56 protein-coding genes and 2 pseudogenes (1 of these 58 running past the window's edge) are annotated in these 55,589 nt (G+C 65.8%); 28 read left to right on the plus strand and 30 right to left on the minus strand.

Annotated elements, in window-relative coordinates:
• Positions 1 to 306: 306 nt before the first annotated feature.
• The 3 genes from B5X73_RS18890 to B5X73_RS18900 form a co-directional block, all read right to left on the minus strand.
• The gene (locus B5X73_RS18890; protein ID WP_343124646.1) at positions 307 to 834 is read right to left on the minus strand and encodes a C40 family peptidase; all 528 of its coding nucleotides are present in this window, start codon (positions 832 to 834) and stop codon (positions 307 to 309) included.
• A 456-nt stretch (positions 835 to 1,290) separates the two neighbouring features.
• Positions 1,291 to 2,013: a YggS family pyridoxal phosphate-dependent enzyme gene (locus B5X73_RS18895; RefSeq protein WP_079522890.1), complete on the minus strand. Its 723-nt coding sequence runs from the start codon at positions 2,011 to 2,013 to the stop codon at positions 1,291 to 1,293.
• Positions 2,010 to 3,452 carry a M20 family metallopeptidase gene (locus B5X73_RS18900; protein WP_036111867.1) on the minus strand — a complete coding sequence of 481 codons (1,443 nt, stop codon included), beginning with the start codon at positions 3,450 to 3,452 and terminating at the stop codon, positions 2,010 to 2,012. Before B5X73_RS18900 ends, B5X73_RS18895 begins: the two co-directional genes overlap by 4 nt.
• A gap of 196 nt (positions 3,453 to 3,648) precedes the next feature.
• Between B5X73_RS18900 and B5X73_RS18905 the strand changes: the two genes are divergently transcribed.
• The 3 genes from B5X73_RS18905 (at position 3,649) to B5X73_RS18915 (ending at position 5,109) form a co-directional block, all read left to right on the plus strand.
• On the plus strand, positions 3,649 to 3,990 hold the full coding sequence (locus tag B5X73_RS18905; RefSeq protein ID WP_139382844.1) for a ComEA family DNA-binding protein: 342 nt from the start codon (positions 3,649 to 3,651) through the stop codon (positions 3,988 to 3,990).
• Positions 3,991 to 4,088: 98 nt separating this feature from the next.
• Positions 4,089 to 4,550: an SET domain-containing protein-lysine N-methyltransferase gene (locus B5X73_RS18910; RefSeq protein ID WP_043694877.1), complete on the plus strand. Its 462-nt coding sequence runs from the start codon at positions 4,089 to 4,091 to the stop codon at positions 4,548 to 4,550.
• Between the two features lie 16 nt (positions 4,551 to 4,566).
• Positions 4,567 to 5,109, plus strand: a complete 543-nt coding sequence (locus B5X73_RS18915; RefSeq protein WP_036111861.1) for a GNAT family N-acetyltransferase — start codon at positions 4,567 to 4,569, stop codon at positions 5,107 to 5,109.
• Between the two features lie 10 nt (positions 5,110 to 5,119).
• On the opposite strand, the gene B5X73_RS18920 is transcribed toward B5X73_RS18915, so the two are convergent.
• The 3 genes from B5X73_RS18920 to B5X73_RS18930 all read right to left on the minus strand — a co-directional run bounded on the left by B5X73_RS18920 (position 5,120) and on the right by B5X73_RS18930 (position 9,197).
• Positions 5,120 to 6,028, minus strand: coding sequence for a hypothetical protein (locus B5X73_RS18920; protein WP_079522892.1), 909 nt, complete (start codon positions 6,026 to 6,028; stop codon positions 5,120 to 5,122).
• Positions 6,025 to 8,235, minus strand: coding sequence for a M1 family metallopeptidase (locus tag B5X73_RS18925; protein ID WP_079522893.1), 2,211 nt, complete (start codon positions 8,233 to 8,235; stop codon positions 6,025 to 6,027). Before B5X73_RS18925 ends, B5X73_RS18920 begins: the two co-directional genes overlap by 4 nt.
• A 110-nt stretch (positions 8,236 to 8,345) precedes the next feature.
• A complete protein-coding gene (locus tag B5X73_RS18930; protein WP_079522894.1) occupies positions 8,346 to 9,197 on the minus strand; it encodes a 2OG-Fe(II) oxygenase in 852 nt (283 codons plus the stop codon).
• Between the two features lie 89 nt (positions 9,198 to 9,286).
• On the opposite strand from B5X73_RS18930, the gene B5X73_RS18935 reads away from it, so the two are divergent.
• Positions 9,287 to 9,688, plus strand: a complete 402-nt coding sequence (locus B5X73_RS18935; protein WP_079522895.1) for a DUF3224 domain-containing protein — start codon at positions 9,287 to 9,289, stop codon at positions 9,686 to 9,688.
• Here the strand turns inward: B5X73_RS18935 and B5X73_RS18940 are convergent.
• Positions 9,685 to 9,927: a GIY-YIG nuclease family protein gene (locus tag B5X73_RS18940; RefSeq protein ID WP_036111852.1), complete on the minus strand. Its 243-nt coding sequence runs from the start codon at positions 9,925 to 9,927 to the stop codon at positions 9,685 to 9,687. The two genes, B5X73_RS18935 and B5X73_RS18940, sit on opposite strands and share 4 nt — an antisense overlap.
• A gap of 44 nt (positions 9,928 to 9,971) precedes the next feature.
• Entirely contained in the window at positions 9,972 to 10,763 is a 792-nt protein-coding gene (locus tag B5X73_RS18945; protein WP_254857339.1) for a tRNA threonylcarbamoyladenosine dehydratase, read from the minus strand.
• Between the two features lie 95 nt (positions 10,764 to 10,858).
• Here B5X73_RS18945 and B5X73_RS18950 point away from each other — a divergent pair, with 95 nt between their 5' ends.
• The 4 genes from B5X73_RS18950 to cqsA all read left to right on the plus strand — a co-directional run bounded on the left by B5X73_RS18950 (position 10,859) and on the right by cqsA (position 15,217).
• A complete protein-coding gene (locus B5X73_RS18950; protein ID WP_079522897.1) occupies positions 10,859 to 11,248 on the plus strand; it encodes a cytochrome c in 390 nt (129 codons plus the stop codon).
• Positions 11,249 to 11,251: 3 nt separating this feature from the next.
• Positions 11,252 to 12,649: a sensor histidine kinase gene (locus B5X73_RS18955; protein WP_051943433.1), complete on the plus strand. Its 1,398-nt coding sequence runs from the start codon at positions 11,252 to 11,254 to the stop codon at positions 12,647 to 12,649.
• Positions 12,646 to 13,686 carry a response regulator gene (locus B5X73_RS18960; RefSeq protein WP_051943431.1) on the plus strand — a complete coding sequence of 347 codons (1,041 nt, stop codon included), beginning with the start codon at positions 12,646 to 12,648 and terminating at the stop codon, positions 13,684 to 13,686. The genes B5X73_RS18955 and B5X73_RS18960 overlap by 4 nt, the downstream gene beginning before the upstream one ends.
• Positions 13,687 to 13,891: 205 nt before the next feature.
• On the plus strand, positions 13,892 to 15,217 hold the full coding sequence (gene cqsA / locus B5X73_RS18965; RefSeq protein ID WP_217699795.1) for an alpha-hydroxyketone-type quorum-sensing autoinducer synthase: 1,326 nt from the start codon (positions 13,892 to 13,894) through the stop codon (positions 15,215 to 15,217).
• A gap of 10 nt (positions 15,218 to 15,227) precedes the next feature.
• On the opposite strand, the gene B5X73_RS18970 is transcribed toward cqsA, so the two are convergent.
• The 4 genes from B5X73_RS18970 to B5X73_RS18985 form a co-directional block, all read right to left on the minus strand.
• Complete coding sequence (locus B5X73_RS18970; protein ID WP_079522898.1) at positions 15,228 to 16,097, minus strand: pirin family protein; 870 nt, start codon at positions 16,095 to 16,097, stop codon at positions 15,228 to 15,230.
• A gap of 10 nt (positions 16,098 to 16,107) precedes the next feature.
• Positions 16,108 to 16,971 (minus strand): alpha/beta hydrolase family protein, encoded by an 864-nt coding sequence (locus B5X73_RS18975; RefSeq protein WP_079522899.1) that lies wholly within the window; start codon positions 16,969 to 16,971, stop codon positions 16,108 to 16,110.
• Between the two features lie 97 nt (positions 16,972 to 17,068).
• Positions 17,069 to 17,272 carry a transcription antiterminator/RNA stability regulator CspE gene (locus B5X73_RS18980; RefSeq protein ID WP_036111837.1) on the minus strand — a complete coding sequence of 68 codons (204 nt, stop codon included), beginning with the start codon at positions 17,270 to 17,272 and terminating at the stop codon, positions 17,069 to 17,071.
• Positions 17,273 to 17,576: 304 nt separating this feature from the next.
• Positions 17,577 to 17,786: a cold-shock protein gene (locus tag B5X73_RS18985; RefSeq protein ID WP_036111834.1), complete on the minus strand. Its 210-nt coding sequence runs from the start codon at positions 17,784 to 17,786 to the stop codon at positions 17,577 to 17,579.
• Between the two features lie 329 nt (positions 17,787 to 18,115).
• Here B5X73_RS18985 and B5X73_RS18990 point away from each other — a divergent pair, with 329 nt between their 5' ends.
• Entirely contained in the window at positions 18,116 to 18,598 is a 483-nt protein-coding gene (locus B5X73_RS18990; RefSeq protein WP_079522900.1) for a hypothetical protein, read from the plus strand.
• On the opposite strand, the gene B5X73_RS18995 is transcribed toward B5X73_RS18990, so the two are convergent.
• Positions 18,599 to 19,825, minus strand: coding sequence for a winged helix-turn-helix domain-containing protein (locus B5X73_RS18995; RefSeq protein WP_079522901.1), 1,227 nt, complete (start codon positions 19,823 to 19,825; stop codon positions 18,599 to 18,601).
• Positions 19,826 to 19,981: 156 nt separating this feature from the next.
• Here B5X73_RS18995 and B5X73_RS21190 point away from each other — a divergent pair, with 156 nt between their 5' ends.
• Positions 19,982 to 20,482 (plus strand): EF-hand domain-containing protein, encoded by a 501-nt coding sequence (locus B5X73_RS21190; RefSeq protein ID WP_079522902.1) that lies wholly within the window; start codon positions 19,982 to 19,984, stop codon positions 20,480 to 20,482.
• A 220-nt stretch (positions 20,483 to 20,702) separates the two neighbouring features.
• Positions 20,703 to 21,770 (plus strand): phospholipase A, encoded by a 1,068-nt coding sequence (locus tag B5X73_RS19005; RefSeq protein WP_036111825.1) that lies wholly within the window; start codon positions 20,703 to 20,705, stop codon positions 21,768 to 21,770.
• A gap of 130 nt (positions 21,771 to 21,900) precedes the next feature.
• On the opposite strand, the gene B5X73_RS19010 is transcribed toward B5X73_RS19005, so the two are convergent.
• Positions 21,901 to 22,383, minus strand: a complete 483-nt coding sequence (locus tag B5X73_RS19010; protein ID WP_036111821.1) for an FKBP-type peptidyl-prolyl cis-trans isomerase — start codon at positions 22,381 to 22,383, stop codon at positions 21,901 to 21,903.
• A gap of 189 nt (positions 22,384 to 22,572) precedes the next feature.
• Between B5X73_RS19010 and B5X73_RS19015 the strand changes: the two genes are divergently transcribed.
• From B5X73_RS19015 to B5X73_RS19065, 12 genes and pseudogenes are all read left to right on the plus strand, one after another.
• Positions 22,573 to 24,567, plus strand: a complete 1,995-nt coding sequence (locus B5X73_RS19015; protein WP_079522903.1) for an acetyl/propionyl/methylcrotonyl-CoA carboxylase subunit alpha — start codon at positions 22,573 to 22,575, stop codon at positions 24,565 to 24,567.
• 11 nt (positions 24,568 to 24,578) lie between these two features.
• On the plus strand, positions 24,579 to 25,478 hold the full coding sequence (locus B5X73_RS19020; RefSeq protein ID WP_079522904.1) for a hydroxymethylglutaryl-CoA lyase: 900 nt from the start codon (positions 24,579 to 24,581) through the stop codon (positions 25,476 to 25,478).
• A gap of 79 nt (positions 25,479 to 25,557) precedes the next feature.
• A pseudogene (locus B5X73_RS21415) lies at positions 25,558 to 26,043 on the plus strand (GNAT family N-acetyltransferase); the annotation flags it as partial.
• A 150-nt stretch (positions 26,044 to 26,193) separates the two neighbouring features.
• Positions 26,194 to 26,529 (plus strand): GNAT family N-acetyltransferase, encoded by a 336-nt coding sequence (locus tag B5X73_RS21420; protein WP_303048776.1) that lies wholly within the window; start codon positions 26,194 to 26,196, stop codon positions 26,527 to 26,529.
• Positions 26,526 to 27,095 carry a GNAT family N-acetyltransferase gene (locus B5X73_RS19030; protein WP_043694910.1) on the plus strand — a complete coding sequence of 190 codons (570 nt, stop codon included), beginning with the start codon at positions 26,526 to 26,528 and terminating at the stop codon, positions 27,093 to 27,095. The genes B5X73_RS21420 and B5X73_RS19030 overlap by 4 nt, the downstream gene beginning before the upstream one ends.
• A gap of 96 nt (positions 27,096 to 27,191) precedes the next feature.
• Positions 27,192 to 27,959, plus strand: coding sequence for an SDR family oxidoreductase (locus tag B5X73_RS19035; RefSeq protein WP_036111813.1), 768 nt, complete (start codon positions 27,192 to 27,194; stop codon positions 27,957 to 27,959).
• A 23-nt stretch (positions 27,960 to 27,982) separates the two neighbouring features.
• Positions 27,983 to 28,546 carry an elongation factor P-like protein EfpL gene (yeiP, locus tag B5X73_RS19040; RefSeq protein WP_043694912.1) on the plus strand — a complete coding sequence of 188 codons (564 nt, stop codon included), beginning with the start codon at positions 27,983 to 27,985 and terminating at the stop codon, positions 28,544 to 28,546.
• 115 nt (positions 28,547 to 28,661) lie between these two features.
• Entirely contained in the window at positions 28,662 to 30,731 is a 2,070-nt protein-coding gene (locus B5X73_RS19045) for an FUSC family protein (protein WP_079522905.1), read from the plus strand.
• Positions 30,732 to 30,914: 183 nt separating this feature from the next.
• Positions 30,915 to 31,940 carry an amidohydrolase family protein gene (locus B5X73_RS19050; RefSeq protein ID WP_079522906.1) on the plus strand — a complete coding sequence of 342 codons (1,026 nt, stop codon included), beginning with the start codon at positions 30,915 to 30,917 and terminating at the stop codon, positions 31,938 to 31,940.
• 105 nt (positions 31,941 to 32,045) lie between these two features.
• Positions 32,046 to 32,543, plus strand: coding sequence for a hypothetical protein (locus tag B5X73_RS19055; RefSeq protein WP_139382846.1), 498 nt, complete (start codon positions 32,046 to 32,048; stop codon positions 32,541 to 32,543).
• A gap of 18 nt (positions 32,544 to 32,561) precedes the next feature.
• Positions 32,562 to 33,842 (plus strand): kynureninase, encoded by a 1,281-nt coding sequence (kynU, locus tag B5X73_RS19060; protein ID WP_079522907.1) that lies wholly within the window; start codon positions 32,562 to 32,564, stop codon positions 33,840 to 33,842.
• Positions 33,839 to 34,540 carry a hypothetical protein gene (locus tag B5X73_RS19065; protein ID WP_079522908.1) on the plus strand — a complete coding sequence of 234 codons (702 nt, stop codon included), beginning with the start codon at positions 33,839 to 33,841 and terminating at the stop codon, positions 34,538 to 34,540. The genes kynU and B5X73_RS19065 overlap by 4 nt, the downstream gene beginning before the upstream one ends.
• 150 nt (positions 34,541 to 34,690) lie before the next feature.
• Here B5X73_RS19065 and B5X73_RS19070 read toward each other — a convergent pair whose 3' ends face one another.
• The 11 genes from B5X73_RS19070 to B5X73_RS19125 all read right to left on the minus strand — a co-directional run bounded on the left by B5X73_RS19070 (position 34,691) and on the right by B5X73_RS19125 (position 46,653).
• Positions 34,691 to 35,029 carry a hypothetical protein gene (locus B5X73_RS19070; RefSeq protein WP_036111789.1) on the minus strand — a complete coding sequence of 113 codons (339 nt, stop codon included), beginning with the start codon at positions 35,027 to 35,029 and terminating at the stop codon, positions 34,691 to 34,693.
• Between the two features lie 73 nt (positions 35,030 to 35,102).
• Entirely contained in the window at positions 35,103 to 35,459 is a 357-nt protein-coding gene (locus B5X73_RS19075) for a hypothetical protein (RefSeq protein ID WP_036111787.1), read from the minus strand.
• 431 nt (positions 35,460 to 35,890) lie between these two features.
• Positions 35,891 to 37,156: a glutamate-5-semialdehyde dehydrogenase gene (locus B5X73_RS19085; RefSeq protein ID WP_079522910.1), complete on the minus strand. Its 1,266-nt coding sequence runs from the start codon at positions 37,154 to 37,156 to the stop codon at positions 35,891 to 35,893.
• Between the two features lie 11 nt (positions 37,157 to 37,167).
• A complete protein-coding gene (gene proB, locus B5X73_RS19090) occupies positions 37,168 to 38,283 on the minus strand; it encodes a glutamate 5-kinase (RefSeq protein ID WP_079522911.1) in 1,116 nt (371 codons plus the stop codon).
• A 113-nt stretch (positions 38,284 to 38,396) separates the two neighbouring features.
• Positions 38,397 to 39,689, minus strand: a complete 1,293-nt coding sequence (locus B5X73_RS19095; RefSeq protein WP_079522912.1) for an argininosuccinate lyase — start codon at positions 39,687 to 39,689, stop codon at positions 38,397 to 38,399.
• A 10-nt stretch (positions 39,690 to 39,699) separates the two neighbouring features.
• Complete coding sequence (argC, locus tag B5X73_RS19100; RefSeq protein WP_079522913.1) at positions 39,700 to 40,647, minus strand: N-acetyl-gamma-glutamyl-phosphate reductase; 948 nt, start codon at positions 40,645 to 40,647, stop codon at positions 39,700 to 39,702.
• Positions 40,648 to 40,653: 6 nt separating this feature from the next.
• Positions 40,654 to 41,970, minus strand: a complete 1,317-nt coding sequence (locus B5X73_RS19105; protein ID WP_079522914.1) for an acetylglutamate kinase — start codon at positions 41,968 to 41,970, stop codon at positions 40,654 to 40,656.
• Positions 41,960 to 43,057: an acetylornithine deacetylase gene (locus B5X73_RS19110; RefSeq protein WP_079522915.1), complete on the minus strand. Its 1,098-nt coding sequence runs from the start codon at positions 43,055 to 43,057 to the stop codon at positions 41,960 to 41,962. The genes B5X73_RS19105 and B5X73_RS19110 overlap by 11 nt, the downstream gene beginning before the upstream one ends.
• 9 nt (positions 43,058 to 43,066) lie before the next feature.
• The gene (locus tag B5X73_RS19115) at positions 43,067 to 44,272 is read right to left on the minus strand and encodes an argininosuccinate synthase (protein ID WP_036111768.1); all 1,206 of its coding nucleotides are present in this window, start codon (positions 44,270 to 44,272) and stop codon (positions 43,067 to 43,069) included.
• Between the two features lie 37 nt (positions 44,273 to 44,309).
• Entirely contained in the window at positions 44,310 to 45,344 is a 1,035-nt protein-coding gene (locus B5X73_RS19120; RefSeq protein WP_079522916.1) for an N-acetylornithine carbamoyltransferase, read from the minus strand.
• 748 nt (positions 45,345 to 46,092) lie between these two features.
• On the minus strand, positions 46,093 to 46,653 hold the full coding sequence (locus B5X73_RS19125; protein ID WP_036111763.1) for a glycine zipper 2TM domain-containing protein: 561 nt from the start codon (positions 46,651 to 46,653) through the stop codon (positions 46,093 to 46,095).
• A 204-nt stretch (positions 46,654 to 46,857) separates the two neighbouring features.
• Between B5X73_RS19125 and cysS the strand changes: the two genes are divergently transcribed.
• Both cysS and B5X73_RS19135 read left to right on the plus strand, forming a co-directional pair.
• Positions 46,858 to 48,237, plus strand: a complete 1,380-nt coding sequence (gene cysS, locus B5X73_RS19130; protein WP_079522917.1) for a cysteine--tRNA ligase — start codon at positions 46,858 to 46,860, stop codon at positions 48,235 to 48,237.
• Positions 48,234 to 48,665, plus strand: a complete 432-nt coding sequence (locus B5X73_RS19135) for a SufE family protein (RefSeq protein WP_036111755.1) — start codon at positions 48,234 to 48,236, stop codon at positions 48,663 to 48,665. Before cysS ends, B5X73_RS19135 begins: the two co-directional genes overlap by 4 nt.
• A gap of 184 nt (positions 48,666 to 48,849) precedes the next feature.
• Here B5X73_RS19135 and dksA read toward each other — a convergent pair whose 3' ends face one another.
• On the minus strand, positions 48,850 to 49,866 hold the full coding sequence (gene dksA, locus B5X73_RS21425; RefSeq protein WP_254857340.1) for an RNA polymerase-binding protein DksA: 1,017 nt from the start codon (positions 49,864 to 49,866) through the stop codon (positions 48,850 to 48,852).
• Positions 49,867 to 49,979: 113 nt separating this feature from the next.
• Between dksA and yidD the strand changes: the two genes are divergently transcribed.
• The 3 genes and pseudogenes from yidD to B5X73_RS19160 all read left to right on the plus strand — a co-directional run.
• Positions 49,980 to 50,243 (plus strand): membrane protein insertion efficiency factor YidD, encoded by a 264-nt coding sequence (gene yidD, locus B5X73_RS19150; RefSeq protein ID WP_239709171.1) that lies wholly within the window; start codon positions 49,980 to 49,982, stop codon positions 50,241 to 50,243.
• Positions 50,236 to 51,600, plus strand: coding sequence for a dihydroorotase (locus B5X73_RS19155; protein WP_079522920.1), 1,365 nt, complete (start codon positions 50,236 to 50,238; stop codon positions 51,598 to 51,600). Before yidD ends, B5X73_RS19155 begins: the two co-directional genes overlap by 8 nt.
• 38 nt (positions 51,601 to 51,638) lie before the next feature.
• A pseudogene (locus B5X73_RS19160) lies at positions 51,639 to 52,388 on the plus strand (M23 family metallopeptidase); the annotation flags it as partial.
• A 122-nt stretch (positions 52,389 to 52,510) separates the two neighbouring features.
• Here the strand turns inward: B5X73_RS19160 and folE2 are convergent.
• From folE2 to ubiG, 4 genes are all read right to left on the minus strand, one after another.
• Positions 52,511 to 53,434, minus strand: a complete 924-nt coding sequence (folE2, locus tag B5X73_RS19165; protein ID WP_079522921.1) for a GTP cyclohydrolase FolE2 — start codon at positions 53,432 to 53,434, stop codon at positions 52,511 to 52,513.
• A gap of 97 nt (positions 53,435 to 53,531) precedes the next feature.
• On the minus strand, positions 53,532 to 54,368 hold the full coding sequence (locus tag B5X73_RS19170; protein WP_079522922.1) for a squalene/phytoene synthase family protein: 837 nt from the start codon (positions 54,366 to 54,368) through the stop codon (positions 53,532 to 53,534).
• Positions 54,365 to 55,045 (minus strand): HAD family hydrolase, encoded by a 681-nt coding sequence (locus B5X73_RS19175; protein ID WP_079522923.1) that lies wholly within the window; start codon positions 55,043 to 55,045, stop codon positions 54,365 to 54,367. Before B5X73_RS19175 ends, B5X73_RS19170 begins: the two co-directional genes overlap by 4 nt.
• Positions 55,042 to 55,589, minus strand: partial view of a bifunctional 2-polyprenyl-6-hydroxyphenol methylase/3-demethylubiquinol 3-O-methyltransferase UbiG gene (gene ubiG / locus B5X73_RS19180; RefSeq protein WP_079522924.1) — the 3' portion only. The gene runs 166 nt beyond the window's last position; only the last 548 of its 714 coding nucleotides appear in the window; its start codon lies beyond the right edge, outside the window; the stop codon is at positions 55,042 to 55,044. Before ubiG ends, B5X73_RS19175 begins: the two co-directional genes overlap by 4 nt.

A 55,589-nucleotide genomic window follows, 5' to 3' on the forward strand; every position in this document is an offset into this window, starting at 1 on the left:
GCGGGGCCGGTCAGGGATGACCGGCCGTTTTCGGGGAGGCAGGGACAGCCGACTCGAAAACCCCCAGGCGAAGCCCGACCCCGCCCGTAGGGCAATAAGCATACGGCCGCGATAGCGGCCCTTCCTTGAGGGGTCGCCGCAGGCGTGGCCGCGAGGGTCACCCCCGCCGTCTCTCCAACACGACACAACACGCCGCGACAAAACCAAACGCGATGGCGCAGCCGAGCCCAACACCTCCCCAAAAAACGCAAAAAAAAACGGCATGCCGGAGCATGCCGTTTCGGAAAATACGTTGAAGGGTTCCCGTCAGATCTTCGCGATACCTTCGGGGCGCTTGGCGCCGGCGAAGTGCTTGGACCAGTAAGCCTCGTTGAGGTTATCCACGCGCACCGTCTTGCCTGCCGACGGAGAATGGATGAACTGGCCGTTGTCGATGTAGATGCCGACGTGCGAGATGGCCTTGCCGCGGGTGCGGAAGAAGACCAGGTCACCCGTCTTCATCTCGTTGCGCTTGACCTTCAGGCCGGCGAGGAACTGGCTGGCCGAGTTGGTCGGGAGGTCGAGGCCGATGCTGTGCGAGAAGACGTAGCGGACAAAACCGCTGCAGTCGAAGCCGGTGGACGGGGCGCGGCCACCGCGGTGGTAACGGATATCGCGGAGCTTCATGGCGAAGGCCAGGAGGGCCTCGCGGGCATGACCGTCGACGTGACCGGCCAGCTTGTCGGTGGCGGCGGCGACGAGGCTGTCGTCGTCATCGTCACCCAGTGTGTCGTCGTCGCTGGCGGCCGGAGCGGCAACCTTGGCGGCGGCAACCGGCGCCTTGGGGGCAACCAAGGAAGCGACGTCAGGGATGGCCGACTGGGCGAGGGCATTCGCCGGGGCGAACACAGGGAGATCAGTGAGAAGAAGCGTCGCGGACTGGTCAAGACCCTGTGGAGCGGTGACCGTGTCGGCGATAACGGGTGTGACAGCAGCGAAACAGCAGGAGGCTAACGCGAGAGCGGTCAGTCGCTTTAAATGCATGAGCGAGAAGGCCTATTCATCGTGAAGTTAAGCCGCCGTGAAGGTGAGACGACCGTGAACGAGTGGTGAAGTTACCAAACCCCCTCGCCCTAGTTGTTGGCATAAAGTTAAAAAACGCCTGTCCTAGGAAACATTCATACAAGTCGCAGGAAACCGCGGAAAACAGGCCGGAAACCTGAACCGATATAAGCACTTGGATTCACATATGTGATGGTCCGGACGGCCCGTCGCAGGCGGTCGGGAACCGAAAACGTGCATCCGGTCACGTCAGGCGTTGTACGCCCTGGCGCCAAACAAGGCGCTGCCTACCCTCACCTCGGTGCTGCCCTCGGCGATGGCCAGGGCGAAGTCACCGCTCATGCCCATCGACAGGCGATCGACCGTGTGACCGGCCTCGCGGGCGGTGTAACGACATTGATACAGGGTCCGGAAGCAGCCGCGGACGATGGCCTCGTCTTCGGATGCCTCAGCCAGCGTCATCAACCCACGCACCCGCAGCGACGAGAACGCACGGAGCTGATCGAGGAACGCGGGAAGCATGTCCGGGGCGAGCCCGAACTTGCTGTCCTCGCGGGAGGTCTTGACCTGGATGAGGACATCGATCGCCCTGCCTTCGGCCTGCAGCGCCTTGTCCAGCGCGACGGCCAGATCCAGCCGGTCCAGCGACTGGACCTCGGACGCGAGCCGGGCAACGGGCCTGGCCTTGTTCGTCTGCAGGTGCCCGATGACCACCCAGTCCAGCGCCTCGGCCGCCAGGTCGGCGGCCTTGGCCTGAATCTCCTGCACCTTGTTCTCGCCGAAACGCCGCAGGCCGAGGCCGACGGCCTCACGGACCACGTCACTGCCGAAGGTCTTGCTGACCGGTAACAACGTCACTTCGGAGGGATCGCGCCCCACGCTGACGCAGGCCGCGGCGATCCGGCCCCGCACGATCGCGAGGCGACCGGCGAGCGTATCGGCATCTGCGGTCGTACCGGCACCAGCGGTCATGCCTTCGACGCTTCCTGGAAGTGCCGGGCGACGACGTCGGCCACCACCATGCTTACGCGCTTGCCCGTCGGGATGTGCAGGAACTCGTTCGGGCCGTGCGCGTTGGAATGCGGCCCAAGCACGCCGGTGATGAGGAACTGGGCCTGCGGGAATTTCTCGCCCAGCATGCCCATGAAAGGAATGCTGCCGCCCTCACCCATGTAGGCGGCCGGAGCACCGAAGTAGTGCTCGGATGCCTTCGCGACGGCCTCTTCCAGCCACGGCGACAGCGCCGGCGCGTTCCAGCCGCTACCGTCCTTCTCGAGGGCGAAGCTGACTTTCGCGCCGTACGGGGGATCCTTCTCGAGCAGCTCCTTGAGGAACTTGCCAGCTTCGGCACCCGACAGTGTCGGCGGTACGCGCAGGCTGAGCTTGACCGCGGTCTTCGGGCGCAGCACGTTGCCGGCGCTGTCCAGCGGCGGCATGCCGCCCACACCGGTCACGGCCAGCTGCGGACGCCAGGTGCGGTTGAGCACGAGCTCGGTCAGATCGCTGGTGGTGGGCTTCATGCCTTCGACAAACGGGAACTTGTCGTAAATGTCCGTGCCCAGCACGTCGGCCGAGCGACGCGCCTGCTCGATACGCTGCGCGGGAATCTCGACGTACAGTTCCTTCGGCACGATCTCGCCGGTCTGCGGGTTCTCCAGACGGCTGAGGATGTCGCGCAAAATACGGAAGCTGGAAGGCACGACGCCCGACGCGTCGCCGGAATGCACACCCTCTTCGAGCACCTGCACGGTGAGGTTGCCGCCGGTCATGCCGCGCAGCGACGTGGTCAGCCAGAGCTGGTCGTAGTTGCCGCAGCCGGAGTCGAGGCAGACCACGAGGGCCGGGTTGCCGATGCGGTCGGCCAGGTGGTCCACGTAGTAAGGCAGATCGTAGCTGCCCGACTCTTCGCAGGCCTCGATCATGATTACGCAGCGCGCGTGCGGCACGCCCTGCTCGCGCAGCGCCAGCAGCGCCGCCAGCGAGCCGAAGATCGCGTAGCCATCATCCGCGCCGCCACGACCGTAAAGCTTGTCGCCCTTGATCACCGGCGTCCACGGACCGAGGTCCTCGGCCCAGCCCGTCATCTCCGGCTGCTTGTCGAGGTGGCCATAGAGCACGACGGTCTCGTCGGTGCCCTTGCCGGTCACGCCCTGCGCCGGCACGTCGATGTAGATCAGCGGCGTACGGCCCTCGAGGCGGACCACCTCGAGCGTGGCACCCTCGAACGCCGGCAGCTTGGAGCGCGCCCACGTTTCCATCAGCGTCACGGCCTGATCCATGTACCCGTGCTCGCGCCACTGCGCATCGAACATGGGCGACTTGTTCGGAATACGGATGTACTCGACCAGCTGCGGGACGATTTCCGCGTCCCAGAGGCCGCTGACGAAGGAAGAAATGCGCGAGGTATCCATGGCGGGCACGACTCTGTGGGGCAAAGGACGATTGTAACAGCGCCGACAGGGGTGACCTTCACACCGTGGTCCGGCTCCGTCGCGCCGTGATGCGCGCGACGCACGCTGACAACGCCGCCGCGCCGGTACGCGACGCCGTTTGCGCAGCGCAGAGTGCCCGGGCGTCATCCGACGCGCCTACCCAGGAGGTTTCACCGTGAACTACCGTCTGTTCGCCCTCGCCGGCCTTCTCACCTGTCTGCCCGCCTTCGCCTCCACCCCCGTCAACGTGAATACGGCCGACGCCCCTACGCTCGCGCAGTCACTCGATGGCGTCGGCCTCGCCAAGGCTCAGGCGATCGTGGCGTGGCGGGAAGCCAACGGCAGCTTCGAATCCGCCGACCAGCTCGTCGAGGTCAAGGGCATCGGCCAGTCCCTCGTCGACCGCAACCGGGACGCCATCCAGGTGGACGGGGGTGCCAAAACCGCAAAGAGCGCCAAGCCGCCCCGCGCCGCCAAAGCGAAGGCCAGGGCGAAGGCGGCCGACGCGGACGAGTGACCCCTACCCCTTTCGCCGCCGGCGGAACGCGCTACACTCGCGCCCCATGCCGGCGGCGCTTCTGCCCTGCCGACGTGACCAGGGGCCAGACGAAAGCAATGATCCTGCCGCGTTACCGCATCGCCGCCTCCGCCATCCCCGGCGCAGGCAAAGGTCTGTTCGTCGATGAATTCGTCGCCGCGGGCCGTATCGTCACCGCGCCCGACGCGATCGACCAGACGCACCGCTGGGACGACATCATGGCGTCCCCCGCCCTGTCCGCCGACCTTCACGCCGCCGCGCGCTGGTTCGAGGACCGCTACACGGTGTCGCCCGACTGGCCGGACGAGTGCTACGTGAATCACAGCTTCGAGCCCACCGGCCTCTGGCACCTGGGCTTCATCTTTGCGGCGAAGGATCTCGCGCAAGGCACTGAAATCACTGTCGATTACCGACACCTTCTCGCGCCGGGCCAGGAAGAGAGCTTTAATGACGCGGCAAGTGGTGAGAAAATAACCGGCTTGCCCTGGCAGGAAAGCCTCGCGCAGTCCACGCGCGCCCTGGCAGCTCTGCTCGGCTGAACCCTTGGTCACCTCGATGTCACTATCCGATATCCCCGTTCTGGAAACGCCGCGCCTGCGGCTCACCGCTCTTACCGAACATCACTTCGACGACTACGCGAGGATGCTCGCGGATGCGGAGAGCACGCGCTGGATCGGTGACGGCCAGCCGCTCGACCGCATGAATGCCTGGCGATCCATGGCCATGCTGCTCGGCCACTGGGCGTTACGTGGCTGCGGCATGTGGGCCATGGAACTGAAGGACACCGGTGAATTCATCGGCCGTGCCGGCCTCATGAAACCCGAAGGCTGGCCCGACCTCGAACTGGGCTGGATGCTGAAGCCCGAACACCGCCACCACGGTTATGCCACCGAAGCAGGTGAGGCCATCCTCGCCTTCGCCTGGAAAGAGATGCACGCGCAGCGTGTGATCAGCCTCGTGCGCATCGGCAACGAAGCCTCCGACCACGTCGCCGAGCGCCTGGGCGGCGAGCACATCGACAACATCGACTTCCTTGGCGGCGCGACGCATCTGTTCGCCTATTACCCGCCGCACCGCGAAGTCCGCCGGGCGGGCTGACTCACAGGGCTCACATCGCCGGCGCGAAATCCGAACGGCGCCGGCGCTGCTGTGTCGAGCTGGCGAGACCGGCGAGCGCCAGCAGCCGTGCGGTGCGCATCCATGCCACGACCGCCACGCCAAGCTGCACGATCAGAAACGCGGCGAACCATTCGCCGCCGACCGCGACCGAATGACCGCGCCAGGATGCGATCAACACGGTCAGACCCAGGCCGACCGCCGTAATGACGACATAGGCGAACAGGCTGGCGACGGGTCGACGCACCACCTGCACCACGCCGCGTCCGAACGCACGCCATGCCGAGCGCAAGGTGATGTCCGCGATGAACTGTGCACGCGCCGACTCCACGATCGCCTGGGCGACGACGAAGCACAGTGCGATCACCACGAGCGACCCATGCTGGTACATATCGGCGGTCGACGGCAGCAAGGCGGCGTCGACCTTATCGTCGACGAGGGACGAAACACCTTTCGCGGCAAGGACGACGAGGCCGTAGGGAATCAGCGAGAGCGGGAGCAGGCGCAGCATGCGTCCGTACTCGGTCGCACCGCCTTGCAACAGCCCGCCAAAACTCAGGGCGCGATTCGCCCGACCGCCGGCAACGGCCATGCCGGAAAGAAACGGCGAGATGGCAAGCGTCAGCACCGCCCCCGCGACGAACGCCGAACCGATCCACGGGCTGGCTTGCAACGCGGACGACACATCGCCCAGGAAAAGACCGTTGAAGTGACGCGCCCATTCCTCCGCGTGCACGGAGTGACCCAACAGGCCGTCGAGCACGCGCCAGAGCGGCAACGCCACGACGAGGGTCGGCAGTAACGTGATGAACACCCACAGCAGCATCAGCCGCCATTGCAGGCCTCCGACCATGCCGAGACCCAGAGCCGAAGCGGCCGAACGTTTGGTGCGCGCGTTCATAGCGTCCCCAGGAAAGCGTAGATACCCTGGATCAGCGCAGCGAAGTCGGCGCCCCAGCGGTTGGAAGCGGCGTGATTCGACTCGACGGTGCGACTGTCGTTGAGCTTGTTCGCATCGAGATAAATCTTCTGCGCCGGATCGAGCTCGGCGGAAACGCCCTTCGCGGGCTTCGTGAACGCGAAGCGCGCCCAGCGTCGCTGATCGTCCCAGTGCACGGTTTCCGTTGAGCCGTCGGCGAAGCTGACTTTGAGCGTCTGCGGCACATTCGCGCCGTCGCGCCAGACCGTCACAACGGTCTTCCAGGGGAACGGACCGGTGCCCTCTTTCGCATCCGGATGCGATTTTTTCCAGGCATCTCGTCGCCTGTCGATCACCGCCTCGTTCTCGTCGCTGCTCGTCTCGACCCGCCTGCCGTCCTTCATGACGGTGCCAGCCAGTGGGAGCACTTCGTTACTGGTTATGTCGCTGACACGGTCGTCGATACGATCGGTGCCGAAGACGTATTGGTTGAACACCTGCGCGACGACATCAGGCTTGCCGGACGATTCGGAAAGCGAGGCCTGAAGGTCGGCAATGGACGGATGACGGAAGTGCCACCGGGCGCAGTAGTCCTTGAAGGCCTTTTCCATCACCTCCTTGCCGAGACGCTCCTCCAGATCGTGCATCGCCGTCGCGGTACGCGTATAGACCGTCACGTAATCGCCGCTCGACAGGCGATCCCATGCGTTTTGTCCGAGCGGGTCGGATGGACGGGAAAGCGTGGCGAACATGCGCTCGAGCATGAAGACAGGCATCGCCGGCTGCACGCCGAAGAACTGCCAGACCGGCTGCGTGAGATACAACGGCTGGCCGCGCTCGCGCAGCATGCGTTCGTCCCAGTACTCGTTGAGGCCCTCGTCCAGCATGGGCTCTTCGAACTCGTTCGAGGCCAGCAGTCCGTAGAAATAACCATGGCCGAATTCGTGGATCGTGACGAAGTCGAGCATGTACTCGTCCATCGTCTTCGGCTTGACGCTGTCGTATGCCTCGGCGGTGAAGAACGTCGGGTACTCCATCCCGCCGGCTTCGGACGCGTTGAACGGCGGCACGACCGCGGTCACCGTCTTATACGGGTAAGGACCCAGCGTGTCGGAAAAGTAGCTCAGCGAATCGAGCGTCGCCTTAAGCACCGGTTTCGCGCTGGCCGCGTATTCGGGCGGATAGATCACCCGCACCCTGACCTTCGGGCTGCCGGGTCCGTTCCAGTCACTGTCCAGTGTCTTGTAGCCGGGGGCGGCCATCCACGCAAAATCGTGTACGTCGCCCTGGATGAAATGCCAGGTCAGTTCATTTCCTTCCGGAACCGGCTCACCCTGCTGCTCACCGACCGCGCCGACGACGTAGCCTTTCGGCACGGTCATGCGCACGTCGTACTCGGCGAAGTCGGCATAGAACTCGCTGCTGAAGTGGAACTCGTGCACGTTCCACCGCGGCTCGGTCGCACCGCGCTCACCCGGAAGCTCGAGCACGCCGATCTTCGGGAACCACTGGGCGACCAGATGGAACTGGCCCACGTAGCCCGTGCGCTCTATCACGCGCGGTAGCTGGCTGTGAAAATTCATATCCAGGGTCACGTTGCCGCCGGCCGGCACGGGCTGCGCCAGATCCACGCGAATCACGGTGTGATCCGTCGCAGGGCCGCCGTCGGGATGGACGTAACTCCACTTCAGGGCGGCGCCGTCCTGCTCGACGTTACCAAGGTCGATGTAGCCCCATTCGCCCTTCTTCACCTCGGCGGTGCCGCGTGCGCCACCGGCGGCGGCGAGCAGCGCGCGCTCGGTGAAAAAGGTGCTGCCCTCGCCTTCGAACGCGTTGAGATACATGTGCAGGAAGACCGCCGACACGGGACGGTCGCTGCGGTTATGCCAGGTCAGCTGCTGCTGGCCGTCCACGGTGTGCTTGTCGGGATCGAGGCGCGCCTGGATGCGATACGACACCACGCGATCCGAGAGGGTCGCTTCCTGACCGTTACGCGGGCCGCCCCAGGCGTCGGGCGCACTGGGTGTGCGTACCGAGCCGGCATGCGGCGAGGCGAAGGGAATTTCGACAGGGACCGCAGGCGGCGCCACGGTGCTGGCCCCTGCCGGCGCGGGAAGAGCGGGCGCGGCCGCTTGCCCCCACACACTACCGACGCAAAGCAGCAACCCCGCGGCGACGAAACGAACCATCCTGCCTGCCTCTCGGCGCATCGAACCCCCTCCCCCTGTCATCCGGCGATGATTGCTGGCTCAGACTTCACGCCGATATAGGCCAGAGGTCACGCCCCGCCTGCCATGACTCATCCCACGAAGGATCGCTGGCGCATCCATTTCGTGACAATCCACTTCTCACCCTGGGTGACGGGCGCCCCGCCATGCAGCGAAAGCACGTCCAGCGAGCCGTCGGCGTCGGTGTATTCGAAGTACAGCGCCTGCCCCTTGCGCGGCACGTAGCTGAAATCGATGCGGGGAAAGATGGTTTCGCCGCCGGCCTCGACATCGGCCAGGTACATGATCAGCGTGGAGACACGCTGACCGCCCTGGGCCAGATGGGGCTCGCTGCCTTTCTGGTCGGGCGGAAAGTAATCGAAGTGCGGTACGTACTCGCCGCCGACGCCATAGCGCATCACCTGCAGGCCTTCGCCGTGCTCATGGGGTAACCGCATGATCTCGGCGGCCCGCCGGTCGATGCGTAGTACGAGCGGGTTCTCGCCCCGCTGGAAAAACGCGCCTTCGCTCGTACGGATACCCATGACGGTATTGGCGCCCGACTCGGGCGACACCACGGCCGAGCGTGCCAGTCGCGATCTGGCCTGCTCGATCATCCCCTCGCACTCGGCGTCGTCGAGGACACCATCGAGAACGGCGATCGTCGGCCTGGCGATACGCAGAAGAACGCGGATGTCACGGTCGGAGGTCCGTAGTACATGCCCCTCCGCCAGGCGGGAGCCCGGGGTATGCCAGGCTGGCGCGGCGCGGGTCGCGGGCCCGCCGAACAGCGCATCGGCGATGGCCGTACGCGCGGCGGCCTCGTCGAAATCGTTTTCCCGCATCGTGGTGAGCAGCTCGGCCGGCGCCGACCCTGCCGCCAGCGCCTCACCGATCCACGTGTGCCATTCGGGGGTGATCCTGGTGTGCCGTCGCGTATCCATATGCGCTAGCCTCGCTCCGGGGCATTGAACCGTACTAATTGACATCCTACACCGACACGGTGAGTCACTGAAACGCCCGGGGAGGCCGCATGACGCAGCACGCACATGGCAGTTTCGAAGTAAAGATCGCCCCCGACGGGGCCGTTGACGCGGATGATGGATCGGCACTCGGCCGGATGAGTCTGGAGAAGACGTTTTACGGAGGGATGGAGGGTACCTCCAAAGGAACCATGCTCACCGCCGGAAGTACGAGCGTGCAGGGTTCGGCTGCCTACGCGGCCGTGGAGCGATTCACGGGCTCGGTCAACGGGCGAGCCGGCAGCTTTGCGCTCGTCCACCGAGGGGTGATGTCCGCGGCCGGACAGGAACTGCTCATCACGATCGTCCCGGATACCGGCAGCCGCGAACTCACGGGCATCACCGGAACCTTTTCGATCACGATCGATAACGCGGGTGGGCACACCTACGACCTGGCGTATACGCTGCCTTAGGTGGCCAACAACCACGCCAGCTTCTTCGCCTTAGGCAGCCGCTTCACCGCCCACTCGGCCCGCGACGCCTCCGACCGGTCCGCGAATGGCCGTGAGCCCAGCAACCGTACCGGCGGATTGGCCCGCGTATAGCGCGCACCCTTCCCTGCCACATGAGCCGCATAGCGTGCGTCGAGGTCGTTGGTTATCCCCGCGTACCAGGCGCCGTTCCGACATTCGATGAGATAGACGCACCACATGGACGTAGCGTAACCCGCCGCCCCGTGACGGGCGACACGCAGGATCAGCCCGCCTTTGCTGGTGCCGTGAGTTTTTCGAGTGCCTTACCCACGGCGGCGAACGCGAACGCGCCGGTGACGTGCGTGGCCGCACCAAGCCCACCGCCGCAGTCCAGCTTGAGCGCGTCGCTACCGGGCGGGCGCACGCCACACACGCTGCCGTCCGCCTGCGGGTACTGGACGTTCTGCAACGAGTACACCGCCGAAACGCCGAAGAAGCGATCGGGGTTGCGGGGAAAACCGTGCTCCTGGCGAAGCTTTTTCCGGATCATGCTGAGCATGGCGTCGTGCTCGGTACGCGACAGGTCGCGCACGCGGACCTGCGTCGGATCGGTGCGACCGCCGGCCGCGCCTACCGTGACCAGCGGGACCTTTCGCCGACGACACCAGACGATCGTCTCCAGCTTGACCTTGAGCGCGTCGCACGCGTCGATCACCACATCGTAGTTGCGGTTGAGCAGTTCATCGAGCGTGGACGGCGTAAGGAAGCGTTCCATGGCCTCGAGCCGGAGGGTCGGACTGATCGCATGAGCCCGCTCGGCGATGACGCCGACCTTGGGTTTGCCGTACTGACCGTCGAGTGCATGCAGCTGACGATTGGTATTGGACAGGCAGACGTCGTCGCCATCGATCAGGGTCAGGCGCCCCACACCGCTGCGCGCCAGGGCTTCCGCCGCCCACGAGCCGACGCCACCGACACCGATGACGCAGACATGCGCATGGGCGAGGCGGTCCAGGCTGCCGCGCCCGTAGAGGCGCTCGATACCGGCGAAGCGTTCCGCCTGTGCGGTGCTCACATGACTCTCGGAGGAAAGGACTGTGCTCATTGTCTCATATTGAAAGAATGGGGCCGTCCGCTATGCTGACGGCCGTGCCAAGCCATGGAACACCAATGCGTGCGCTGCTCTTCGTCATCCTCGGCCTCGCGGTCGGCGCGATGGGCGCGACTTTCGCGCTGTCCGCCTTGCGCCAGGGCACGCCGTTCCATGACGGCGTGATGGCCGTGATGCAGCACCACATGGGCGCGCTGCGAGCCAACGTGCGGGCGAAACAGTGCGATGCCAAGGTCTCGGCCGAGCGGCTGGCGCGCCTGCGCCTGACGGCCGGCGACATTCGTGAGGCGTTCCCGGATATGGACGCGGGGTTCGCCAGAGCCGGCGCCACGCTGGATGCCGCACTGGATGCGGCCGTCGCGGCGGCGCCCGCCAGCTGCGACGGCCTTGCCGTCGCGCTGAAACCCGTAGGCGATGCCTGCCAGTCCTGCCATCAGCAGTATCGCTGACCCATGAACGACGCCGGCCCCTCTGTCGCCTCGCCTTCGGACAAGCCCACCGGTCCGCTCGGCTTCCTGCGTATGCGCTGGTGGCTGCTGGTGCGCGCCATGGCGCGCTTTGAAACGACCATGTTCCTGCGTACGCGCTATTCGCAGCCGAAGATGGTGGCGATCGGCGTCGTCGGCAGCTTCTGCCTGGCGGTGTATTACCCGGTCTGGGCCTACCTGTTCCCGCAGCCCTACGAGAACCTGCCGATGCGGCTGGTCTGTAGCGCGACCTTCATCCCGCTCGCCCTGCTGCCCTGGTGGCCGCGTCGTCTGCGAACGCATCTGCCGACATACTGGTATTTCGCGATGACGGTCGCGATGCCGTTTTTCGTCGGCTACATGACCTTGCGCAACGCCACTCCCGCGTGGCTGATGACCCATCTTGCCTGCGTCATGCTGCTGATGATGCTGTTCGACCTGGTCAGCTTCCTGCTGGTGTTCTCGCTGGGCAGCCTGCTCGCGGGCCTGGTGTTCGTGCTGTCCCCGGAAGCCCACCTGCATACCCGGACGATGCTGGAGTACATCCCCTTGCTGATGTTCGGCATGGTCGGTGGCGCCACCTGCACGGTGTCGTCGAACATGGCCGAGCAATCGCGGATCGACGCCCTGACCGCGGCGTCCAACAACATCGCCCACGAGCTGCGCACGCCATTGGGGTCACTGCGCATCGCCGCGCGCGCCGTCGCCCGCTTCATGCCCGATCTGATCCGCAGTCACCGGCTCGCCGAGAGCGAGGGCCTGGCCGTCCCCGAAATGCGCGCGCAGAACCTGCATGCGCTGGAGCGCAGCATCGGTGTGATGGAGCGCGAGGTCACCTACGCCAACACGATCATCGACATGCTGCTGCTTTCGGCACGTCCGATCGGCGAGGTGCCGCTGTCCCTGCTCCAGGCCCGCGAGTGCGTGGAGCAGGCGCTACGCCGGTTTCCCTATGGCTCGCGCGCCGAACGAGACCGCATCACCCTGTCGCCGACCGGCGACTTCTCGCTCATGGGCGAGGAAAGCCTGGTGGTCCACGTGCTGTTCAATCTTCTGCGCAATGCACTTTTTCATACAGATCGCGCCGGCAAGGGCGAAATCCGGGTCTTCATCGAGCCCGCCGACGGTGGCAACCGGATCCGGGTCCACGACACCGGTCCGGGCATCCCCGCGGACGTCCTGCCCCGCATTTTCAACCGGTTTTATTCCTATTCCAGCGACAGCGCCGGCACCGGCACCATCACCGGACTGGGAATAGGACTCGCTTTTTGCCGCGCGGCGATGGAGCATATGGGCGGTGGCATCGCATGCCGTACCGACCTGGGTGAATTCACCGAATTCACTCTGACCTTCCCGCATTCGAACACCGGGGGCCGGCAGTGACGACGTTGAACGCGCAGGGCGACATCCAGCCTTTCCATTTCCCGACCACCACGGTGCTGGTCGACGACCACGAGGAATACCTCGACGTCGTCCCGTTGCTGCTCGATCCCATGGTCCGGGTCCGCACCTTCAGTTCACCGCGCAGCGCGCTGGCCACGCTGGGCAACAACGGCAGCCGTCCGGTGCCGGGCGGGGGCTGGCTCTACCGCTGGAAGGACCGACCCTCGGAGACCCAGGAGCTGGTGGCCCTCGACATCGATTCGATCCATCGGGTGGTCTACGACCCGGAGCGCTTCGCGGAGATTTCGGTGGTGGTGGTGGATCAGGCCATGCCCGAGATGGACGGCATCACGTTCTGCAAGCGCCTGCCGAATCCGCATATCGGCAAGATCCTGCTGACCGGCCGGGCCGATGACGCCACGGCGATCGATGCCTTCAATTCGGGCGTGATCGACCGCTTCATCCGCAAGAACGACCCGCTGGCCATCGAGAAGCTGCAGACCGCCATCTCCGAGCTGCAGCGCCGGTACTTCGACCGCGCCAGCGCCTTCGTCGCCGAAACGCTGGCCCTGGGCAACTTCCGCTTCCTGCGCGACCCCGCCTTCCGCGAGGTCCTGCAGAGCGTCACCGCCACGTTCCAGCCCGTGGAGTGCTACGTGCACTGCAACCCGACGGGCCTGTTGCTGGTCGACGCCTGGGGGATCGGCCGGTTCCTGCTGGTCCAGACGGACGAGGACCTGCGCACCCACTATGAAATTGCGGCAGATCTGGGCGCCCCCGGCGCCGTCCTGGAGTCCCTGCGGAGTGGCGAAGCCCTGCCCTGGTTCAACTCCCGTGACGGCTTCTATCACAAAGGCGTGGAGCGGCCTGAAGAACACATGTATGCCGCCACCGCCGTTTCCGGCGAGCAGTGGTACTACTACGCCCTGATCGACGACGTGGAGCGATTCCGGCTTCAGCACGTCAAGTCGTACCGCACCTGGCTCCGGGAGCAGGATCTGAGTCTGGCCGCCGACAGCCGACCACGATTCATCTAAACGGGTTACCTTCGCCCTTCCGGACACGCCATCGCGCCCAGCACCCGGCGCGTGGCGTTGTGTTGCCCAAAACATGCGGTGCGGTCGCGGGTCTTCCGACCCGCCGACGCTTCTCTCCAGGTATTGCGTAAGGCCGCAGGGTCGTTCGCGACCCACCCCTGGCCTTTCTCGTTTTCGCGCCCGCCCGGGCGAGGTTGGCGCGCGCGTGCCGTTCGTGGTGAACGGCAACGTGTCCATCGCCCATGCCATCGAGAGAGAGATGTCCATGGAAAATGTTTCCGTTCTGCACCGTGTCGTTACCGCCCCTGCGCTGCCTGGCTTCGTTGCGACCCGCGTGGATCGATTCCACAACGAACGCGTGGCGATCGACTGGGGTGGCCGTCACATTTTGCGCGGGCGTCGCCCCGCCGGCGGCGACCTGATGCTCCAGAGCAACGATTACCTTGCGATCGCGGGACATCCCGCCATCGTCGAAGCACAGCGTGAGGCACTGGCCGAAGGCGGCCTTGGCATGATGATGTCGGCGCTGTTTCAGCAGGACGCGGATCAGCCGCTGCATCGTGTAGAGGCCGAGCTGGCACGTGCGGTAGGGAGTGAGGACGGCATCCTCGCGCAATCCGGTTTCGCCGCCAACGTCGGCCTCATCCAGTCCATCGCCGGCGATCGCATCCCCGTCTACGTCGACATGCTCGCGCACGCGTCGCTATGGGAAGGCATTCGCAGCGCCGGGGCCAGAGCGGTGTCCGTATTGCACAACGACGTGACGCATCTGGAGCGACAGGTGCTGCGCAACGGCCCGGGCGTGATCGTCGTGGATGCGGTCTACAGCACCAACGGCAGCCTCGCTCCCCTCGAGGCCATCGCCAACCTGTCCCGGGAGCACGGCTGCGTCCTCGTTGTCGACGAGTCGCATTCGCTGGGTACGCACGGCGTGCGCGGGGAAGGACTGGTTGCCAGCCTGGGCCTCAACGACCGCGTGCATTTCATCACGGCGAGCCTGGCCAAGGCGTATTGCTCGCGCGCGGGGTTCATCGCGTGCACCACACGTTTCAAGGATTATTTCGGTTGCGAAGCCCTGCCCGCCATCTTCAGTTCGTCCTTGCTGCCACACGAACTCGCGGGTATGTCGGCGGCCCATCGGGTCATCCAGACCGAGGGCTGGAGGCGCCAGCGCCTGCGCCAGGTGACGCGCCGGGTACGCGCGGAACTGACGGAACTGGGCTATCCGATCGCGGATGGAACCGAGCAGATCATCGCCTTCGAAGCCGGCCAGGAGATCCTCACCGGCAAGGTACGTGACGTGATGGAACAGCACGGCGTCTTCGGTTCCGTGTTCAGCGCACCTGCCACCACGGTCAACCGCTCGTTGCTGCGCCTGACACTGAACGCGGGCATGAGCGACGATGACGTGACACGACTGATCGACGTGTGCCGCGTCGCGCGCGACGCCATGGCGTTGCCGTCATGGAGCGCCACGCGTCGGGCGCGCCGCGATGGCGAGCGGGAATCGGCGGCCGCCGAAGTGGCGTGAGGGCTCCGGCTCAGTAGGACGGCAGCGGGATTCGCTCGCTTTCGTCCCCCGGTACGAGTGGGAAACGTCCTTCGGCCCACTCGACCTTCGCCGCTTCGATCAGCTCTTTCGAACTGGCGACGAAATTCCACCAGAGGTGGCGCTCCCCATCGAGTGGGGCGCCGCCGAACAACATGATCAACGACGGTTGCGTGGCCTCGAGCACCGGAGCTTCGCCTTCGTGGGCCACGGCCATGTCCAGCGCCCCCAGCGGAAGGTCGCCGAAGCGCGCGGCACCTTCCACCACGTAGGCGCCCCACTCCGCGTGCTGCTCAGGCATCGTCACACGTGCGCCCGCTCCCAGCCGCGCCTCGACGAAAAACATGGGTGCGAAAACGCGTACGGGCGACGACACACCGAAAGCCTCACCGGCGATGACGACCAGTCGCGCACCGTCGCGCTCCACCACGGGCAACGTGCTCGCCGGATGGTGGTGAAATTCGGGATCGATGCGTTCATGGGTCTTCGGCAACGCCACCCAGACCTGTATGCCGTGGAGATCCTGTCCGCTGTGACGTTCGTCCGGCGGGGTGCGTTCGGAATGCGCGATACCGCGCCCGGCCGTCATCCAGTTGACGTCACCGGGATGGATATCCACCGCGCTGCCGAGACTGTCGCGATGGCGGATCGCCCCCTGAAACAGCCAGGTCACCGTGGCGAGGCCGATGTGCGGATGCGGGCGGACATCCATGCCCTTGTCCTCACCGAAGGAGGCAGGTCCCATCTGATCGAAGAAGACGAAGGGGCCGACGTGTCGGGCCTTGAGATGCGGCAGCATGCGCCGTACGACGAATCCGTCGCCGAGGTCGCGCTGCTTGCCGTCGATGGGCGTGATGGTCATGGCGCACAGACTAACGCGCGTGCACCCAGTCCGCGATGCGTCTGGCGACTGCGCCGGGCGCTTTCATCCACGCGAAATGATCCGCGGGCGCCCCGTCGAGGTCGTCAGGCACGACGACCGAGACCTCGCGCGGCGCGTCGGGCATCTTATCCAGCAGGAATGCCAGCGAGGGCGCGGGCCCCAACCAGTCGTCCCGTAGACGCTGGGCCAGGACGGGTGCTTTCTGGTGGCGCAGTGCGGCCTCCAGGTCGACGTCCATGCCACGAGCTGCGTAACGCCCGGTGCGACCGCTGCGCGACCAGTCCGCGATCACGCCACGGGCCTCATTGCCACCGAAGCCGATCCGGCGACCGGGAAGCCGACCGGCCACAGCCGCGAGTAACGGAGCCGCCACGTAGGCGAGACCGACCCAGGGACTGAAGCGGCGCCAGTACGGTGCCCCACTGGCGACCAGCACCAGACCGGAAACCGGCATTGCCGTCGTCGCCGCGAGCAAGGAGGCGAGTTGCCCGCCGAGACTGTGCCCTCCCACATACAGCGGCGCGCCCGGCGCGGCCTGACCAAGGCGGTGGAGGCTGGCCGGCAGGTCGTCATGCAGGAGTTCGCGATAGCCCCAGTTGACTCGACGCGAGGCGCGCCGGTCGCTGGAGCCGATGCCTCGCCACTCGTGAATGGCGACGGCGATACCTCGCGCGCTCAGCGCGAGAGCAAGCGATTCATAGTGACGGGCGCCGACGCCCATGGCGGGCAGCCAGAGCAGCGTCGCGGCGATCTCGCCCGTTGGCAGGTAAAGCAGCAGATCCGACGATGCCCCGTCCGCCATGCGCATTGGCGCTGCGCTGCGCACGATCGCATCGCGCGTGGGTTCCGTCATCGATTCAGCTTCCCCGAAACGCAAAAACCCTCCCGGCACAGGGCGCCGGGAGGGCTAAAGTCATGCAAAACGGGCGGCGCGAGCCAGCCCTGGGGCATTACTTCGGAACGACGTTGTCAGCCTGCGGACCTTTCTGGCCCTGGGTCACGGTGTATTCCACCTTCTGACCCTCGGCAAGCGACTTGAAGCCGTTGCCCTGGATGGAACGGAAATGCACGAACACGTCCGGACCACCCTCATCCTGAGTGATGAAGCCAAAGCCCTTGGCGTCGTTGAACCACTTCACAGTACCAGTTGCCATCACACACACCTCTATCCAACACACTAAAAACCCGGCTCGACGAGCCGGCGACTTACTGAGCTTGCAGGACCGGGTGAGGCGATGGAGCGTTAACTTCGCGCTTACATCGGGTCACTCGCGTGACCGCGCAGACACAGTAGGGTCGATCATAACCGTATTTTCCGGAAGTTCTGTAGGGGATCCCCTACATCAGCCGTTTTTTTGACACGGATCACGCGATTCGGACAGAAAAATCGGAAATGACGAGCAAAAAAAGGCCGGGCGTCGCCGCCCGGCCTTTTCGAAGCTCGGTCAGTCCGAAGGCTTAGGCCTTCTGGACTTCCTCAGCCTGCAGGCCCTTCTGGCCGTTCACGACCTTGAAGGAGACCTTCTCGCCTTCGGCGAGCGACTTGAAGCCGTTGCCCTGGATGGCGCGGAAGTGCACGAACACGTCGGGGCCATTCTCGCGCGAGATGAAGCCAAAGCCCTTGGCGTCGTTGAACCACTTGACGGTGCCGATTTCACGATCCGACATAGAAACACTCCAATACGATTTTTTACGAATAAAACCAGCAACTTGAATAGTTGCCGCCTAACTGGTGTGCAAGGAAACGCGAGGAGCGAAGCGATGTTGCGGATACGTGATCAGCTGCATCGGGTCAAACTAACTCTATGACCCCGGCAAACACAGTCCGGCGACTATACAGGCCCGGAAAACAAATTGCGATGGCGCGATACGCCGCCTCGCCCCGTCGCCACTGACGCCGCGTTCACTCATTCCGCGCACATGCTTGCGCCCCGTCGCAACGTTCATGCGAATTGACCTACCATCCGATCCACGCTCAGCCCAAGGGGGACCGCCTCATGAACCACTCCAGCTTCCGACTCGTTCCGCTTCTCATGGGCGCCCTCGCCCTCGCCGCGTGCGCGGACCACAACACCAAGCCGCAGCCCAGCACCACCCGGACGACCAGTTCATCCACGGCGACGGGCAAGAGCGTCGTCAAGCAGCGCACCGCGACCACGACCGTGACCAACGTTCCCGCGAGCAAGACGGGCGGCCGCGCCGCCGCTGCCGCGGGCCCGCTGCCGGACAGCACCGGCATCGCGGCATGCGATGAGTATCTGGCGAGCTACAAGAGCTGCCACCTCGCGGCGGGTATCTTCGCCCGCGACCAGATCGACAGCCGCTACGACATGATGCGCACCAGCCTGCTCCGCCAGTCGCAGGATCCGGATATGCGTGGCCAGCTCGGCGCCCGTTGCGCATCGCTTGCGGGTCAGCTGAAGGATGCGTTGCACGGCAAGTCGTGTGCCGATACCCCGGCACCGGCCTCCACGCGCTGATTAATCCGCGAGCGCTTCGCGCAGCAGACCGGCCAGCCCTCGCGGCTGGCCTTTTTCTATGACGATACGCGGCGTGCCATGCCACGTCGCACACTCATGCAGGGCCTCCGCCAGGTCCCCGACCAGCGCCGGAGACAGGACGACCCCATCCTCCAGCCAGACGCCCAGCACCTGAAATAGCCCTTCCTGGCGATGAGCCTTGGCGTCGAGCCGACCGATCAGGCGCCCGCGATGCAGGATCGGCAGCACATAGTAGCCGTACTTCCGTCGGGGCGCGGGCGTGTAGCACTCGATGGTGTATTCGAAACCGAACAGTTCCAGCGCGCGTGCCCGATCCCACACGACGGGATCGAAAGGCGACAGCAGCACGGTTCGTGTGGCCCTCAAACCGTTGCGTGCGGCGTCGGCGAGCGATCCAGCGTGCTCGCGGTGGACGTATGCCCTGTCGCTCCACCCGGTGACGGCAACCTCGATGAGCACTCCCTCCGCCACCAGCGACGCCAGCTCCTCGTCGGTCACGCGCGGACGCAGGCGGTAGTAGTCGGCGATCCAGCGCGCCCGGGCGATGCCCAGCGCCGCCACGCTGCGCAGGATGAAATGACGACGCACCGCCGATTCGTCGAGGGAGTCCGCTGGCGGCGGCTCCGGCCAGCGTGCCGTGACCCGCTCGGCGAGATCGTAGACGCGCTGGAAACGATCGCGCCGGGCGACCATCAGGTCGCCGAGGGCAAACCACGCCTCCAGCCAGCGCTTTTCGGGTTTCCAGCCCCACCACCCTTTCGTTCCGGTGGCTTCGCGCTCGAAGTCTGCGGCGCGCAGGGGGCCTTCCCTACGGATGCGGTCGATCAGGGCATCCATGTCGCCGCGGGCCTCGGCGTGTACGCGCAGCGCGTTCTTATGCGCCCAGTGCCCCGCCCGCCCACTGCGGTAGTCCCGGTGGAAGCGATAGTCCTGCGCTGGCACGAAACAGGCCTCGTGCGCCCAGCATTCGGCGAGCAGGCCGTCGGCAAGCGATTCGTCGAGCCACTCGGTGCGATAGGCACCCAGTCGCGAGAAAAGCACCATGTAAGGGCTTCGCGCGACGACGCTGATCGTATCGATCTGCAGCATGCCCATACGTGAGATCGCGGTCAGGACGTCCGCCTTGCGCGCTCGCCGCGTCACACGTTTAGCGAGGCCCTGCGCGGCCAGATGCAGCAGCTGCGCCGAACGATGAGACAGCTCCATCACGGCGTCCGTGGAGGACCTGTCGGATACGCGTGACGGCACGGTAAAGGCCTTTCCGCAGTTGGGCCGCCATTAAATCGTGCCTTGCTAGCGTCGGCAACGATGTCGCAAGCCGAGGGCTTGCGACCCCTGCCACCCCCGACCACGGAGGCTTACATGAAGAAGCACATTCGCGCTGCCGCGCTTGGCGCATCCCTGCTGCTGGCTGGCGCCGCATTCGCCCAGGACGTTCCACCGCCCGCCCGCGTCCCGCCTCCGCCGCCGGGTGAGGCCACGCCTCCGCCGCCTCCGCCGCCGTCGGACACGGCACCGGGTTCGATGCAGCAGGCGCCGGATCCGGCCATGCCGCCGCCGGCCGCCGATGCACCGCCTCCGCCCCCGCCGCCGGGTGGCGCACCGGGGATGCCGGGCGCATCGACGCCACCCCCGGGTGGTCAGGTCACGGTCAACAGCGGCCCGGCCCCGGCCAAGCCGTCCGGTCCCGCGCCGGATTTCACGACGCTCTCGGGCGGTAAGAAGTCGATCACGCCGGAACAGGCCTCGGCGTTTCCGCTGCTGGCGAACGACTTCCAGTACGCCGACTCGAACCGCGATGGCCATATTTCGAAGGCCGAGTACCAGAAGTGGGTGACCAAGTCCGGCGCCAGCGGTCAGTAAGGCGTTCGCTCCGATGTCTCTCGACGGCCCGCATTCGCGGGCCGTCTTTTTTTAGCGCGACCTTACCCGGATCCCGGCGTCATGCGCGAACCGCCCCACTCCCCGGGGAGGACGACGAGATCGTGCATACGTTCGCAAGTTTCCATGCAGGGTCTTCACATTTGTCACGGATACACTTCGCGCCTGCCGGACAGTCACCGGCTCAGGGAGTGTCCGTGCCATGAAACGAATCCACGCCGCCGGCGCCTTCGGCGTCTACGCCTGTCTGCATGCGGGCCTCGCGCTCGCGCAGAATCCGAGCCCGATCGACATCCGTGCCTGCTCGGCGATCGAAACCGACTCGCAGCGACTGCTTTGCTATGACAAGGCCGTCGGTCGCCCGAACATGATGACGGCGGCGAAGAAAGAAGACCCGAAGGGCAATTCGCTCAGCGTCGACCTGGCGACCCGCAACTCGGCCGACGTGGGGCGTCCGCTGTCGCTGCTCGACAGCCGCTGGGAGCTCTCGCCCGAGAGCAAACTCGGTACGTTCAATCTGCGCGGTTACAAGCCGACCTACGTATTGCCGTTCTTCGGCACCAACAAACAGAACACGACGCCCCACACGCCCGCGCCGGACCACACCGTCACGACGCCGCAGGATCTCGACAACGTCGAGGCGAAGTTCCAGATCAGCCTGAAGACCAAGGTCGCCGAGAACCTCTTCGGCGACAACGGCGACGTGTGGGTCGGCTATACGCAGTCGTCCCGCTGGCAGGTGTACAACAAGGACAACTCGCGTCCGTTCCGCGAGACCAACTACGAGCCGGAAGCGTTACTGGTGTTCAACACCAACTACAACATCTTCGGCTGGAACGGCCGCCTGGCCAGCATCGGTATCAACCATCAGTCCAATGGACGCGCCGATCCCCTGTCGCGCAGTTGGAACCGCGTGGTCGCGGATATCGGCCTGGAACGCGAAGGCTGGACCATCATGCTGCGTCCGTGGTGGCGCATCCCGGAAGCACGGAAGGACGACGACAATCCGGACATCAAGGACTATATGGGCCGTGGCGAAATCACGGTCGTGCACGAGGTGGGGCGTCAGGAGTTCTCACTGACGGGTCGTCATTCGTTCCGTACGGGTGACCGCTCGCATGGCTCGCTGCGTGGCACCTGGAGCTTCCCGGTGGTCAACAACCTGCGTGGCTACGTGGAAGCCTTCAACGGTTATGGCGAGAGCATGATCGACTACAACCACCGTGCGACGTATCTGGGCATCGGTGTGTCGTTGCTGGATTGGTATTGATCTCTTAGGAACCTGCGCAGCGGCATCACCGCTGCGTTGGCTTTTCGCGCGCGGGGCGCGCTCCTACCACAGCGGCGTCGTAGGAGCGCGCCCTGCGCGCGAATAAGGTCACGTCGGCGAAGCCGACCGCTTAATGATGATGACCGCCGGCGCCGTGCACGTGACCGTGCGCCAGCTCTTCTTCGGTGGCGTCACGCACGTCGGTGATCTCGACGGCGAAGTGCAGGGTCTGACCGGCCAGCGGGTGGTTGCCGTCGACGGTGACGTTGTCGCCTTCGATCTTGCTGACGGTGACGTTGATGCTGCCCTGGTCGTTACGACCCTGGAACTGCATGCCCGGCTGGAGGTCTTCCACGCCCTGGAACGCGGCGCGCGGCACCACCTGGATCAGTTCTTCGTGACGCGGCCCGTAGCCCTCTTCGGCGGCGACGTCGACCTTGAACTGGTCACCCACCGAGCGGCCTTCGAGCGCCTTCTCCAGGCCCGGGACGATGTGGCCTTCGCCATGGATGTAAGCCAGCGGCTCGCGACCGTCCGAGCTGTCGATGACGTTGCCCTGGTCGTCGGTCAGCGTGTAATGGAAGGAAACGGCGTGGCGGTTGGCGATCTGCATGAAATTCTCTCGCTGGGAGGGGGAATGGAAAGACATGAAGGCGCCTTCCCGGACCCACAAGGCTAGGCGACACGCCGCCCCGGTGCAAATCGGCGGAACCGGGCATGCTGCGCCGCAACCCTCCGGGTCGTCGCGATCTGCTAGTTTTTCGGGTTTTCCCCACCCCATCCAGACCCCGCCGGGAGCCGCATGTTCGACTGCATTCTGATCGCCAACCGTGGTGAGATCGCCTGCCGCGTGATCCGGACCTGCCGCCGTCTGGGCATCCGCACGGTCGCCGTCTACTCCAGCGCGGACGCCGACGCCCAGCACGTACGCCTGGCCGACGAGGCCTGGCCCATCGGCGGCCCACGCCCGGCCGAGTCCTATCTGCGTGGCGACGCGATCATCGAGGCGGCCCGGCGCAGCGGCGCGCAGGCGATCCACCCGGGTTACGGCTTCCTCTCCGAAAATACGGATTTCGCGCGCGCCTGCGCCGCGGCCGGCATCGTCTTCATCGGACCGCGCCCGGAAAGCATCGACGCGATGGGCTCCAAAGCGGCCGCCAAGGCGCTGATGGAGCGCCATGCGGTCCCGTTGGTGCCCGGCTATCACGGCGCCGACCAGGATCCCGCCCATCTGGCGACCGAAGCCACCCGCACGGGCTTTCCGCTGATGATCAAGGCGGCCTCGGGCGGCGGCGGCAAGGGCATGCGTATCGTGCGCGACGCGGGCGCCTTTGCCGAAGCCCTGGCTTCCGCGCAACGGGAGGCCGCGAATGCCTTCGGCGATACGCGGGTGATCCTCGAGCGTTACGTCGAGCATCCGCGCCATATCGAGTTCCAGGTCTTCGGCGACACCCACGGCAACATCATCCATCTGAACGAGCGCGAGTGTTCCGCGCAGCGTCGTTACCAGAAGGTGCTGGAAGAAACGCCCTCCCCCTTCCTCGACGAGGCCCGACGCGCCCGCATGGGCGCCGCAGCCGTCGCTGCCGCGCGCGCCGTGGATTACGTCGGTGCGGGCACCGTGGAATTCATCGTCGCCCAGGACGGCGAATTCTTCTTCATGGAGATGAACACGCGCCTGCAGGTCGAGCACCCGGTCACCGAAGAGACGCTCGGACTGGATCTGGTCGAGTGGCAGCTGCGGGTGGCGGGCGGCGAGACCTTGCCTCTGACACAGGACGACATCCGCGCCACCGGCCACGCCATCGAGGTCCGCCTGTATGCGGAAGATCCGGAGGCGAATTTCCTGCCGGGCTCCGGCAAGCTGGTGTCGCTGACCTTGCCGCCGCCGTCGCGGCATGTCCGCCTCGACGGCGGTGTGATTGCCGGCGACACCGTGACCATCTTCTACGACCCGATGATCGCCAAGCTCATCGTCCACGACCGGAACCGCGCGCAGGCGCTGGAACGGTTGCGCGAAGCCCTGGCGCGGACCGATATCGTCGGCCCGAAATCCAATGTCGCGTTTCTCGAACGCCTCGCACGCCACCCGGCGGTGGTGGAAGGCCGCATCGATACGGGCTATCTCGATCGTCACCTTGACGAGTTTCTGGCCGGCGACACGCAGGCGGGCCACGTGGAGCGCTTCGCCGCCGCCGTGGCGGTGCTTCTCGCCGATGAAGCGCAGGACCGTGGCGTGCCCGGCGACCCGCATTCACCCTGGGCCGGTGCCGACGCGTGGCGCATCGGTCATCACGGCAAACGCGTCGTCGCGCTGATGCAGGGCGACGTCCGCCATGAGATCGATGCGCATGGACACGGCGGCGCCTACGTTCTCCGCGAAGGTGACGTGTCCTGCACCGTGGCCGGGGCGCGTCTCGTCGACGGCGCGTTGTCCGCCCGTTTCGACGACGAGGCACGCCGCTTGCCGCTGGCGATCGACGGGCGGTTCGTCCGTGTACACGACGCTCTGGGACGTCGCTGGTCGTTCACCCGCGCTCCCGCTTACGCGTGGGCCGGCGTCGAGGCGGGCAACGCACGTCATCTCGCCGCCCCCATGCCGGGTCGCGTCGTGCTGATGCGCGTCGCGGCGGGCGATGTGGTCGAAGAAGGGCAGGAACTGATGGTGATGGAAGCGATGAAGATGGAGCTCGCCTTGAAGGCACCTCGCGCCGGCACCATCGAGAGCGTATCCGCGGTACAGGGCGATTTCGTCGACGCGGATGCGATCCTCGTCCGCTTCGCCGAAACCGCCTGACCGGAGCTTCCATGAACGCATCGAACCACGTTCGCATCGTCGAGGTCGGCCCACGCGACGGCTTGCAGAACGAGAAGGCCATGCTCCCCGCCGCCGTGAAGATCGAGCTGATCGACCGGCTGTCGGCGACCGGCCTGGCGACGATCGAAGCCACCAGCTTCGTCAGCCCGAAATGGGTACCGCAGCTCGCCGATGCCGCCGAGGTCTTCCTCGGTATCCGCAAGGCGGCCGGCGTGGTCTACCCCGTGCTGGTGCCCAACCTGCAGGGCTACGAGCGTGCGCGCGAGGTCGGCGCCACCGAGGTCGCCGTGTTCACGGCCGCGTCGGAAGCGTTCAACCAGAAGAACATCAATGCCTCCATCGATGCGTCGATCGATCGTTTCGTGCCGGTGATGGAACGTGCGCGGACCGATGGCGTCGCGGTACGCGGCTATGTGTCGACCGTGCTCGGATGCCCTTATCAGGGCGAGGTGCCGGTGGCCGACGTGGTGCGTGTCGCCCGCCGCCTGCATGAACTGGGCTGTCACGAGATTTCGCTTGGCGACACGATCGGGGTCGGTACGCCCGCGAAGGCGCGCGCGATGCTCCGCGCCGTCGCGTCGGAAGTGCCGATGCCTGCGCTGGCCGTGCATTTTCACGATACGTACGGCCAGGCGCTGGCGAACATCCTCGCCTGTCTGGAAGAAGGCGTCCGCGTCGTCGACAGCGCCGTCTCGGGGACGGGTGGCTGCCCGTATGCCAGGGGAGCCACGGGCAACGTGGCCAGCGAGGACGTGGTGTACATGCTGCACGGCATGGGCATGGAGACCGGCGTCGATCTGGACCGTCTGGTGGAGACGGGAGCCTGGCTGGCCGGGCAGTTGGGGAAGGAAACGGCAAGCCGGGTGACGCGGGCGCGTATGGCGGGCTGAGGCGGCTCCCATCGCCAGCAGGGCTGGCTCCCGCCCGGGCAGTTGGCCATTCCCCATCCAAGCTGGCAGCATCGGGCGTATGCCTGCCGATTATCTGATCCGCCCCATCGAGCCCCGCGACGATGCCGACATCGCCGCGGTCATACGCCATGTCATGCCGGAGTTCGGCGCCGACGGCCCGGGCTTCGCGATCCACGACGCCGAAGTCGACGCCATGTCCTCGGCCTACGCCCGCCCACGCGCGGCGTATTTCGTCGTCGAGAAGGACGGCCGTGCCATCGGCGGGGCGGGCATCGCGCCGCTGGACGGCGGCGATGACGAGACCTGCGAACTTCGCAAGATGTATTTCCTGCCCGAGGCCCGCGGCATCGGCGCCGCCTCGAAGGTGATGCGCGCTTGTCTGGACGCGGCCCGGCGCGCGGGTTTCTCACGTTGCTACCTGGAAACGCTGACGGGGATGGACGCGGCGCAGGCGGTGTACTTCCGGCATGGCTTCACCCGGATCGACGCTCCGATGGGTGGCACGGGCCATTTCAGCTGCGATCGCTTTTTCCTGCGCAGCCTCAACGACGGCGACCTGATCGTCGCGCCCAAACCGCCCTCGCTGGTGTTCGGCATCGACGACCCCGGCAAGGAAGACGTCCTGCCGCTGATCGAGCAGCTGCACGGGTATCTGTCCGACCTCTACCGCCATCCCCTGCCGCAGGCGATCGGCGTGGAGAACCTGCGCCGATCCGACACCACCTTCATGACGGCCCGTGTGGATGGCCAACCGCTGGCCTGCGGTGCCGGTGTCGACCACGGCGATTACGTCGAGCTGAAATACATGTACGTCGTGCCCGCCTGCCGCGGCATGGGCCTGGGCAAGCAGATGCTGGAGGCCCTCGAACGCCAGGTGCGCGCGGGCGGTGGGACGAAGGTGAGACTGGAGACCGGCACCGCACAGACGGAGTCGATCGAACTCTACGAGCGATCGGGCTATCACCGCTGCCCGCCCTTCGGCGATCATCACGCCAAGCCGTCCAGCATCTTCATGGAAAAACCTCTGTGATCCGTATCGCCGTCGAGGCCGACGCCGCCGCCTGCCACGCCATCTACGCGCCCGTGGTGAAAACCAGCGCGATCACCTTCGAGACCGACCTGCCGGGTGACGACGTCATGCGTGAGCGCATAGTCGCGCGCATGGCGCACCATCCGTGGCTGGTGTGGGAAGAAAACGGCGACGTTCTGGCGTATGCGTATGCGGGGCGCTTCCGCGAGCGCGCCGCGTATGACTGGGTCGCCGAGACGTCGATCTACGTGCACGAGAAAGCGCGCCGTCGCGGCATCGCCCGGCGGCTCTATGGCGTACTGCTGGAGGCGCTGCGTCTGCAGGGAATCAATCAGGCGGTCGGCGTCATCACCCTGCCGGGCGCGACCAGCGTGGCCATGCACGAAGCCATGGGCTTCCGGGCCGCCGGCGTGTGGCCCAAGGCCGGCTACAAGCTGGGCGAGTGGTGGGACGTCGGCGTCTTCAGCCGGTTCCTGAGTGAGCCGCAGAATCCACCGACCGCCGTGATTCCGTTCGCGCAGCTGGTCGCGTCGGGTCGTATTCAGGCCTTCCTCGCCGAGGCCTGAGCGTCGGCGACGCGGGAGCGTGTGCTCCCGCACAAAGCCAATCCCCGATGCCTCGGCTAAGATGGGCCTCTTTGCCAGTCGCACCGCGGAGTTTCCATGCAGCTCGAACAGGTCAGGGCCGTCATCACCGGCGGCGCATCCGGTCTCGGTCACGCCGTCGCCGGGCGACTCGTCGCCGCCGGCGCGAAAGTCGCGCTCTTCGACGTCAACGAAGAGAAGGGCCAGGCCGCCGTGGCCGCCCTCGGCTCGCACGCTTCGTTTTACCGCACCGACGTCACTTCCGAGGAAGGCGTGACCGCCAACGTCACCGCCGCGCAGGACGCCATGGGTGGCCTCAACGCCGTGATCAACTGCGCCGGTATCCTTGGCGCGGGTCGCGTGCTGGGCAAGGAAGGCCCGATGCCGCTGGCCAACTTCAGCACCACCGTGCTGGTCAACCTGGTCGGCAGCTTCAACGTCGCCAAGGCCGGTGCCCAGCTGATGCAGGGCAACGCGGCGGGCGAGGACGGCGAGCGCGGCGTCATCATCAACACCGCATCGGTCGCCGCCTATGAAGGCCAGATCGGACAGGCCGCCTACTCCGCGTCCAAGGGCGGCGTGGTCGGCATGACGCTGCCGATGGCGCGCGAGCTCGCGCGCTTCGGCATCCGCGTGAACACGATCGCGCCGGGCATCTTCTGGACGCCGATGGTCGACGGCATGCCACCGCAGGTGCAGGAATCGCTGTCCGCGTCGATTCCGTTTCCGTCGCGCCTGGGCAAGCCCGAGGAGTTCGCCGACACGGTGGCCTTCCTCCTCACCAGCCGTTATATCAACGGCGAGACGATCCGCCTCGACGGCGGCGTCCGTCTCGCTCCCAAGTAATCCAAGCCACGACACCGAACGCCATGAAAGCATCCGAAGTCAAAAAGGGTAACGTCGTCGAAAACGACGGCACCGTCTACCAGGTCCGCGATATCGAACGCAGCGCGCCTTCCGCGCGCGGCGGCAACGTCACCTATCGTTTCACCCTGTACTCGATCCCGGGCAACCGCAAGTTCGATCTCAGCGTGCGCGCCGATGACGAAATCAAGGAAGTCGCCCTCGAGCGCCGCCAGGCGAAGTTCTCGTACATGGACGGCGACGCGTTCGTCTTCATGGACGACGAGGACTACACCCAGTACACGCTGGACGCTAGCGTCGTCGGCGACAACGCCGGTTACGTCGTGGAGGACCTCGAGGGTTACTACATCCAGGTGATCGACGATGCACCGGTCGGCCTGCAGGTGCCCACGTCGGTCGTGCTGACCGTCACGGACACCGCCCCGGAAATGAAGGGCGCCAGCGCGACCAAGCGGTCGAAGCCCGCCACGCTGCAGACCGGCATCGAGATCCAGGTCCCCGAGTACATCACGACGGGCGAAAAGGTCACCGTCAACACGCTGACCGGCGAATTCGCCGGCCGCGCTTAATGCGCGTCGCGGAGCGGCATCGCGCGGTATCGATGCCGTTCCGCGTTTTCGCTCGCCGTCCAGTCAGCAAGGCTGCGGCACAATCGCCCGCTCAACGGATGAGCAAACCCACCCCATGAACAACGGCTACTCGCTTCGCGCCAGCGTCATCGACACGCTGATCCGGACGAAGCGACCCGACGTGCCCGTGCGCGTCGCCCTGCGCAATACCGCGGCCGTAGTGCTGCCGATGGCGCTCGGCATTTTGCTGGGCTATCCGCAGATCGGCCTCGGCATCGCGGCCGGCGCGCTCGACACGATGTTCTCGGACCAGCCCGGGCCCTATCAGCAGCGACTCAGCCGTCTGTTTCTCGCCGCGCTGGCCGCCGGTGCCGCATCGCTCGTCGGGTTCCTCATCGGCGACTGGATCCTGCCGATGTGCGTCGCCTGCCTGGTCTGCGGTTTCTTCGGCGGCATGCTCGTGGTGTTCGGCCCCGATATCGCGCGCGTGGGCATGACCAGCATGCTGCTGCTCGTGATCACGGCGGCGACGCCCAAGGGGCTGGTCGACGCCCTGAGTGGTGGCGCCCTCATCTTTGCGGGCGGCATGCTGCTGGCCGCCTTCTCGGTCGCGGCGTGGCCGCTGCAACGTTACCGCCCGGAGCGCCTGGCGCTCGCGGTCGTCTACCGCGGACTGGCGGATCTCGCACGCAAGCCGCAGAAGGATGGCGAAGCCCCCGGCCTCGCCGACGCGATGAACACGTTGCAGAACACCCTGCTCGGCCGTCATCACGCGCGTGGCCGCGCCATGGAAGCGTTCCGCGTGTTGCTCGAACTGGCCGAACGACTGCGTCTCGAACTGATCGCCATGGCCGAGCTCGACACACGGAAGGACGGCATGAGCGAGATGTTCCGCGCCGATGCCGCGCGCGTGCTCGATGCGACGGCCGACGCACTCGACGCCGCCGAACCGCCGCAGCGGGCCGAGCGTGCGCTGGCCACCTTGCAGGCCAGCGAGCGCGCGTTGCTTGCCGGCTCCAGTGGCATGGGCCTGAGCGGTCATATCCGCGCCCTGTCCGGTCAGCTGGCCGCCGTCGTCCGCAACACGAACTGGGCGGGCTCGCGCGGTGAAGAACGCGCCCAGCGCGCCGAAACCGCGCTGCCCGAAACGCTGCGCAGCAGCTCGGCGCTGTCCACCCTTCGCGCCAACCTTACGCCTGGCTCGGTCGCGTTCCGCCACGCGGTGCGCTGCGCCGTCGTCCTCACCCTCGCCTTCGCGCTCTCACGCTACTTCGCCCTGCCCCACGGTTACTGGCTGCCGATGACGGCGGCGATCGTGCTGCGCCCCGACTTCGCGGCTACGTTCAATTTCGGTTTGTTACGCGTGGTCGGTACCGTGCTCGGCCTGTTGCTGACGACCTTCGTGCTGCGCCTGACGCCCGACGTGCCGTGGGCGCACCTGGCCGTGATGGGCGTGCTGTGCGTCGCCTTCCGTTACCTCGCCGTGGCGCACTACGGTATCGCCGTCGCCGCACTGACCGGCACGGTCGTCGTCCTGCTGTCGTTCGAGGGCGTGGACCCGAACGCGGCCATGACCGACCGCGTGCTCAACACGGCGCTGGGCAGCGGGCTCGCCCTGCTGGCGTATCTGCTATGGCCGTCGTGGGAACGCCATCAGGCACGCAACGCCCTGTCCACGATGCTCTGCGCGTACGCGGATTACCTCGATGCCCTGGTCGCGCCGGCCGACCGTCGCACGCGACACGAGGTACGCACCGCCACGCGTACGGCGCGGACCAACGCGCAGGCCTCGGTCGACCGCATGCGCGCCGAACCGGGCACGCCGGCCATCCTCCTCGAGCTCGCGGAGACCCTGTTCGCCAACGGCAACCGCCTCGCCCGCACGGCGATGGCGCTGGAGTCGTTGATCGATGTCGATGAGGTGCCTCAGGCATGGACGCACGTGGGACCGTTCATTCACGAGGCGGCGGTCGCGTTGCGGGCCCAGGCTGAGGCACTCACCCGGACCGAAGGCATCGCCGTACCGCCGTTGCTGCGCGACCACCAGCGCGGCTTGATGGCGTCGCTGGCGCGGTCGACCGATCGCGAGCTGGCCGAGGCGGTGGAGCGCCTGACCGACCGCCTGACCGACAACGTGGATACGATCGCGCACGTGGTGACGAGGCGGTCGGTGACGCCCGCCTGACCTCAAACCGCCTGTAGGAGCGCGCCCTGCGCGCGAAAAGCCTACAGCGGGCAACGGCTCCCCTTTCCGCGTCGCCGCTCCACAGGCTTTTCGCGCGCAGGGCGCGCTCCTACCGCGCGGCAGCGCGGCACCGTTGTTGCACCGCCAGAAGCCCCGGGCCTGCGGCGGGGATACACTCGGGCTATGCTCAAGATCGACACGCACGCGCATATCCTGCCTCGTGACTGGCCCGATCTGGCGGCCCGCTACGGCGATGACCGTTTCCCGGTCATGACCCATAGCAGCGGCCACCACCGCATCTACAAAGACGGCAAATTCTTCCGCGAAGTCTGGGACTCGGCTTTCGACCCCGAGGTACGCATCGCCGACTACGCCCGCTTCGGCGTCGGTGTGCAGGTCGTCTCCACCGTGCCGGTGATGTTTTCGTACTGGGCCAAGGGGCATCAGGCGCTGGAGCTGCATACCCACCTGAACGACGACATGGCACGCGTGTGCGACACCCATCGGCGTCATTACGCCGGCATCGGTACCGTCCCCCTGCAAGCGCCCGACCTGGCAATACGCGAACTCGAACGCTGCATCGACGAACTCGGCCTTCAGGGCGTGCAGATCGGCTCGCACTGCAACGCCTGGAATCTCGACGCCCCGGAACTGTTCCCGTTTTTCGAGGCCGCCGCCGACCTCGGCGCCGCCGTGCTGGTGCACCCCTGGGACATGATGGGCAGCGAGAGCATGCCCAAGTACTGGCTGCCCTGGCTGGTCGGCATGCCGGCCGAGCAGGCGCGCGCGGCCTGCGCCCTGATCTTCGGCGGAGTGCTCGAACGACTGCCCGCGTTAAGGGTAATGCTGGCGCACGGTGGCGGCAGCTTTCCCTACTCCATCGGTCGTATCGAGCACGGCTTCCGCATGCGCCCGGACCTTGTCGCGACCGACAACGCGCGAAACCCGCGCGAATACCTCTCCCGCCTGTTCTTCGATTCCTGCGTGCACGACGACGCGGCACTCCGCTATCTGCTGGCGACCGCAGGCACGGACCGCGTCATGCTCGGCACGGACTACCCGTTCCCCCTGGGAGAGCAGGAACCCGGCAGCGGTATCGACGCGCTTGGCCTCGGCGACACCGAGCGGGCGCGCCTGTTCCACGGTACGGCCCTGGAATGGCTCGGCGTGCCGCTGTCCCGTTTCCAGGCGGTCGCTGCCGTGGCGTGACGTGACGTGACGCAGCGCACAGCGGCCCTCGTCATAAGCGCACCGGCACTGTGCAAAAATGGCGGGATAGCGCGGCACCGCCGCTGGACCAGGGGAATCCGAATCGTGAACCGCTCTGTGCATGCCTTTCTGCTCGGCCTTCTGCTGGCCAGCCCTGTCGCTGGCGCCGCCGATATTTCCATGGCCGATGGCGCGATCCGCTTCCCGGTGCCCGACAACTGGGTGCCGATCATGCAGTCGCAGGGCGAAACGGAAACGCAGATCTTTCAGGTACCGGGCGCCAACGCGGCCAATGCCACCCTCGCCCGCGTATCCGTCACGCTGCAGAAAGTGCCCAATCTCAACGGCTTCCAGCAGTTCTCCGGCAACATGCGCAGCCGCGCTTCGGGCCTGACGGAATACGCGGCCGGCAAGGCGAACAGCCCGACCGAAAACGTCTACAAGGCCAAGGAAGGTACGGTAACGCTCGACTACTACGAGCGTTATTTCTACAGTGGCGGGTATGCGATCCAGCTGCGCTGCATCCGCCCCGGCGGTGACGCGAAGTGGAGCGCGGCGTTCGACAAGGGCTGCGCGGATCTGGCGGCCCGCATGCCCTCCTGATTTCGCAAGGCTCTATGTATGACCGGTTTCGAAGCGACGCGCGCATGGGCCGAAGCTCAGGACGCCGTGGATCCGCTGCGCGCGTTCCGCAATGCATTCCACATCCCCCCGCACGAGGGCCGTGACAGCCTGTATTTCTGCGGTAACTCGCTCGGCCTGCAACCGACGAGCGTGCGCGCGGCGATCGAAGCCGAACTGGCTGACTGGTCCGACCTCGCGGTGGAGGCCCACTTCCGCGGCCGCTCACCATGGATGCACTACCACGAGTACGTCCGGGACGCGATGGCGCTGGTCGTCGGCGCCGAGCCGCACGAAGTGGTGGCGATGAACACGCTGGGCGTGAACCTGCACCTGATGATGGTCAGCTTCTACCGCCCGACCGCCGAGCGCCCGGCCATCCTGATGGAAGCCGGCGCCTTTCCCACCGACCGTTATGCCCTCGAGTCGCAGGTGCGCTTCCACGGCTTCGATCCGGCGACCGATCTGATCGAACTGCAGCCCGACGGCCCGGGTGGCACGCTGTCGATGGCCGCCATCGAACGGGCCATCACCGAGCACGGTCATCGTCTGGCTCTGATCATGCTGCCGGGCGTGCAGTACCGCACCGGACAAGTGTTCGACCTGGCGGAGATCGTCCGTCTCGGCCATGCGCAGGGCTCCCTGGTCGGCTTCGACCTCGCCCACGCCGTCGGCAACCTGCCTCTCGCGCTGCACGACAGCGGCGCGGACTTCGCGGTCTGGTGCACGTACAAATATCTCAATGCGGGCCCGGGTGCCGTCGCCGGCTGCTTCGTGCACGACCGTCACGCGCGCGCCGACGTGCCGCGTTTCGCCGGATGGTGGGGCCACGACAAGAGCACGCGGTTTCAGATGGGTCCGGAGTTCGTACCGACGCCCGGCGCGGATGGCTGGCAGCTTTCCAATCCGCCGATCCTCGCGCTGGCTCCGTTACGTGCGTCGCTCGATATCTTTACCCAGGCTGGCATGCCTTCTCTCGTGGCGAAGAGCCGCCGCCTTACCGGCTACCTCGACTGGCTGATCCGCACGCGGCTCGACGACACGCTGGATATCGTCACGCCCAACGATCCGCTACAGCGTGGCGCGCAGTTGTCGATCCGCGTGCGCGCCGGTCGCGATGCGGGGCGTGCACTGTTCGCTCATCTGGAGCAGCACGGCGTGATCGGCGACTGGCGCGAGCCCGATGTGATCCGCCTTTCGCCGACGCCGCTCTACAACCGCTTTGCTGATTGTTTCGGCGCCGTCGAGGCGATCGAAGCCTGGCGCGGGGCGCAGGCATGAGCACGCAGGAGCTGTTTCCCGCGCCCTATAGCGAACGCGGCGACGGGTTCGTCGTGCAGGCCGTTACGCACTGGCTGCGGACCGCGCCGGGCCGCGTGATGTTCGGCCTCAAGGCTGGCGGACTGCCTGTGGCCCTGCCCGATCGCCCGGCGACCGTGTCGCATCGTGGTGTCGAAGCAAGAACCGATGGGCACGTTACGGCGGTTGAGGATGTCAGCAGTGTGTGGCTGCGTGAGCATCCGGAGGTCACATCGCGCTACGTGGCCGCGTTACGCGACGTGCTGAAGAATCCGCGTGCCCGTCTCGATGGCTACGCTACGCAGGTCATTTTTACGGGTTCTGTTGAGCTGTATGCGGGGCCCGCGATGGACGCCGTGGATTTCGAACTCGATGATGAGGACGGGTCTTACGAGCGCGTGATCGAGCTACTTCGTCACGCGCCGCGCGATGGCCGCACGCCGTTCGCGATGCCACCCGAGCCGGGGATGGGAAGTTTTGAGGATCCTCTCTTCCTTGCGGGAAACCAGGCCTGGATTGACGGCAACCGGGTGTTGATCGAGTACGAACCGGACGAAGGCGGCCGAAGCGAAACCGTCGCGCTGGATCGGGATGCGCTCGCGGACGCGATCGAACGGGCGTGGTACGCAATGATCCACGTGGCCGAGGAAATCCGCACGGGGCTCGCGCGGCCAGCCTGATCGGACATCTCTGAAGACGTCAAGAGACCGAGAATGAGGGCATCGATTCGGGCCATACCGGCGTGAATACGTCGGAGTCCATCGCAGGCAATTGATCGAAGTTTGGAAGGTTCGGTTGCCGCCACTGAAGAACGAGTTGATGACTCATCATTACCTCTTGCTGGCGAAGCGGCACCGGTAAAGCGTGAGGAAGCCCGTAAGCAACGCGGCATGCACCACGGGATAAAACAGCACGAACGCATCGACATCCCCGCCAAGGCGGAGGCGCGGCGGAAGCAGGCCGAGAAATACACCAATGACAACGACCCCGGCAAACGACCACCCCATCGAGGCGGACGGCCGGCGTGCGACCCTCGCAACGAAGCCATACGCGGCAATACCCGCAATCGATCCCATGACTTGCTCAGTGGTGGTCGTGAAAGAGAACATCTGAAAGATCAGTACACCGATCGATGCTCCGAGGGGTAGGAACGAGAGGATTCTGACCATGGCTCGATTCCTCCGCTTCCCATACACGCTCTAAGTCTCTGGCACCAACCTGAAGCCTGCAAAAGCCGACCCGTTAGGGGGCATTTCGTCCACGAGACCTCAATACGGCGACACCCGCAAAGAGAGACGCGCACACGACGGCAACCAAGACAAAGGCTGCCCCGATCGGCAGCACATAGTGCACTCCCACGAGGGCCGGTGCGAACATGGCGGCCAGCGCAAGCGGCCCCATGACCCACCACCTCGGAACGACCACGAAGGCAAAGATAATTGCCGCAAGAAAGACCGCGTATGCCGACACCAGCTTGGCGAAGTTGGCGTTATCGAGATACCACATGAAGCGATAGGCGTAGCCAAGGTAATGGACTACCAATGCGCCGAGCAGTGCAGCGATCGCGGGTGCAATGCTTCTATTTTCACCGGCACCCACTGATAGCCTCCATCTGTAAAGCTACGACAATACGGCGACGAGCAACGATTCGACGGAGCTCATACGAGCGCCTTCAACAATATCTACCGCACTTGCTCGCGCCTGATTTCTCTGTGCGACAGGTTGACAGCAATCAGGTGGACCTAGCCAAAGTAGAGAAGCACAACAGCAAGGATCGCCAACTCTGTCAGGAAAAAGGAAATTAGTCGAATAACCAGGACATCGTCACCTTTCTTGCAAAGTTTGTAAGCGAGATAAAAATTCGCAAAGGGCCACACCATGAAAAACGCATAGCTTGCCGGTGACCCTGTTTTGAACAGGATGGTCGACAACGTCAGACCCAACGCAATCATGGGAAGCCACAAGACAATCCATAGAAAATTCTGCATTGGTCGCTTCTGACTGTACGGACAGGGCTCGTGTCCTGGCGATCATTTAGCAGGATGAGGATGACGCACCTGACCGTCGCCACGCACGACGAAGCGCTCCACCGTCAGCGACTCGGCGCCCATCGGCCCGTAAGCATGCAGTCGCGTCGTCGAAATCCCGATTTCAGTCCCAAGACCCAGTTCACCGCCATCGCTGAAACGCGATGAGGCATTGACCATGACCACGGCGGAACGAATCGCGCGAATGAAGCGATCCGCAGCCGCCGCGTCACGCGTCGCGATGACCTCAGTATGGTCAGAACCAAACCGCCGAATATGGGCAATCGCGTCATCGATATCGTCGACGACGCGAACGGCGATCACCAGATCGAGAAACTCCGCGGCATAGTCGTCTTCGCTGGCGAGTGTCACATCGCCGACCAGCGCACGCGTCGCTTCGTCGCCACGCACGTCCACCTCAAGTTCGCGAAGACACGCAATGGCTCGCGGCAGGAATGCGGACGATGCATCCCGATGAACGAGCAACGTCTCGAGCGCATTGCACACACCGGGCCGACTCGTCTTGCCGTCGATCAGCAGACGCAACGCGAGATCATGATCGGCGTCACGATCCACGTAAAGGTGGCAGACACCCTTGTAGTGTTTGATCACCGGCACGCGCGCATGTTCAGTGACAAAGCGAATCAGCCCCTCCCCGCCGCGAGGAATGGCTAGATCGACGATATCGACCAGCTGCAGCAACTCGACCATCGTGTCGCGGCGCGGATCGTCGATCAGCGTCAACGCCGCTTCGGGCACGCCTTGCTCACGCATCGCACGACGCAAAGCCGTCGCGATGGCAACGTTCGAATGCATAGCATCGGAACCTCCACGCAGGATCACGGCATTCCCAGCCATCAGACACAACGCAGCCGCATCGGCGGTCACGTTCGGACGCGCCTCGTAGATCATCGCGACGACGCCGAGCGGGATGCGTACGCGCTCCACGTCGATGCCGTTGGGCCGGACCTCGCGCCGCGTAACGATGCCCACGGGATCCGGCAACGTGGCGACCTCGCGGATGGCGTTGGCGATCGCCGCGACACGCGCGTCGTCCAGACGAAGGCGGTCGAGCATGGCGGGGCTGGTGCCGTTATCCCGCGCTGCCGCCATATCGACGGCGTTCGCTTCGAGCACGGCGGAGACGTCGGCATCCAGCGCGTCGGCCATGGCACGCAGCAGGCGTTGCTTCGCCGCTGTATCGAGAGAGGACACGGCCGTCGATGCGTCGCGGCAGGCCAGGGCACGTTCGCGCAGGGTAACCGTCATCGTGGCCTCGTTTATTCGGGAAGGACGACCAGGTCGTCGCGGTGGACGACGTTTTCGCCATAACTGTAGCCCAGCGCCGCCTCGATATCGCGCGTATGACGGCGCGCTATCCGGCGGACGTCGACGGCGGCGTATTGCGCGATGCCTCGTGCGAAGACGGCGTCGCCATCGGCGATCTCGATGACGTCGCCGCGGGCGAAGTCGCCTTCGGCCGCCGACACGCCGCCGGGAAGCAGCGAGGCACCCTTGCCGCGCACCGCGTTGGCGGCGCCGTCGTCGACGACGATGCGGCCTGCCGGCGGCGCGTGTCGGAGCCAGTACTTACGGGCGGCGAGGCGCGTGCTGGGGGCCTTGAGGCGCGTGCCGGTCAGGCTGCCCTCGCCCAACCGGGCGACGCAGGCGCTGTCGCGACCGTCGAACAGTACGGTTTCGATACCCGCGGCGGCCGCCTTGCTTGCCGCTTCGAGCTTCGTGCGCATGCCGCCCGTGCCGGCGGCGGTGCCCGCCCCGCCCGCGCTGGCCAGATGTTCGGGCGTGACGACATCGACGGTATCGAGGGGCCGTGCCTGCGGATCGGTGCGCGGATTGGCCGTATAGAGGCCCCCGATATCCGAGGCGATGAACAGAACGTCGGCATCGACCAGCGCCGCGACGATGGCGGCGAGGTTGTCGTTGTCGCCGAGCTTCAGTTCGTCGACGGCGACGGTGTCGTTTTCGTTGATGACCGGGATCGCGCCGAGTGCCAGCAGCTCTCGCAGCGTCGAGCGTGCGTTGAGGTAGCGACGGCGGTTGCGGAGGTCGTCGTGGGTGAGCAGCACCTGGGCGACCGGGGAGTCGAAGAAGCTTTGCCAGAGGCCGATGAGGCGGGTCTGCCCGAGCGCGGCGAGTGCCTGGCGACCGGTGAGCCCGGCGGCGCGCTCGGGGGCGGCGAAGCCCCTGCCGGCGGCGACGGCGCCCGAGGAAACGATGATGACTTCACGGCCGGCGCTGCGGCTCGCACGGACGAAGGCGGCGAGGCCATCGGCGTGTTCGTCGGTCAGGGCGCCTGTGGCGGTAGTGAGGAGGCTGCTGCCGACTTTGAGGACGGCGCGGTGCCAGTCTGGGAGCGGTTGGGGCGTGAAGTGCATTGGTGTTACCCCTGGCTTTCGTCCATCTGGGGTCGCCAGCAGGGCTGGCTCCTGCAGGAGCGGGAGCGTTACGGTGTCCGCACTCGTGTAGGAGCCAGCCTTGCTGGCAATGGTCAGGTCAGGTCTGTGAGCCTGGCCCGCAACGTATCCAGCATCAGATCGTGGCCCGATCCCGGCGATGTACGAGCAGCCAGGCTCGACTCCGGCGAACGCCCCTCACCCGCCGAGGCCGCCGTCTCCGCCGCCGCACGGTACGCGTCACGGAACGGCACGCCCGCGACGGCCTGCTCGATCGCCACGTCCGTGGCATACATCGCCGGCTCGATGGCGGCGCGCATCTTCTCGGCCTTCCACTCGAAACGGGCGAGCATGTCAGGCAGCAGTTCAAGCGCACCGAGACCCATGGAGAAGCCATGGAACAGCGAACCCTTCGAGAACTGCAGATCGCGCTGATAACCCGACGGCAGCGACAGCAGCTGCTCGATCTCGGTGCGCGCGGCCGCGACGCTGGCGTAGCTCGCGCGGAGCAACTCGACGACGTCCGGGTTGCGCTTGTTCGGCATGATCGACGAACCGGTGGTGTACTCCGCCGGCAGCTTCACGAAGTCGAATTCGGCCGTGGTGAACAACGAGAGATCCCACGCCAGACGACGCGTATCGAGCAGCGCGGTGCCGACAGCATCCAGCGCGGCCATCTCGAACTTGCCGCGCGACAGCTGCGCGTAGATCGGCGAGACCTGCATACGCGAAAAGCCGAGTGCCGCTGTCGTATGCGCGCGGTCGAGTGGCACATTGACGCCATAGCCCGCGGCCGTACCGAGCGGATTCGCATCGATCAGCTCGAGCGCCTGGCGCGCACGCAGCGTGTTGTCGATGAAGGCCTCGGCGAACGCCGCGAACCACATGCCCGTCGAGGACACGACGGCACGCTGAATGTGCGTGTAGCCCGGCATCGGCAATGCGTCGCTGGCCGCACGCTGGAGGCAGACCTCGGCGATCTCGCGGCACAGCGTCTCGAGCGTCGAAAGCTTTTCCTTCAGCCAAAGACGCGTCGCCACGAGGATCTGGTCGTTGCGGCTACGCCCCGTGTGCACGCGGCGGCCGGCATCGCCGAGACGCTCGGTGAGACGTGCCTCGATCGCCGAGTGGCCGTCTTCGAAGCGATCGTCGAGCACGAACACACCGACCGAAAAGTCAGCGGCCAGCGCATCGAGTTCGCGCAACAGCGCGTCGCGCTCATCGATGGACACCACGCCGATATTGGCGAGGCCTTCGACGTGCGCCTTGCTGGCGGTGATGTCGTGCAGGAAGAATTCGCGGTCGAGCACCACGTCGTTCCCGGCGAGGAAACGCATGATTTTCGCGTCGACCTGAATACCGGATTTCTGCCAGAGCGGCTGGGTCATCGTCAGGTCCTTAAAGCGGGATGGCGGTCAGCTCGTCGAAGCCGAGCGCACGGTTGACGTTCTGCATGGCCTGGGTGGCCGCGCCCTTAAGCAGGTTGTCCAGGGTGGCGACGACAACCACGCGACGACCGTCCACGGACAGCGCGAAGCCGCCCACGTCCAGGTGATGCTGGTTGGCGATCCGGCTGACCCACGGCGCCTCGTCCACGACATGGATGAGCTTCTCTTTCTCGAAACGCGCTTCGAAGCGACGGACGATGTCCTCACGCTTGGCCTGCTTGGCCAGATAGAGATTGGTGGTCACGGTCAGACCGCGGAAATGCGGCGCGACATGCGGCATGAATTCCACGGGCATGCCCAGATGACGGCTGGCTTCCTTCTCGTGCATATGCCCGGTGAGAGAATACGGCATGAGGTTGTCGCGCAGCTTTTCCGGATTGTTGCGGTCGGACGGCGTCGTGCCCGCGCCCGAGTAACCGGACACGCCGAACGACACCGGCGGCGCCGCCAGCAGGTCCTTGATCGGTGCGATCGACACCTGGATGGCCGTGGCATAGCAGCCCGGATTGCTGATGCGCTTCTCACCGCGCCAGCGATCGCGGTACAGCTCCGGCAAACCGTAGTACCAGCGCTCGTCGAAACGGTAGTCGGCCGAGAGGTCGACGATCACCGTCGATCCGGCCGCCTTGTCGATCGCTTCGACGTACGGTGCCGCTTTGCCGTTGGGCAAGGCGAGGATCACGACGTCGGCACCCTGCTCCGCCACGGCGGACGGATCGAGGTTGCTGTACGTCAGGTCGCCGCTGTACGCGTCGCTGTGATCGGCCAGTCGCTGGCCGTCGAGCTCACGCGACGAGACGAACGCCAGTTCCAGGTCCGGATGACCGGCGATGAGTTTGATCAGTTCGGCGCCCGTGTGTCCACGTGCGCCGACGATGCCGATGGTCTTGCTTGCCATGACCGCTCAGTCCTGCAGGGTGGGAACGCGCGACGCGCTATGCGTGACGCAGCGTTCGATATCCGCGAAGTTGTCCAGGCCGTACCAGAACACCTTCCAGAGCGACTGCTTGAAGCAGCCGTCCGACTCCGCGTAATAGAAATGATTGATGACGTTGCCGTGGCGCGAACGCCAGAACAGTTTCGGATTCTCGTCGCGCATCACCTGCCACACCGCACGCCCGAGGCCTTCGCCCTGGGCGTCGTCCAGCACGGCGAACTTGTCGAGGTACGCGAAGCCTTCTTCCTGCGTGAGCACCATCGCGGCGCGATAGTTCTCCGACACGTACAACCGGTAGAGATCGGTACGGTCGAAGTAGTCCGGCACGGTCTTGCGGCCGAAGCTGGACTCGATCAGCTCACGCAGGCGCTCCTTGTCGACGCCTTCCCACGAATCGAACCGCAGCACGCGCTCGCCGCGACGAACGAGCGTGCCCGAACCCTTGTGGGTAAACAGCTCCTTGGCCAGTTCCGAAGGACGCGTGATCGAGACCGACGAAGTGAGCGGCAGGTCGTCCAGCAGATCCTTGATCTGCTCGATTTTTAGCCGCATGCCCGAATGCAGCCACGGCTGCTTGAGCAGCTGGTCGTACTCGGTCGACAGGTTGATCGAGTCGATGACCTTGCCGTCGCCATCGAGCAGACCGCCCGTGCCGGTGAGGAAGACGATCTTGTACGGCTGCAGCACGCGAACCAGTTCGTTCGCGGCGAAGTCGGCGTTGATGTTGAGGATCTGACCCGATTCGGTCTCGCCCAGGCTGGCGATGACCGGGATCGATCCCGCGCGCAGGCTGGCTTCGATCGGCGCGAGGTTGATTTCGCGCACGCGGCCAACAAGACCGAAGACTTCCTGATCGAGGAATTCGGCGGTGAACACGCCCGAGGGCACCGACGTGGCACGCGTATCGGCTTCCTGCAGGGCTTCGACCAGACGCAGGTTCTGTGCCTGGAACACCTTGCGGACGATCGCCAGGGCTTCGGGCGAGGTCACGCGCAGGCCGTTCACCGTCTTCTTCTCGATACCGGCGGCCGAGAGCTCTTCGTCCAGCTGCGGACCCGCGCCGTGCAGCACGATCGGCGTCAGGCCGACCTGCTGCAGGAAAGATAGCGACGAGGTCAGTGCCGGCAGGTCGTCGCGCAGCACGGCGCCACCGACCTTGACCACGGCGAAGCGCGCCGCGTCGAGCTGCGAAAAGCGCTTGAGGTATTGCTGAATTTCGCGCGCGCTGCCCATCGAGGACAGCAGGCGCACGATGGTCTTGCGGGTGTGCTTGTTAGATTCCACTGTCGACGATCCGATGGATGGTCCTGGCGTAATCCGCCAGTTGTTCGAGAAGGACCCACTCGTCGGCGCTGTGCGCCTGAGCGATGTCACCGGGGCCGTAGACGAAGGTGTTGTAGCCCGCCTTGGAGAACAGCGCCGCTTCGGTCCAGAAGTCCACGGCGTTGCCCACCGGGATACCGAGTTCATCGGCGAGGTCGCGCGCGGCAAGGCGACGCGTCTCCGCCGTGGCGGTGTCGCCCGCCGGCAGGGAATCGCCACGGAAGGTTTCGCCGTACTCGACCGGTGCCGGCTCGACCAGCGTGCGGAACGTCTCGAGCAGCTGATCCGCGTCCATCGACGGCAGCGGACGGAAGCCGAAACGGACATCCGCGGTGGGCGCGACCATGTTGGCCTTGATCCCGCCCTCGACCTTGCCGATGTTGAAACGCAGACCGGTCAGACCACCGAAACGCTCATGCGACAGGGCCTGCACGTGATCGAGCGCGGCCGCGCCCCAGCGAATCGCCTGGTGCAACGCGCTGTCCGACGGCTTCTGCTCGCCCGAGGCATGCCCTGCCCGGCCGAGGAAACGCATCTGCACCGAATGGATGCCGCGATGCGCCAGCACCGCCTCACCCCTGGTCGGCTCGGCGACGATGATCGCCTCGTAGTCGCGCGGCGTCTTGAGAAAACCGTCGATGCAACGCGCGTCGTTGGCCTCTTCGTCGGTCGACAGCAGCAACGCCATGTCGCCCTGCGTCGCGTTGGCGACGGCGATCAGCGCCGCCGCTGCACCCTTGATGTCGCAGGCGCCGAGGCCGATCGCACGGTCTTCCGTCACCCGCAGTTCGTGCGGGTTGGCGGTCCAGTGCGGGGAATCCGGCACGGTATCCATGTGTACGTTGAACAGGTACTTCGGCTTACCGCGCACGGCGTACAGATTGACGGCACCGGCGCCGAAATCCGTCACCTGCACGTCGAACCCGGGAAGGTTCGCGCGCAGGTAATCGAAAATACCGTCGGTACCGATGGTTCGTGGCGGATTGCGCGTGTCGAAACCGACCAGCGCACGCAGATGGGTCAGGGTGTCTTCGAGAAGCTTTTCCATGAGCCTGGATCAGTTCCCGTTGGCGCGGTCGACTTCCGCCCAGATCGTCGAGCTCATGCCGTAGAGCTTGATGAAGCCCTCGGCCTCGGCGACGCCCCAGTCGGCAGCCTGCGCGTACGTCGCCTTGGACGAGTGCAGCAGGTTCTTCGATTCGACCTTCACGGCGTAGATGGAACCGCCGCGGGTCTCGACGATGACCTTGCCGTCGACCTTGCGCTGCGTCGACACGAGGTAAGCCTCGAGGTCGGCCTTGATCGGATCGTTGAAAAAGCCTTCATACGCGACTTCCGTCCACTTGCGGCCGATTTCCGGCTTGAAGCGGTTCTGCTGCTTCGACAGCACGGTTTCTTCCAGCGCGCGGTGCGCGGTGAGCAGCGCGGTCAGTGCCGGCGCCTCGAACACGATGCGGCCCTTCAGGCCGATGTTGGTGTCGCCGGTGTACAGGCTGCGACCCACGCCGTACTTCGCCAGTTCGCGGTTGAGGAAGGCGAGAATCTCGGGACCGGTGGCGGCCTTACCGTTGAGCGAGGTGGCTACACCCTTCTCGAAGCCGAGTTCGATACGCAGCGGTTCGGACGGCCATTCGGCGCGCGGTGCGCACCAGCCGATCGCGCCTTCGCCCGGAATTTCCCAGGCGTCGATCTCGCCGCCGGAGATGGTCACGCCCAGCACGTTCTCGTTGATCGTGTAGTGCTTGGTCTTGGCGCGGACTTCGAAGCCCTTGTCTTCCAGGTACTTCTGCTCGTACGCGCGGACCTGGGTGTGCTCGCGCTGGATCTCGCGGATCGGCGCGACGATCGTGTAATCGCCAAGGGCGCGAACGGTCAGGTCGAAGCGCACCTGGTCGTTGCCCATGCCCGTGCAGCCGTGAGCGAACAGCTTGGTGCCGAGCTCGTCGCAACGCTCCAGCGAGGCCTTCACGATGAGGTAGCGATCGGACACCAGCAGCGGGTACTGGCCCTGATAGAACTCGCCGGCCCAGATCAGCGGGGTGACGAAGGTGTCCCAGATCGCCTGCGAGGCATCGACGGTGCGGTGCGAGGCGGCGCCCAGTTCGGTCGCGCGCTGCTCGATGTACTCACGCTCTTCCGCCGAAACGCCGCCGGTGTCGACGAACACGGTGTGCACGGCATAGCCGCGCTCCATCAGGTACGGGACGCAGAAGCTGGTGTCGAGGCCGCCGGAAAACGCGAGAACGATATCTTTGCTGGACATGCTGGCTCCAAAAATAAGGGAAAAGGGAAAGAGCGAATCAGAAACCGAGGCCGGACTTCGCGCCCGACGCGTGCGAGATGAGCGAAGCCATCACCGCCTTCTGCACGTGCAGGCGGTTTTCGGCTTCGTCGATGGCGATGCACGCCGGTGAGTCCATCACCGCGTCCGTCGCCTTGATGTTCCGGCGCAGCGGGAGGCAGTGACTGAACAGGCCGTTGTCGGTGAGCGCCATCTTGGCCTCGTCGACGATGAAGTGCTTGTTGGCGTCACGAATGGCCTTTTCTTCGTCCCAGCGACCGAAGTAAGGAATCGCACCCCAGCTCTTCGCGTAGATCACGTGCGCGCCGCTGTACGCCGATTCGATGTCATGGGACACCTGCAGCGAGCCGCCGTTCTCGGCCGCGTTCTGCTTTGCGAACTCCATGTAGCGCTCGTCGAGAATATATTCCGGCGTCGGGCACAGCAGCGTCACATCCATACCCATCCTGGTCGCGATCATCAGCGCCGAATTGGCCACCGCCGTGTTCAGCGGCTTCGGATGGTAGGTCCACGTCAGCACGTATTTCTTGTTCTGGAGATCCCCCAGATGCTCCTTCATGGCCAGCGCATGGGCCAGCTCCTGGCAGGGATGGGTGATCGTCTCCATGTTGATCACCGGCACGGAGGCGTAGCGCGCGAACGCCTTAAGGACGATGTCCTGACGATCCACCTGCCAGTCGACGAATTTGGGGAAGGCGCGCACGGCGATGATGTCCGCGTAGCGCGACAGCACCTGGGCAACCTCGGCGATGTGCTCTTCCGTATCGCCGTCCATCACCGTACCGACCTCGAACTCGATCGGCCACGCGTCCTTGCCCGGGGAGAGCACCACGGCGTGCCCGCCCAGATGGAACGCGCCCAGCTCGAAGCTGGTCCGGGTCCGCATGGAGGGGTTGAAGAACATCAGCGCGATCGACTTGCCAGCCAGCTGCTGACCCTGCGGCGAGCGCTTGAATTCGGCGGCCTGCTCGAGCAGGGCGTCGATCTCGGCGCGGCTGTAGTCCTGGGTATTGAGGAAGTGGCGAACGGTCATGGCGGTCCAGATCGGTCGGTGGCCCGGGGGCCGTGGGTGGAATATCAGGAATCGGAAACGAAAAAACCCGGCACGGGGCCGGGTTTTTTAGTCGATGCGAATGAAATGCGCGCGACAGCCTACCCGGCCGAATGTCCGATGTACGGTCGACGAGCACGCGACGTCATTCCAGCGGCCATGCGGGCGCTAGTGAAGACAACGGCGGTGTAGACGGTATGGGACACGGCAGGGTCGGCAAAGGCAGAACCCCGATCATGCCGGGATTTGGTGCGTTGCGCAACATGGCTTCGGGCTCGGCTTCGCCATCGCCGTGGGAGTGCTCGCACTGAGGCACGGGAGCGGTCGGCTGCCATTCTTGTCGCTAAGTCCTCCTACGGCCTTCGCCTTCGTGCGGAAGCGCTCCAAGAACGGCAGCCGACCACTCCCTTCCAACGCGACAGGGCAACTGGAAGACGGCAAAATCGCGGAACCTGCGCGCGCCGCGCTGATCGACATCGTGGGCAGCACCGCACGCACGGATCACGCCTCATGCTCGTGCTCGCCGCTTTCCCCACCCGCAACCTCTCGGTTCGGAGGGCGGGGGCGGGTGTCGTTCTCGGAGCGCTTCCGCACGTAGGCGAAGGCCGGAGGAGGACTTAGCGACGAGAATGGCACCCGCCCCCGCCCCCGCCCCCCGCCCGTGCCCCGACGCGCGCCCAAAAAAAGGCCGCGATCGCTCGCGGCCTTTCTCGACATCATGGCGAGGCGCTCAGTCCGCCGGCGCCACGTTGACGCGGACCCGCAGGCGCTCGCCCGGGTCGTAGTTCAGGCGCGAGACGTAGACCTCACCGCGGTAGCGGTATTCGACATCGTAACCGGCGATGCGGCGCTGCTCGGAGACCGAGCTGACATCGCGGCAGCGGGTTTCGGTGCTCTCGTAAGTGCGGTCGCCGTTGTGGGAGATGTTGTTGCCCACGGCGCCGCCGGCCACCGCGCCGACCACGGTGGCGGCCTTGCGGCCGTCGCCCTTGCCGACGGTGTTGCCCAGGACACCACCGACCACCGCGCCGAGGATGGTCCCGGCGGTGCTGTTACCGCTGGACTCACGACGGACGACTGGCTGGTCGTAGCACTCCTGACGCGGCGTCTCGACACGCGCGACGCCGTAGACGGGGTCCACGCGCAGCACGTCGGCCCAGCCGAAATGGGTGTTGTCATCCGGACCCACGGCACCCGGGGGTGGCGGCGGTGGCGCATAGCGGCCGTCCTGGGCGCTGGCGCCAGAGGCGAAAACGGCGAGGATGAGCGCAGGGATAAGCAGGCGAGACATGTAGGAAAACCTCCAGCCAGGCGCACGGGCGCGCCTACTGGTACGCATTTCATCAAGTTCACGCTGAATCCACGCTTAGAACCTCGCGCGGGCGAATTCACGCACGATGTCAACCGATTCGCGGCACGTGCGTGCGCCCGGGAAGGCGGCGGGCTTGTTACTATCTGCGACCGGCCGCCCGCCGCGCCCGTCCACGGATCCACGATGCCGATCTCGCTCTACAACACCTTGTCGCGCCGCACGGAGGCGTTCACCCCGATCGATCCGAACCGGGTGACGATGTACGTCTGTGGGCCGACCGTCTACAACTACATCCATATCGGCAATGCCCGGCCGCCGGTCGTGTTCGACGTGCTGGCGCGGCTGATCCGCCGCCACTACCCGAATCTCGTGTACGCGCGGAACATCACCGACGTCGACGACAAGATCAACGCCGCCGCGTCCGCCGCGGGCGTGCCGATCGGTCAGATCACCGAGCGATTCACTCAGGCCTATCGTGAGGACATGGCCCGGCTGGGCGTCGCGGCGCCGGACGTCGAACCCCACGCCACGGACCACATTCCACAGATCGTGGCGATGATCGAGCGCCTGATCGCCTCCGGCCACGCCTACGAGGCCGAGGGCCATGTCCTCTTCCATGTGGAGTCGTATGCCGAGTACGGCGCCCTTTCCGGTCGCGACCCGGAGGACCTGATCGCCGGCGCCCGCGTCGAGGTGGCTCCGTACAAGAAGAGCCCCGGTGACTTCGTGCTCTGGAAGCCCTCCGACGCCACCCTGCCCGGCTGGGACAGTTCCTGGGGCCGTGGCCGTCCGGGCTGGCACATCGAGTGCTCGGCCATGAGCGAAGCCCATCTGGGTGAGACCATCGACATCCATGCCGGCGGCGTCGACCTGACGTTCCCGCACCACGAAAACGAAATCGCCCAGAGCGTCTGCGCCCACGGCGGCAAGACCTTTGCGCGCTACTGGCTGCATAACGGCATGCTGACCTTCGACGGTCGCAAGATGTCGAAGTCGCTGGGCAACGTGCTTCAGCTGCACGAACTGCTGGGCAGACACCCCGGCGAAGCGCTGCGCCTGATGCTCCTGCGCGGGCATTACCGCCAGCCGCTGGACTGGTCGGAAAGCGCACTCACCCAGTCCGTGCGTACGCTGGACGGCTGGTACGGCGCCCTGCGCGACATGGCGGATGTCGATGCCGGCGCTGCGGTCGTGCCGGCGGCCGTCGAAGCGGCCCTGTGCGACGACCTCAACACCCCGCAGGCCCTGGCCGAGATCTCCCAGCTCGCCGACGCGGCACGCCGCGCCACGGGCGACGAGCGTGCCGCCGCCAAGGCGGCGCTGCTGGGCGGCGCCGGTCTGCTCGGCTTGCTGCAGGAAGACCCGGAAACCTGGTTCCGTCAGGGCAACCCGGGCGAATGCATCGACGAGGCCGCCATCGAGGCCTTGCTGGAAGAGCGCCGGGCGGCTCGTGCCGCGAAGGACTTCGCGCGCTCGGACGCCATCCGCGACCAGCTCAGGGAGCTGGGCATCGCCATTGAAGACGGCGCACAGGGCACGCGCTGGAGTGTGGTGAAAGCATGAGCGAGCCGATCGAATCCACCGCCCTCGAGGCCCAGGCAGCCATCGCCGAAGAGTTCGCCTTTTTCAGCGACTGGACGGAACGCTACCAGTACCTGATCGACCTCGGCCGCCAGCTGCCCGCCTTTCCCGATGAGCGCAAGACGGAAGAGAACCGGGTCCACGGCTGCCAGTCCATGGTCTGGCTGATTCCCTCGGGCGATGCCTCGAAGATGCATTTCGACGCCGCCAGCGATTCGGCGATCGTCTCGGGCCTCATCGCGCTGGTGCTGCGCGTGTACTCCGACCGGTCGGCCCGCGAGATCGTGGACACCGAGCCGAGCTTCATCCAGGACATCGGGCTGGCCAAGCATCTGTCGCCCACCCGGTCGAATGGTCTGGCGGCGATGCTGGTCAAACTGAAGGCCTACGCGGCCGCAACGCTGGCGTGACCTGTACGCGTCCGCGCGACGCTGACGTGACTTGCACGCGGCCGCGCGGCGCTGACGTCACCTGTAGGAGCGCGCCCTGCGCGCGATGCCTTTCGCGCGCAGGGCGCGCTCCTACGACAGCAGGCAAGAAAAAACCCTCGCGATCGCTCGCGAGGGTTTTTTTATACCGCGATGAAACAGGCGATCAGTCGCCCATCTGCTTCTGCAGGTGCTCGCGGCGCTCCTGTGCATCGAGCGTCAGCGTGGCGATCGGGCGGGCGTCGAGACGCTCCACGCCGATTTCCTCGTCGGTCTCTTCGCAGAAACCGTAGCGGCCTTCCTCGATCCGGCGCAGGGCCTTGTCGATCTTGGAGATCAGCTTGCGGTAGCGATCGCGGGTGCGCAGCTCGAGCGAGTTCTCGGTCTCGCGCGTGGCGCGCTCCGCTTCGTCACCCACGTCGCGGACTTCCTCACGGAGGTTGTCCATGGTCTGGCGGGATTCTTCGACCAGCTGGTCGCGCCAGTCCTTCAGCTTGTTGCGGAAATAGGCCAGGTGACGAGGACTCATGTACTCCTCGTCGGGACCCGGCTTGTAACCCTTCGGCAGGTCGATGACAGTCGAAGCCGGCAGCGCATAGCGGCCGTCTTCGCGCGTGATGCCGTTGTCGGCGGTGTGGGAAGTGGTGCTGTTCATGCTGGAGTGCGTGGAATTCTCGTTACTGGATGAGGTAGCGCTACCCACCGCGGAGGCACTCCGCGGCGGTGTAGCGGCAACGGCCGATGCCGTCCTGCCCTGGGCGGGCGTCGGTGCATCGTGGGCCGGGGCGGATGACTTCGCCGCCGGCGTTGGAGCGGGAGCCGGCGCGGCCTTGGCCGGCGTCGGCTTGGTCTTGGCCGCTGCCGCCTTACTTACGGCGGGAGCGGTGGATTTCGTCGCGGCGGGAGCCGCATGGGAAGCCGCTGGTTTTGTCGCCGTTTTAACGGGCGCCTTGGCCGCCGGCTTGGCGTTCTTGACGGGCGCGGCCTTGGCGGGTGTCTTCGCCACGGCCTTTTTCGCGGGCGCGGCGGATTTCACCGGCGCGGCCTTGACCGCTGCCTTCTTCGCCGGCGCCTTCGCCGCCTTTACCCCGGCCACAACCGTTTTGGCCGTCTTCACGTCGCCCGCGCCGCCCTTCTTGGCGGCGCCCTTGGCGGCTGCGGAACTGCTAGCGTTTTTCGCCATAATCCTTCACCTCGGTGGCCGTGGCGGCGGGGTGTTATAGCCCAGAAGCGTTACCCCAGCAACCTCTCTTCTGGGATACTGTCTTCTGGCTTACGCCGGTCGACACCGGACTCATAGTGACCCGCCTCCTCTTAATCCTGATTTCCTTCTACAAACGGTGGCTCAGTCCCCTCCTCGGGGCCCGATGCCGCTTCCATCCATCCTGTTCCGATTATGCCCGCGTCGCCATAGCCCGTTTCGGGCCGGCACGTGGCACGGTTCTGGGAACCTGGCGCATCCTGCGCTGCCAGCCGCTGTGTGAAGGCGGCCACGACCCCGTCCCCGACCAATTCGTCCTGCGCCGATGTGGCGCCCAAGGAGCTGATACCCATGACTGATGCCTGGCTCATCAAGAACGCCGAACTGATCAACGAAGGCCGCCGGTTCACCGCCGACTTACGTGTCCGTGACGGAAAAATCGCGACGATTGCGCAGCATCTGGCAACGGAACGTGACGAACAGGTTATCGACGCCACGGGCCTCTGGCTGCTGCCCGGAATGATCGACGATCAGGTGCACTTCCGTGAGCCGGGTCTCACGCAGAAGGCGGACCTGGCGCACGAGTCGCGCGCCTGCGCGGCAGGCGGCATCACCAGCTTCATGGAAATGCCCAACACCAAGCCGCCCGCACTGGACCGCGATTCGCTGGAATACAAGTACGAGCTCGCCGCCAAGTCCTCCGTCGTCAACTACGCCTTCTACATGGGCGCCAGCAACGACAACCTCGATGCGATCCGCGCGCTCGATCCGAAGGCCGCCCCCGGCGTGAAGGTCTTCATGGGTGCGTCGACCGGCAACATGCTGGTGGACAACCCGGAGACCCTCGACGGCATCTTCCGCGACACCCCGGTACCGATCATCACGCACTGCGAAGACACGCCGATGATCGACGAGAACCTCGCCAGGGCGCACGAAAAGTACGGCGACGACATCCCGATGTGGGAGCACCCGCATATCCGCTCGCGTGAGGCCTGCATCAAGTCCACCCGTCTGGCGATTTCGCTGGCGAAAAAGCACAACACCCGCCTGCACGTGCTGCATATCTCCACGGCCGACGAACTGGCGCTGTTCGAGCCGGGCCCGATCGAGGGCAAGCGCATCACGGCGGAAACCTGCGTGCACTTCCTGCACTTCGGCGGCAAGGCCGACTATGACGCGAAGGGTTCTTTCATCAAGTGCAACCCCGCGATCAAGGACGAGGCCGATCGCGACGCGATTACCAAAGCTCTCGCCGAAGGCAGACTCGACGTCCTGGCCACCGACCACGCGCCGCATCTGCTGGAAGAAAAGGCACAGAAGTACGACAAGGCGCCGTCGGGCCTGCCGCTCGTGCAGTTCGCGCTGCAGGCCGCTCTCGAGCGCGTGCATGAAGGCAAGCTCACGCTCGAGCGTGTGGTCGAGGCGGTTTGTCACGCACCGGCCAAGCTGTTCGACGTCGAGAACCGCGGCTACCTGCGCGAGGGCTACGCGGCCGATCTGGTCCTGGTCGACCCGAAGAAAAAGCACACCGTGACACGCGAGGAAGTTCTCTCGAAGTGCGGCTGGTCGCCGTTCGAGGGTGAGACGTTCTCGAGCAGCATCGTGTCGACCTTCGTCAATGGACACCGTGTTTTCGACGGCAAGACCGTCGACGGCGATGTCCGTGGCCAGCGCCTGACGTTCGACCGACCGGCGAGTGGTGCGGCCAAGGCATGAGGAAAATCGCAAGCGCTGCACTCGCTCTGTGGATGACCGCGGCCGCCGCGGCCGCGGTCCCCGACCTGCCCTCGACGGTGTCGCAGGGCGGGCTGGTCATCGGCCACGCGCCCCGGGGCTCTCACGTCACCGTCGCCGGCAAGCCCGTGCATGTCGGCGACGACGGCATCTTCGTCTTCGGTGCCGGACGGGATGAGAAAGGTCCCATCGTCGTCACTGTCGGCACGGAGAAACGGGTGGTCGAGGTCACCCCTCGCGACTGGCCGATCGAGCGCGTCGAGGGTGTGCCGCCGAAGACGGTGAACCCGCCGCCGGACATCGCGGCGCGCATCGAACGCGAGCAGGCCGGGGTGGTCGCGGCACGTAACCGTGACGATACGCGCGAGGACTTCGCCCACGGCTTCATCTGGCCGGTGACGGGTCGTATCAGCGGGCGCTTCGGCAATCAGCGCATCTATAACGGTGACCCGAAGGCGCCACACTCGGGCATGGACATCGCCGTACCTGAAGGCACGCCGGTGAAAGCACCCGCGGACGGCATCATCACGTTCGCCAGCCCGGATCTCTATCTCACCGGCGGCACCGTGCTGCTCGACCACGGCTTCGGCCTGTCGTCGAACTTCCTGCACCTGTCACGGATCGACGTGCGGGTCGGTGAGCATGTGCGTCAGGGGCAGATCATCGGTGCGGCCGGGAAGACCGGACGCGCGACGGGACCCCATGTGCACTGGGGCTTCAACTGGTTCGGAACGCGGCTGGATCCGTTGCTGCTGCCTGGGATTCACTGACAGGTCGCCTGTAGCCGCGTCCATTGCAGGAGCGAGCCCTGCTCGCGACCGACGTTCGCGCGGGTCTGCGCGGGCGGGGCAAAGAGCTTCGCGAGCAGGGCTCGCTCCTACAACGCAAGGCGCTAGCGCGCCTTGCTGGCAAACGCCACGGCGTCGTGCGGGTGCAGGCTCTCGTGATGGGCCACGCGGACGTGGAAGTCGGCGACATTGCGGTCGGCCTCCAGCGTCTTCTGGATACGACGGGCGGCGTCTTCGCAGAACATCAGGTTCTGGCCATTGGCCAGTGCGAACGCCTGCTCGTCCGCACGCTTGACCGCCGTCTGGACGGGAGTCCCGAGCGCGGCCTCCACGTTGTCGATCAGCGTGATCAGCGGGAAGACGCCGTCGCCGGCGGGACGCACGCGGATCGTGGCCGTGCTGCGCTGGGCATGCGGGGTCGCCACGATGCCCTTCTCCGTGCCCAGCCAGGCGAGGATCGTTTCCCGGTCCAGCGGCTGACCGGCCGCGAACGTGCTGGCGAAATTGTCCTGGATAAGCTGGCGTGACAGCGCGGCGGAGGCGGGACAGGTCGACGAGTAGACCACGTCGGTGACGATCTCGAGGCGGAAGGTCTCTCCCGTGAGCGTCGCATCGATCGTGATCGGATAGGAGCGCCAGCCGCTGTTGTCGCTGCGCAACGCATGGCGACGGACGAGGTGGTCGAAGCCGATCGTGATCCGCGCGTGGTCCGACAGCCCCTCATGCGAACTCAGGAAGTCGTTCAGCAGACGCCTGATGCCGTCGATCGTCAGCGGTCCGGCCGATAGCGCCTCGGAGACCAGCAGGTAGAGGCGTGACATGTGGATGCCGCGCGCCTCCGCTTTGGTGAGATTGACGAAGGCACCGACGCGGGCGCCGGTGGACCGCACGTCGCCGTCGCCGGCATCGAACGCGACCGGCATTTCCATGCCGTCCATACCCACCCAGTCGAGCGTACCGAGGGCGAGCGCGTGTTCCTGAGAGGCGACGTCAGGCAGCAGGCGAGTGGGGGAATCGTGGATGTACATCGGAGAATATCCTAGGGGGCCAGTCGTATCCGGCCTACCGTGCCGAGATGGGGGCCCGACTCACGGGCTCAATGGTGGGTGCCGGGAAACGGTGCGTTCAGCCCAACCGACCCGCGCGACGGGCCGCGCGCCAGGCCCGCAGAGCCGTCGCCGGTCCCGTGCGCGACTGCCGACGGTGCAGTTCGGCGAACGGTTCGGCGGCTTTGGCCGCGCCTCGGGCCGTCGCCAGGGCCGTACGGCCCTCGAGTCCGCGGAAGGTGCTCAGCGGCTGATTCAGGGCCAGCGCGGCCTTCAGACCGGCGGCGAGTTCGGTCAGCTGGGCGCGGATGGCGTCGCGCCGGGCCGGTGTATCGTCTTTCAGCTGACCTCGCGACAGGCTGTGCCGCGCCAGGCGCGACATCGGCAACGGCAGGCGCTCGCGCTCCGCATCGAGTTCCAGGCGCGAGAGCGCGAAGACCAGGTGCGACAGCGTGGCCACCCGTGACGCCGCGTCGGCAGATGCATCAGGGCCGAACCACCACGCGGTTTCGAGCGTCGCCAGCGCGCCATGCAGACCGCTGGCCGCCGATACCTGGGCACTGAAGTCCGACGAGGTGCCCTGCTCGAGCTGGGCCATCGCGGCCAGCACGGGAGCGATCCAGACCGACGCGGGAATACGACGCGCACGCTCGCTCGCAAACAGTTGCTTGGTCAGCGGATGCCGGCCGCCACTGGCGGGCGCGCCGGAGAGTTCTTCGGCCCACCACTGCAGCTTGGCCGCAGCCACCTGCGGCTCCCGGATGCCATAAGCGGACGCGATCAGTTCCTGTTCGAAGGCGGCAAGCGCCACGTGCTCATCGCGCACGCGCTCGTCGACGAAACCGAGCGCGATGCGCTGCTGCGGCTGCACCGCCAGCCACTTGTCGATATAGCTCTGGGTCGCGCCGTCGCTCACGCCACCGCCTCCCCGACGCCCAGCAGCGCGGCCAGTTCGCCCGGGTGATCGATGACCGCGTCCGCACCCCAGCTGTCGGGATCGCCACCATCGAGGTAGCCCCAGCGCACCGCCACGGTGAACGAGCCGGCCGCCTTGCCGGCAAGGATGTCGCGACGATCGTCGCCGACGAACACCGAACGGGCGGGATCGCAGCCGGCGATCGCATACGCGTGCAATACGGGCGCCGGGTCGGGCTTCTTCACCGGCAGCGTATCGCCGGAGACCACCGCGGCGGGCTTCCAGTGCGGTACCGCCTGAGGCAGCAGCGCATCCGTCAGGAACCCGGGCTTGTTGGTCACGACGCCCCAGCGGATACCGGCCGCGTCGATACCGGCGAGCAGCGGTTCGACGCCGTCGAACGGAATCGTGTGGCGGGCCATGTTCGCTTCGTAGATCGCGAGGTAACGCGGCACGAGCCGCATGATCGCGTCGGCGTCGAGCTCCGGAAAAGCCACCGCGATGATCGCGCGCGATCCACGCGACACCACCGGGCGGACGTCGTCGTAAGACGGTGGCGTAACGCCCTGCTCCGCACACAGATCGACGGCGGCGGCGTACAGATCGCGCGCGCTGTCGAGCAAGGTGCCATCCAGATCGAAGAACACACCTTCCGGCTTGAACGGCAGTCCGCTCACGCGACCTTCCTCGCCGCCAGCACGTAGTTCACCGACGTATTGGACGACAGGCTCGCGTTGCGCGTGAGCGGGTTGTAAGCGAGGCCACGCAGGTCTTCGAGCTCGAGGTCGAAGCGGCGCAGCATGCCCGCGACTTCCGACGGCTTGAGGAACTGCGCGTAGTGATGCGTACCGCGCGGCAGCAGACGCATGAGGTATTCCGCGCCGACGATCGCCGCGCCGAATGCGGCCGGCGTGCGATTGAGCGTCGACAGAAAGAGCTGGCCGCCCGGCTTGAGCATGCCGGCGAGGTCCCGGATCAGCACCAGCGGATCGGGCACGTGCTCGATCATCTCCATGCAGCAGACCACGTCGAACGAGGCAGGTTCGGCCGCGGCCAGGGCATCGGACGACTGCACGCGATAATCGACCTGAAGGCTGGACTCGAAGAGGTGCAGCTTCGCAATCTCGATCAGCTTCGCGCCGAGATCGATCGCGGTGACATGGGCTCCCGCGCGCGCCAGCGCTTCGCTGAGCAATCCGCCACCGCAGCCCACGTCGGCGA

This window comes from Luteibacter sp. 22Crub2.1 (genome assembly GCF_900167995.1).
In the GTDB taxonomy this organism is placed as follows: Bacteria; Pseudomonadota; Gammaproteobacteria; order Xanthomonadales; family Rhodanobacteraceae; genus Luteibacter; species Luteibacter mycovicinus.

Excerpts from the sequence above, each read along its gene's own strand:
- B5X73_RS18895 (WP_079522890.1), bottom strand. The coding sequence starts at position 2,013 with ATGACCGCTGGTGCCGGTACGACCGCAGATGCCGATACGCTCGCCGGT.
- B5X73_RS18900 (WP_036111867.1), bottom strand. The coding sequence starts at position 3,452 with ATGGATACCTCGCGCATTTCTTCCTTCGTCAGCGGCCTCTGGGACGCG.
- B5X73_RS18910 (WP_043694877.1), top strand. The coding sequence starts at position 4,089 with ATGATCCTGCCGCGTTACCGCATCGCCGCCTCCGCCATCCCCGGCGCA.
- B5X73_RS18915 (WP_036111861.1), top strand. The coding sequence starts at position 4,567 with ATGTCACTATCCGATATCCCCGTTCTGGAAACGCCGCGCCTGCGGCTC.
- B5X73_RS18920 (WP_079522892.1), bottom strand. The coding sequence starts at position 6,028 with ATGAACGCGCGCACCAAACGTTCGGCCGCTTCGGCTCTGGGTCTCGGC.
- B5X73_RS18925 (WP_079522893.1), bottom strand. The coding sequence starts at position 8,235 with ATGGTTCGTTTCGTCGCCGCGGGGTTGCTGCTTTGCGTCGGTAGTGTG.
- B5X73_RS18930 (WP_079522894.1), bottom strand. The coding sequence starts at position 9,197 with ATGGATACGCGACGGCACACCAGGATCACCCCCGAATGGCACACGTGG.
- B5X73_RS18935 (WP_079522895.1), top strand. The coding sequence starts at position 9,287 with ATGACGCAGCACGCACATGGCAGTTTCGAAGTAAAGATCGCCCCCGAC.
- B5X73_RS18940 (WP_036111852.1), bottom strand. The coding sequence starts at position 9,927 with ATGTGGTGCGTCTATCTCATCGAATGTCGGAACGGCGCCTGGTACGCG.
- B5X73_RS18950 (WP_079522897.1), top strand. The coding sequence starts at position 10,859 with ATGCGTGCGCTGCTCTTCGTCATCCTCGGCCTCGCGGTCGGCGCGATG.
- B5X73_RS18955 (WP_051943433.1), top strand. The coding sequence starts at position 11,252 with ATGAACGACGCCGGCCCCTCTGTCGCCTCGCCTTCGGACAAGCCCACC.
- B5X73_RS18970 (WP_079522898.1), bottom strand. The coding sequence starts at position 16,097 with ATGACCATCACGCCCATCGACGGCAAGCAGCGCGACCTCGGCGACGGA.
- B5X73_RS18975 (WP_079522899.1), bottom strand. The coding sequence starts at position 16,971 with ATGACGGAACCCACGCGCGATGCGATCGTGCGCAGCGCAGCGCCAATG.
- B5X73_RS18980 (WP_036111837.1), bottom strand. The coding sequence starts at position 17,272 with ATGGCAACTGGTACTGTGAAGTGGTTCAACGACGCCAAGGGCTTTGGC.
- B5X73_RS18985 (WP_036111834.1), bottom strand. The coding sequence starts at position 17,786 with ATGTCGGATCGTGAAATCGGCACCGTCAAGTGGTTCAACGACGCCAAG.
- B5X73_RS18990 (WP_079522900.1), top strand. The coding sequence starts at position 18,116 with ATGAACCACTCCAGCTTCCGACTCGTTCCGCTTCTCATGGGCGCCCTC.
- B5X73_RS18995 (WP_079522901.1), bottom strand. The coding sequence starts at position 19,825 with ATGGAGCTGTCTCATCGTTCGGCGCAGCTGCTGCATCTGGCCGCGCAG.
- B5X73_RS21190 (WP_079522902.1), top strand. The coding sequence starts at position 19,982 with ATGAAGAAGCACATTCGCGCTGCCGCGCTTGGCGCATCCCTGCTGCTG.
- B5X73_RS19005 (WP_036111825.1), top strand. The coding sequence starts at position 20,703 with ATGAAACGAATCCACGCCGCCGGCGCCTTCGGCGTCTACGCCTGTCTG.
- B5X73_RS19010 (WP_036111821.1), bottom strand. The coding sequence starts at position 22,383 with ATGCAGATCGCCAACCGCCACGCCGTTTCCTTCCATTACACGCTGACC.
- B5X73_RS19015 (WP_079522903.1), top strand. The coding sequence starts at position 22,573 with ATGTTCGACTGCATTCTGATCGCCAACCGTGGTGAGATCGCCTGCCGC.
- B5X73_RS19020 (WP_079522904.1), top strand. The coding sequence starts at position 24,579 with ATGAACGCATCGAACCACGTTCGCATCGTCGAGGTCGGCCCACGCGAC.
- B5X73_RS19035 (WP_036111813.1), top strand. The coding sequence starts at position 27,192 with ATGCAGCTCGAACAGGTCAGGGCCGTCATCACCGGCGGCGCATCCGGT.
- yeiP (WP_043694912.1), top strand. The coding sequence starts at position 27,983 with ATGAAAGCATCCGAAGTCAAAAAGGGTAACGTCGTCGAAAACGACGGC.
- B5X73_RS19045 (WP_079522905.1), top strand. The coding sequence starts at position 28,662 with ATGAACAACGGCTACTCGCTTCGCGCCAGCGTCATCGACACGCTGATC.
- B5X73_RS19050 (WP_079522906.1), top strand. The coding sequence starts at position 30,915 with ATGCTCAAGATCGACACGCACGCGCATATCCTGCCTCGTGACTGGCCC.
- kynU (WP_079522907.1), top strand. The coding sequence starts at position 32,562 with ATGACCGGTTTCGAAGCGACGCGCGCATGGGCCGAAGCTCAGGACGCC.
- B5X73_RS19065 (WP_079522908.1), top strand. The coding sequence starts at position 33,839 with ATGAGCACGCAGGAGCTGTTTCCCGCGCCCTATAGCGAACGCGGCGAC.
- B5X73_RS19070 (WP_036111789.1), bottom strand. The coding sequence starts at position 35,029 with ATGGTCAGAATCCTCTCGTTCCTACCCCTCGGAGCATCGATCGGTGTA.
- B5X73_RS19085 (WP_079522910.1), bottom strand. The coding sequence starts at position 37,156 with ATGACGGTTACCCTGCGCGAACGTGCCCTGGCCTGCCGCGACGCATCG.
- proB (WP_079522911.1), bottom strand. The coding sequence starts at position 38,283 with ATGCACTTCACGCCCCAACCGCTCCCAGACTGGCACCGCGCCGTCCTC.
- B5X73_RS19095 (WP_079522912.1), bottom strand. The coding sequence starts at position 39,689 with ATGACCCAGCCGCTCTGGCAGAAATCCGGTATTCAGGTCGACGCGAAA.
- argC (WP_079522913.1), bottom strand. The coding sequence starts at position 40,647 with ATGGCAAGCAAGACCATCGGCATCGTCGGCGCACGTGGACACACGGGC.
- B5X73_RS19110 (WP_079522915.1), bottom strand. The coding sequence starts at position 43,057 with ATGGAAAAGCTTCTCGAAGACACCCTGACCCATCTGCGTGCGCTGGTC.
- B5X73_RS19115 (WP_036111768.1), bottom strand. The coding sequence starts at position 44,272 with ATGTCCAGCAAAGATATCGTTCTCGCGTTTTCCGGCGGCCTCGACACC.
- B5X73_RS19120 (WP_079522916.1), bottom strand. The coding sequence starts at position 45,344 with ATGACCGTTCGCCACTTCCTCAATACCCAGGACTACAGCCGCGCCGAG.
- B5X73_RS19125 (WP_036111763.1), bottom strand. The coding sequence starts at position 46,653 with ATGTCTCGCCTGCTTATCCCTGCGCTCATCCTCGCCGTTTTCGCCTCT.
- cysS (WP_079522917.1), top strand. The coding sequence starts at position 46,858 with ATGCCGATCTCGCTCTACAACACCTTGTCGCGCCGCACGGAGGCGTTC.
- B5X73_RS19135 (WP_036111755.1), top strand. The coding sequence starts at position 48,234 with ATGAGCGAGCCGATCGAATCCACCGCCCTCGAGGCCCAGGCAGCCATC.
- dksA (WP_254857340.1), bottom strand. The coding sequence starts at position 49,866 with ATGGCGAAAAACGCTAGCAGTTCCGCAGCCGCCAAGGGCGCCGCCAAG.
- B5X73_RS19155 (WP_079522920.1), top strand. The coding sequence starts at position 50,236 with ATGACTGATGCCTGGCTCATCAAGAACGCCGAACTGATCAACGAAGGC.
- folE2 (WP_079522921.1), bottom strand. The coding sequence starts at position 53,434 with ATGTACATCCACGATTCCCCCACTCGCCTGCTGCCTGACGTCGCCTCT.